Raw genomic sequence first — 57,671 nt, 5'->3', positions numbered from 1 at the left:
CGTCCGGCGCGACGTTGAAGACACCCCGTTCCGGCTTGCGGTAGCTGAGTACGATGGCGTCTGCCATGTCGTCGATGTGGATAAACTGCATCATCGGTGAGAAGCCGGCCAGCACCGGGGCGCGGCGGCTGGCCAGCAGCGTACTGATCGAGTTGCGCACGCCGGGACCGACAATGTTGCAGGGGCGCAGGACCGTGATGTTGAGATCCGGGTAGCGCCACAGGTAGATGTTGGCCAGGTTCTCCAGTTCGATGGAGTCAACCAGGTCCATGCTCAGGCCGGCGCCCTTGAGCGGCGCCTGCTCGTCGATCAGCGCCGGGTTGTAGGCGCTGGCCCCGTAGACGTGATAGGTGGAAAGCACGATCACCCGGTGGATGCCGTATTTATGCGCCAGATCCAGCAGCTTCTGGCTGCCCAGCACGTTGGCGTTGTAGCGCCGCATGCGGGTTTCCTGGCTCGACATGATGCGGCCCAGGTGAATGATGCCCTCGAATTGGAAGCGGCGGAATAAATCCTCGAACACCCGCTTGTTGAAATCGATGCAGTAGCTGGGTATGTCGTCACCGAGGTAGACCTCTTCCCGGAAATCGACGGCGACCAACTGGTAGTCGTCACGCAGGCGGTTTATGACCTGCTGGGCCAGGGCGCCGGCGGCACCGGTGACCAGAATCTGTGGTTTGCGTTCATTCGCCATCAGAACAGCCTTTTCCTCTCGCTCAATCCCTGATTGATCAACTCGTTGATCTCCGCCTTGACCACTTCAACCCGCTCGGTGACCTTTTCTTCCGGAATGTCGGCGTTGTCGAAGTGCATGGGTTTGCCGAACTTCAGATAAACCTTGGCCGGAAACACGAAGGGCACGGCCAGGGGCACGTAAGGCAATCCAAGCGCCTTCGCCAGCGGCCGTATGTTGGCCACGGCGGGAATGGTTTCCTCGCAGCCCACCACACCGACCGGCACGATGGTGGCGTTGTATTGCATCGCCAAACGCATGAAGCCGTTACCGAAGCGCTTGAGCTGGTAGCGGTCGCTGTAGAGTTTTCCTGAACCGCGAATGCCTTCCGGGAACACGATGATGGCCTCGTTGTTGGCCAGCATTTTGGCGCAGTTCACCGGGTCTCCGAGCACCGCTCCGATCTGGTTCAGGATATTGCCGAGGTAGGGCACCGTCGGGAAGAAGCGCTCGATCATGGCCCGGGGCAGTCGCGGGTTCCTTTCGCGCGAGGCTACCGCGGTACCGATCAGCAGGCCGTCGATGGGCAATTGCCCGCTGTGATTGGCGATCAGCAGTACCGGGCCTTCGGCCGGCACGTTATCGACGCCATCGGCCACTACCCGGAAATACTTTTCGTAGATCTGTTTGGCCAGCGAGAAACCGATCTTCAGCGAATCGTTGTTGTAGCCCCACGGATCATAGCCCAGCGAGCCGAGCGGCTTGCGGATCCGGTTGACCTGGTCTTCCAGCGATTGCGGAACGACTTTTTCCTTGATGAACGATCTCAGACTCATCAGCGCTTCCTGGTTAGCATTCTCGTTGTTGGCTGCCCGTAACCGTGCAGGATATGTGCCCCTGTTGTTTTGCAACGGTGTTCTAGCACCGCGACAGGACCAATTCCGTGGTGTGGCTCTCGCCGTCCATTAAACGGATAAAGTGAGGCCACGCATTGGCGGTTTCGACGCACAGCATGGTTTTCCAGGCGTTATCCGGGAAATCCGACAGCCGTTTGGCCTTCTCCGGGCCGGGATTCCAGACCACGGTCGACTCACTCCCCTGGGTTTCAATACGGGTAACGTGCCTGGGCGTATGCACCAGAATGGGGCCGCCTCGCTGGTAGATCCGATCCGTCTCGCCACGAAAGCGGACGTCGCCGGATTCCAGGATTTCCTGCCAGTCGTGGAGGGTGTCGATGTAGTGTGTCTGTTCCAGACCGCTCAGGAAACTGTGGGTCACGTCCGCAGTCGGGAAGTAGGTGTGCAGGGCTTCGGTGTATTCCACCGGCGATGACCCGGTATTGTGCGTAGTCAGCAGGATCTGGCAGTGCTCGGCATTGAAGCGGAAGGTCATCCTGGCCCGCAGTGGCCAGGCGTTGCCGATATCGCCACAGTTGGCGGCGTCCAGCATGAGGCTGATTTCCACATCCTGTTCCGATTCGTGGATATCGGCCAGGGTCCACGTGTGGGTGCGGGCAAAGCCGTGGGCTTTGTCCGTTTGGGCCCGGTTTGCAACCGGCTCCGGGTTGCGCCGGGCGTCGCCAAACCAGGGCCAGCAAACCGGGATACCGCCGCGAATGGCGCGGCTCTGCTCGAATGCGGCATCCGGACTCATCCAGAGCCAGTTGTCGTCCCCCGTGGGGGCAAAGTGGGTGAGGTGAGCGCCTTGCAGGAATATACGGGCCGAAAAACGGGGATGCCTGACTTCAATGGCGTCAAGGTCGCCGTGGGTGATCCGGGCGGTAAACAGTGCATCCGATTTGCTTGAAGTCATCCAGTTCGGTCCTTTTGACGCATATGATGGGGAACCGGCCGGTTTGTCGTCACTGACCGGCGTTGTTCCTTAGTTTGAGTCTTCCACGATTTTGTGATCATAGTGTTCGCGTCCGGCACCTGACCAGCCCCCTTTTGCGGAAAATTGGGGCGTTGGTCAGGAGATGAGCCGGTTCACTGTACCGTGTCGGTAAATGGAGGAGCCTGCATGAGTGTCCTGTTTCTTCTGATCAGTGCGTTAGTCCTGCTTTATTTTGGTGTTGGCGGCACCGTCGCGGGCGTTGTCATGACGCTCACCACCCTGTTTGGCATGTTCGAGGATGATTGGCATATCCTCAGCATCCTGATCGGCGGTGTCTTGCTGGCCTTCGCGCTGATACTCGTTTTCCCCGGTGGGTTGCGTCGCAATCGGTTGAGCCGGCCATTACTGGGTTGGGTTCGCGATCGCTTGCCGTCGCTGTCGGACACCGAGGCGGAAGCGCTGAAATCCGGGAGCGTGGACTGGGATGGCGAGTTGTTTTCCGGCCGCCCGGAGTGGGACAAATTGATGGATGCGCCACATGCCCATCTCAATCAGGCCGAGCAGGCGTTTGTCGACGGCCCGGTGGAAACGCTCTGCGGCATGCTGGATGACTGGAAGATCACGAACGAACTCTATGACCTGCCACAGGAAGCCTGGGAGTTCATCAAGAAGGAAGGCTTCTTCGGGCTGGTAATTCCCGAGGAATACGGTGGCAAGGGGTTCTCCGCGACCGCCCACTCGGAAATCGTGATGAAGGTGTCGACCCGCAGTGTCTCGGCCGCGGTAACGGTCATGGTGCCCAACTCATTGGGGCCGGGTGAGCTGCTGATGCATTACGGCACCGACGAGCAGAAACAGTATTACCTGCCGCGGCTGGCGAAAGGGGAGGAGGTGCCGTGTTTCGCGCTGACCTCGCCGGTCGCCGGTTCGGACGCCGGGGCGATTCCCGACAAGGGCATCGTCTGCCGCGGTCAATGGAAAGGCGAAGAGGTCCTGGGGCTCAAGGTCACCTGGAACAAGCGGTACATCACGCTGGCGCCTGTGGCGACGCTCATTGGTCTGGCGATCAAGGTCTATGACCCGGACGGACTGATGGGCGGTGAGGAAGATCTGGGCGTCACCTGCGTCATGATCCCTCACGATCTTGAAGGCGTGCATCACGGCGCCCGCCACCTGCCCATGAACACGGTCTTTATGAACGGTCCGACCTGGGGCGAAGATGTCTTTATCCCCTTGAGCCAGGTGATCGGTGGCGAAGGCATGGTCGGCCGGGGCTGGACCATGTTGCTTGAATGCCTGTCCATCGGCCGTTCGATTTCGCTGCCGGCGCTGGGCACGGGGGCCGGCAAACTGGCCTGCCTGACTACGGGTGCCTACGCCGGCATTCGTGAACAGTTCGGCCGTTCCATCAGTCATTTCGAGGGGGTTCAGGAAGCGCTTGAACCCATCGCCGGTTACACCTACATGATGGACGCCGGGCGGCTGCTGACTTCCGGCATGCTCGATCGGGGCGTGCGCCCGTCCGTTCCCTCTGCGGTGCTGAAGTACCGCAACACGGATCTGATGCGTAAAGTCATCAACCACGCCATGGACGTTGTGGCCGGACGCGGTGTGATCACCGGTCCGCGCAACTTCCTGGCCCGGGCCTATCAGGCGGTGCCCATCGGCATCACGGTGGAAGGGGCCAACATCCTGACCCGCAGTCTGATGATCTTCGGCCAGGGGGCCATTCGTTGCCACCCCTACATTGTCGATGAGATCGAAGCCGCCGGCATGGAGGATGAAGAACAGGCGGTCCGTGCCTTTGATGACGTGTTCTACAACCACATGGCGCACACCACCCGCAACGCCCTGCGGTCGTTCGTGCTGGGGCTCAGTCACGGCTGGCTGGAGCCGGTGCCCGGCCGCGGCGGATTGCAGCGTTACTATCGCCAGTTGGCGCGATTCACATCGGCGTTTGCAGTCCTCACCGATGTCACCCTGCTGACCATCGGCGGTGGCCTGAAAGCACGTCAGCGGCTTTCCGGGCGCATGGCGGATTGTCTGGTGGCGCTGTATTACGCCTCGGCGATCATCAAGCAGTGGCACGAAGAAGGCTATCCGGAGGACAACCGGCCGGTGGTCGAGTGGGGGCTACAGCGGTGTCTGTACGATTTCCAGAACGCCATGAAGACGCTGATCGAGAACTTCCCGGTACCGGCGCTGCGCTGGCCGCTCAAGCTGTTGGTCTTCCCGATTGGCGCCTGGCTCAAAGCGCCGGATGACCGTCTTGGTGAAGAGGTGGCCCTGTCGATCGTCAAGGATGCCCCGGTCCGCGAACGCATCGTGCGTGGAGTCTACCAGCCGGTGGACCCGAACGATCCGGTGGGCCGCGTGCTGCACGCCTACAACATGGCCAACGCCTGCCGCGATGCCCGCGAGCGCTTGAACGAAGCCATCCGAAAAACCGACCCGGACGAGCTGCAGGACATCGAGATGCTCATGGCCCACCAGCGTTCCGAGCTGGTGGACTGGGCGATCGAGAAAAACGTGATTCGGGAAGACGAGCGCGACACCCTGATCGAAGCGCTCAGTGCCCTGTATGACGTCATCCGCGTGGACGCCTTCGACGGGGACGCCATCAAATCCCTGGCGGAATGCTCCGAAGGCAAACTCAGCGAAGTCGCCCGTCCGTAACGACCGGTCGGCCGGGTAGGGATGGATCCCTGCCCGGCGCTTTCTCGCCACCTAGCCCTTGGTGCGTACCCGCCGTAGGTTGGGCTGACAAAGGAAGCCCAACAGAAAACAGGCTAAAGGGCCCATTAGAACGCCAATCATTTTGAAATTCCTCCGCGGGACCGATAAACAAAAGCCAAGGGATGGCAGCATCATATGCAGTACCGTCGATCCGATATTCCGGGAGCGACTTACTTTTTCACGGTAAATCTTGCTCAGCGCAATTCAGACCTTTTGGTTCGCCGAATTAGCGACCTCCGTTCAGTCATACATGAGGTAAAAGCCAGGCATCCATTTTCGCTTGTGGCAATGGTGGTCATGCCGGAACATTTGCATGCGATCTGGCGCTTACCGGAAAACGACGCCAATTACCCGCGCCGCTGGTCATTGATCAAGGCAGGCTTCTCAAGAAGGATTGAAAGAGGGGAACGTATTGCACCCAGTCGTGAGGCAAAGAGGGAACGTGGGCTATGGCAGCGCCGCTTCTGGGAACACCAGATCAGGGATCAGGCGGATTTGGAGAGACATGTCGACTATATCCACTACAATCCGGTAAAACACGGCTGGGTCGAGCGTCCCATCGACTGGCCCCATTCGACGATACATGGATACGTTGCGAGAGGTTGGATGGACGCCGATTGGGGAGGTAGTGATGAGCCGGGCGGGGAGGCGTTTGGTGAAAGGTAAGGTTTTGTTGGGCTTCCTGCGTCAGCCCAACCTACGTGAGGGTTTCCCCTTAGTCCAATGGCACCTCCGGTAGGTTGGGCTGACGCAGGAAGCCCAACAGAGGCCGGCTTGCACTGACGTAGGCCAGCCTCATCATGAATCAGCGTAGGGATCATTCCCTATCCGGTCCGGCCAGAAAAAGAGGGCAGCAGGGCGGGTTTGGTCTTACACTGCCGGCAGTCCTGTTTGAGGTATGGCCATGCCCTCTTTTCCTTACGATGCCGCGGCCGCGGTTGATCTTGCACTTCAGCAAACGGCTGGTTCGTCGGTTATTGAATCGTGGCTGGATGCGGTATGTGACGACCTGGCGGAATTCGGCTGGACCAGTCAGTCGATCCTGCCGCTGGTGCCGAACGATCTGATGAATGAACTGCGCCGTGAAGTGCAAACCCTTCATCGCTCGGAAGCGCTGGACACGGCGGGTGTCGGGCGTGGCAAGGATCACACCCATGACCGCTCGGTGCGTCGTGACCGTATCGCCTGGCTGAACGGGGAAACGGGGCCGCAAGGTCAGTTGTATTCGCTTTTCCAGTCGATTCAGGATGGCTTGAACCAGCGCCTGTTCTTGGGGTTGAAGCGATTCGAGGCGCATTACGCGACCTATGAGTCGGGCGATTTCTATCGCTGCCATGTGGACAGCTTTCGCGGTCGCTCGTCACGCATCATCAGCCTGGTGTTGTACCTGAACGAAGGCTGGCAGGCGGCTGATGGCGGCCTGTTGCAGATCTTCAACCGGGAAAATCCGGATGAAATCTGTGGTCAGGTTCTTCCGGAAGCCGGTCGGGTGGCGCTTTTCATCAGCGAGGACGTGCCCCACGAAGTCCTCGCCGCGCAGCGGACCCGCTACAGCATTGCCTGCTGGTTCCGGCGGGATCCGATACAGGGCATCGCTCTGTAAATCCATCTTCAAAAAGGCGTTGATGCCGTCGGTGCGGCCTGCTAAGATGCGCGCCGCATCCGGGGCAATACCGGATCGTTATGGTGGCTCCGCCGGTGCCTCCGCAACAATAAACCGTGAACCCGGTCAGGCCCGGAAGGGAGCAGCCGCAGCGGTGGACTTGGGTGCCGGAGTGTCGCTGGTGGAGTCACCCCCAGTTTTCTCTCCTTCGAACATCCCCGATTTCCTCTTTGTTTAAAGTCCAGCCAAATCAGCCGGCTACGTTGTATTTGTAAGATCTCTGTCCCTGCGGTATTCGCGCTCGGTTTCCTTCTTATCACTGGCTGTCCATGCTATCGTTAAGCCCGGTTTGAACGGGACGTGACGCATTCGATGAGCTATCAGGTTCTGGCCCGAAAATGGCGGCCAAAGACGTTTCAGGACATGGTGGGGCAGGAACATGTGCTCAAGGCACTGGTTCATGCACTGGACCATGAGCGCCTGCACCATGCCTATCTATTTACCGGAACCCGCGGGGTGGGGAAGACCACCATCGGCCGACTTCTGGCTCGCTGCCTGAACTGCGAAACCGGGATTACGTCGTCGCCCTGCGGTGAGTGTGACAGCTGCCAGGAGATTCTGGGTGGTCGTTTTGTCGATCTCATCGAAATCGACGCCGCGTCCCGCACCAAGGTTGAGGACATGCGCGAGCTGCTGGATAACGTCCAGTACGCGCCGACCCGTGGCCGCTTCAAGATCTACCTGATCGACGAAGTGCACATGTTGTCCAACTCCAGTTTCAACGCCCTGTTGAAAACGCTGGAAGAGCCGCCCGACCACGTCAAGTTCCTGTTTGCGACCACGGACCCGCAGAAACTGCCGGTGACCATCCTGTCCCGCTGCCTGCAGTTCAATCTAAAGCGGATGACGCCGGAACACATTGTCGGCCACCTCAACTACGTGCTGACCGAGGAAGGCATTCCCTACGAAGAGCCGGCTCCCTGGCTGCTGGCCCGGGCTGCCGACGGCAGTATGCGGGACGCCCTGAGCCTGACTGATCAGGCCATTGCCTTCGGCAACCAGAAGCTGGCGGCCAGTGACGTCAGTGCCATGCTGGGCACCATTGACCAGCGGGACATCCATCAGATTGTGGATGCGCTGGTACGCAGCGATGGTCCGGCGATGCTTTCCGAGATTCACCGGATTGCCGAGTTTGCACCGGACTACAGTGTGATTCTCAGTGACCTGCTGTCCTTGTTCCATCGAGTGACCCTGGAGCAGGTGGTGCCCGGCAGCGCCGACAACGCCATGGGCGATGCGGAGCACGTCAAGGCGATGGCGCGGCAGCTGAGCGCCGAAGACGCCCAGCTGTTCTATCAGGCCGCTCTTGTGGGCCGTAAAGATCTGGCGATTACTCCGGACGCCCGCATGGGCTTTGAGATGGCATTGCTGCGGATGCTGACCTTCCGTCCGGGAACTGATCGCCGCGATCCACCGGTGATCCAGAGCAGTGAGCGCCGTGATGCCGGCACGCCGGGCGACGATCCCGAGCCTGCGCCCGCCCAACCGGCCACCGAGTCGGTCGCGGCGGCGCCTGAACCCGCACCAGAGACAGAGCCGGAACCACAAGCGGAACCGGAGCCTGCCTCGCCGGTACAATCCGACGCTGAAGCAGTGCCTGACCAGCCGGAACCGACTCCGGTTGCTGAACCGGAACCCGAACCGGCGCCTGCTGTGGCGGACGAGCCGGAACCGGTGCGAGCTTCGGCTCAGCAGGAAGAGTCGGTGCCGCTGAGTGCCTATGACGATCCCTCGCTTTCTGTCGATGGTGATGTGGATATGGATCTGCCGGAAGAGGTGCGGTACGCGCCGGAGCCGGTAGCCGAGCAGCCAGCGCCCGAACCACAACCGGAGCCTCGGCCTGAGCCTCAGGTATCGGCACCAGCACCTGCAGAGCCGGTTGAAGACAAGCCGGCGCCCGCCCCGACAGCCACTGGGCATTCAGGGCCGGTCAACGAGCCTCGGGAAACCGTCGATCCGTCGGACTTCGAGTGGCAGCGTGATTTTCGCGCGCTGGGTTTGAGCGGTATGGCCGGTAACCTGGCCAGTCAGGCTGCGTTCGCGAAAACGGGCAGTGACGTCGTGCTGACCCTCGACAGCGGCCATGCGCGGCTGCTCAACGATCGGCATGTGTCGCGGATCACTGAGGCGCTGGGCAGCTTTTTCGGGGAGGCCGTCACGGTGACGCTGCGGGAGGGCGAGCCCGGTCCGGAGACGCCGGCGGCGTTTGCCGAGCGCGCCCGGATTGCACGCCAACAGGCGGCCGAGTCATCGATTGCCGGGGATCCGATCGTACAATCGATCATGCAGCGGTTTGACGGGGCGATCGTGGACGGCAGTATCGAACCGGTCAAATAGGCCGCTGTCCAAGAGGAATGTCTGGCGGACGCGTGAAAACCGGTGCGGCCAGGGTTGAAATCCCGCGGTAAAGCCGCACAACGCCGTCAGGTGAATCCGACATACAGTACCGAGGTGCTACTCATGTTTAAAGGTATGGGCGACCTGATGAAGCAGGCCCAGCAAATGCAGGACGAGTTCAAACGCGTCCAGGAAGAGGTGGCGAAAGCCGAGGTGACCGGGGAAGCCGGCGCCGGACTGGTCAAAGTCACCATGAACGGCCGTCACGATGTGAGCAAGGTGGATATCGATCCCTCGCTGCTCACCGAAGACAAGGAAATCCTGGAAGACCTGCTGGCAGCGGCTGTGAACGATGCGGTACGGCGTGTGGAAGAGCATCAGAAGGAGCGTATGTCCGGCATGGCCTCGGACATGGGTGTGCCGCCCGGCTTCAAGATGCCGTTCTGACGTTACGTTCTCGATAAAGAATAAGCAGTAGAGGAATCCGGATGGCTTTCAGTCCGCTGGTCGATGAACTTGTAGAATCGTTGCGTTGTTTGCCGGGTGTGGGCCAGAAAACCGCGCAGCGGATGGCGTTCCATTTGCTGGAACGGGGCCGCAGTGGTGGCGAACGTCTGGCAGCGGCCTTGCAGAACGCCATGAGCGGCGTCCAGCGATGCCATTCCTGTCAGAACTTCGCCGACACCGACCTGTGCAACCTTTGCGCCGACGACAAGCGCCGCACCGGTACGTTGTGCGTTGTGGAAAGCCCGTCGGATCTGCTGGCCATCGAGCAGGCGGGCTATTACGACGGCAGTTATTTTGTGCTGATGGGGCACCTGTCGCCCATCGACGGCGTCGGCCCGGAAGAAATCGGCATCGAACAGCTCCTGCGGCGTATTCGGGATGAGGGCGTCACCGAGCTGATCTTGGCCACCAACCCGACCGTCGAAGGCGAGGCCACGGCGCACTACATCGCCGATCGGCTGGACGGTCAGAATGTCTTGATCACACGCCTGGCCCACGGCATTCCGGTGGGTGGCGAACTGGGTTACGTCGACGGCTTTACCCTCGGCCATGCCTTCCGCGGCCGTAAGCCCCTGAGCGAATGATTCCTTCCGCCCGAAACGCCTCCATCCAACCTGGAACGCTTCATGACTGATACTTCCACTGTGCGCTGGCTGAACACGCCTGAAGAACTCGACCGCTGGCTGGCGCAGGCGCCGGATCGGCCACTGGCCCTGGACACCGAGTTCGAGCGGGTCAGCACCTTTTTCCCGATTCCTGGGCTGGTGCAATTGGGCCTCGGGGAGGATCTGCGCCTGGTGGAACCGGCGGTGGCCGAAGCCTCGCAAGCCTTCCGTGACTGCTTGGCCGGTACCGAGCGGCCCAAGCTCCTGTACGCCATGAGCGAGGACATGGAACTGTTCCGCCACTGGCTGGACCTCGAGCCTCGCGCCGTATTGGATCTGCAGCTTGCCAGCGCGCTGGCCGGTCTGGGCTTCTCGGTGGGCTATGCCAAGCTGGTGGAAACCCTGTTTGATGTGGCCATCGACAAATCCGCGACCCGCTCCGACTGGCTGGCCCGCCCACTGTCCGACGTCCAGTGCCAGTACGCTCTGGAGGACATCCGCTACCTGGAACCGATGTACGAACGGTTGACGGCCATGCTCGAGGAGCGGGGCTTCTATACCGCCTGGCTCGAAGAGAGCGAACGCTTTGCCAAGGACCTGGCCAGCCAGGGAGAGCCCGAAGAGTATTACCTGAAAATACGCGGTGGCTGGCAGCTGACTCCTCGTCAGCAGGCGGTCCTGCGCGAGCTGGCCGCCTGGCGCGAGCAGGAATGTCGGCGTCGTGACCGCCCACGGAACCGCGTGCTGGCCGACGCGGCCTTGATCCGGATCGCCGAGCGCATGCCGGAGAGCAAGGGCGCGCTGGGCGCGTTGCAGGACGTGCCGCCGGTGGTGGTGCGCCGTTACGGTGAGACATTACTGGCGTGCGTCGAGCGCGGCGAGTCGAGCGACGGCATTACTGATAGAATTGAAACGCCGCTGACCCGGGACGAGCAGGGGTTGTTCAAACAGGTCAAGCGCCTGATCCGGGGTGAGGCGGAAGCCCGCGATGTTCCCGTCGAACTGGTGGCCCCGCGCAAGCGTATCGAGGCCTGCATCCGTCGCTGGGACAGCAACGATGACGCGGCGCGTTTTTTCACTGAAGGTTGGCGCGGCGACATGCTGGCGCCGGTCCTGGGCGATGTATCGAGAGTATTGAGCGAATGAACCGGCAGTTTGTATCCGTATTCCGCAGCGGCAAGAAAGCCGATACGTACCTGTATGTCCGTCGCAATCAGGTCTGGGACGATCTGCCCGAGGGCTTGCGCAGCATCTTCGGGGCACCACACCATGCGATGGACTTGCTGCTGACGCCGGATCGCAAGCTGGCTCGCACTACTGGGCAAGAGGTGCTGTCGGCCATCGAGGAAAAGGATTTCTATCTGCAGATGCCGGAAGAGCAGTCGGATTACATCGTTGAGTTCAAGCAAAAACTGAAGAAAGAGTAATGATTGCAGCGATTCCTTTCTGGCAACGTAAGCACTTTCACGAGATGACGCGTGAAGAGTGGGAATCGCTGTGCGACGGTTGTGGCAAGTGCTGCCTGACCAAGCTCGAGGATGAAGACACGGGCGAGGTTTACTACACCGACCTGGCCTGTGAATACATGGATGGCGACAGCTGCCAATGCACGGTCTACAGCCGGCGCCAGGAAAAGGTGCCGGATTGTATTGTGCTGACACCCGACAGCGTGGGCGATTTCCATTGGCTGCCACAAACCTGTGCCTATCGCCTGCTGGCGGAGGACAAGCCGTTGCCGGACTGGCATCCGTTGGTCTCCGGTGATCCTGACAGTGTCCATCGGGCTCAGGTGTCCGTGCGCCAACGCACCGTTTCCAACGCCAGCGTGCCGGAAGCGGACTGGGAAGAACACATCATTCATTGGGTACTTTAAGTGATCGATTTACCAATTCAGATGGACTCGCAGGCCCAGGCGGCCTACCTGATTTTCTGGGCCGTGTACGCCATCGGCTTCCTGATCTTCGTTTACCTGATGTCGCGCTTGCTGCGCATCATTCCGGTCTACGGGATTCGCACCTTGATTCTGGCCGCGTTCGTGGCGCTGCTGCTGACACCGGTGCAGTCCACGGAGGCGGCCAACTGGTGGATTCCGGCCTGGCTGCATGGGGGCTATGAATCCATACTCGGTCATACGGAAGAAGCGGCCCGGGCCTTCTCGAACATGGTGCTGGTTGGCGGATGCGTACTGATTGTCTGGATTCTGGATCTGGTCCGGGTGCGGATCTGGCGCCGCGAGGCCTGAGTGGCGGCCGACTAAATCGCTTTTCTGGGCGGGGCCCCGTGCGCTAATCTCCGTCACACACGTTTACGGATGCGACAGATAATAACGCTATGATGACTGCTTCCTGGTCCCGCTTTCTGCTTTCTCTCTCTTTATTGGCGCTGATGGTATTCCAGGCTCCCGGGGCAATAGCCCAGGACGCCGATGGGGCCAGGGCACCGGCTTTGCCGGAGCCCCAGGATGTCCGCATCGTGGTGGACATCTCCGGCAGCATGAAGGACAGCGATCCGGACAACCTGCGTCAGCCGGCGGTAAGGCTGTTGGCCCGGATGCTGCCGGACAATGCCCGCGGGGGCGTCTGGACCTTCGGCCAATACGTCAACATGCTGGTGCCGTCCGGCGAAGTGACGCCGAAATGGCGTGACACCGCCGTTAAGCGCTCCTCAAAGATCAATTCAGTCGCGCTCCGGACCAATATCGGTGAGGCCCTGGAAGTCGCCAGCGACGATTTCTACGGCGACCGCCGCTTCGACAACACCCACTTCATCCTGCTGACCGATGGGGTCGTCGATATTTCGAAGGACGCCGCGGTCAACGCTCGCGAGCGTAACCGCATCCTCGATAACGTGGTGGAGCGCATCCGGTCCCGGGGTGCCACGATTCACACCATCGCGCTGTCCAAAAATGCCGATCTCGCACTGCTTGAGCGTCTGGCCGTGGAGACCGGCGGTACGTTTTCCGTCGCGCCGGATGCCGATGCCCTGAATCGGGTGTTCGCCGAGACGCTGAATACTGCGGCTCCCCAGCCTGAAGTGCCGATCAACGACAAGCGCTTCCGCATCAGCGAGGACGTGCACGAATTCACGGCGTTGATATTCCATGAGGGCGATGACCAACCGCTGGCCCTGATGACACCGGACCGTAAGCGAATCACCCACGACCAGCATCCGGACAACGTGCGCTGGTACGCGGAAGGCGCCTACGACCTGATCACCGTCGACGAACCAGCTGAAGGCGAATGGCAGGTGGACGGCGAGCTCGGCGAACAATCCCGGGTGACGGTGGTCAGCGATCTGCGGATGGCGGTGTCGCCGGTACCGAACTTTTTCTACACCGGTGAACCGGTGTCGATCGACGCCTCCTTCTACGATGACGACAAGCCGATCACCAATCCGGATTTTCTGGGCGTACTTGATGTTTCCTTGACCCTGTCGACCCAGGATGGCCGATCCGGCACCAAAACGCTGTCGGGCGACACGCCCCCGGCGGATGGCGTCTACAGCGATACCATTGAAAAACTGAGCGAACCCGGCACCTACGATCTCACGCTGGCGGCAGACGGCAAGACCTTTGCCCGTCAGTTCACCGCTCGTATCACCTTGCGCCCGCCGGCGAGCGTGTCGGTCGAAGGCGAAGGCACGGGAAGCGGCAGCCAGTATGTGCTGGAAGTCCTTCCGGAGCATCCGGATCTGGATCGCAGCAATGCCATGGTGGGTGTCCGGGTGCAGCCGCCGGGGCAGGGGGGTGACAGCGACTTCGAGCCCGTCCCATTCGATCAAAAGGCGGGTGTCTGGCGCAAGGTGATCAAACCCTCAGCCGGTGACGGGGATTATGAAGTCCACGTCCGCTTCCAGGGCAGCACAACAGACGGCCAGGCTTTGAACTATGCTCCTCCGACGTTTACCGCGACCTTCCCCCGCGAAGGCGGCGACCAGGCGGCCTATACCTCGTTAAGCGCTGAGACGGTGACTGGCGCGGGTGAAGACAACACCGGTCAAACAGACCCGGCGCCCATCCCTATGGCAGATAACAAAGCCGCCGAGCCTGCCGAAGCGCCGTCACCTGAGCCCGAAAAAGCCGCACCGGACGTTGCCGCCGCAAACAACGAAGTGCAACAGCCGGCTGTCACTGAGGCGTCGGAGGCCGAACCCGCGCCCGCTATCGCGCCACCCATCGATACATCGCAGGTGGAAACCCCGTCCGAGCCTGCGCCAGCCGCCAGTGACGCGCCCGCGGAACCGCCGCAAAAGGCCATGCCCGCGGAAACCGACGACAACGGCGATGAAGGCTCCCTACTGGCCGATGTTCCCTGGTGGGCCTGGGGAGCCGGTGGCGGTGTCATCGCAATCGCCGCCGTCGGGTTTGCGATTGCCCGGGCGAGACGAAAAGACGAAAAAGACCCGGACGACGAGGCGTCCGCTGCGACAGACGCCGAGGATGAGACCGCTGAGGCCGATGTCGCCGAAGAAGAAACGCCGGCCGAACCGGAGAGCGACGAGCCACCGGTCGTCGAATCGGAGGAAGAGGCTCCAGTGGACGAGACGCCGATGGAGGAGCCGTCGGAAGAAGAGGAACCATTACCGCCAGTGATCGAGGAAGAACCGGTTGCTGAACCGGAGCCGGAACCGGTCGCTGAGGAAGAGCCGGAGCCGCCGGTGGCCACTGAAGCGGCAGAACCCGTTGCCGAAGACGCCGACGACGACATCCCGACGCTGGACGAGCAGCCTGCCGAGGCGGCCGACATGGACGAAGCCTGGCCGGTGGACGACGAAGACGGCACCTCAAACCCGGAAATCGATGAAACCGCCGATGACATTGAGCGGTTCCTGGAAGAGGCGCGCCGTGACGAGGCCGATCTGGCCGCGGCGGAAGAGGATATCCTGTCCGACTCGGGGGATGAGGACAGCGATACAGACGACGATTACTCCCTCGAAGACTTTGATCTCTCCGATATCGACGACCTTCCGGACCTCGAAGACGAGGAACGTAAGCGAGGCGAATCGGAAAACGGGGATGCCGACGATAAAAAATCAGAATAACGTCGGCAGGCGCCCGGCTCCTCGCGCATGTGAGCACCGACCCGAAATAAAAGGACAGACACCATGAAGTTTACTGGCACCGAAAAATACGTCGCCACCGAAGACCTCCAGATGGCGGTCAATGCGGCCATCACCCTACAGCGCCCGCTATTGATCAAGGGCGAGCCGGGCACCGGCAAGACCATGCTGGCAGAGGAACTGGCCGAAGGCGTGGGGGCAAGGCTGATCACCTGGCACATCAAGTCCACCACCAAGGCCCAGCAGGGGCTCTATGAGTACGACGCGGTCTCGCGCCTGCGGGATTCCCAGCTTGGCGACGACAAGGTGCACGACATCAGCAACTACATCGTCAAGGGTAAGCTGTGGGAGGCCTTCGAGGCCGATGAGCAGGTGGTTCTGCTGATCGACGAGATCGACAAGGCCGATATCGAATTCCCCAACGACCTGTTGCTGGAACTCGACCGCATGGAGTTCTACGTCTATGAGACCCAGAAAGTGGTCAAGGCCACACGTCGTCCGATCGTCGTGATCACCAGTAACAACGAGAAAGAGCTGCCGGACGCGTTCCTGCGCCGCTGCTTCTTCCACTACATCAGCTTCCCGGATCACGACACGATGAAGAGCATCGTCGACGTGCATTTCCCGGACGTCCAGCAACAGATCGTCCGGGACGCGCTGGAAGTCTTCTTCGACGTGCGCAAGGTGCCCGGCCTGAAGAAAAAACCGTCGACCTCCGAACTGGTGGACTGGCTCAAGCTGCTGATGGCCGATGAGCTGTCCGCCAAGATGTTGCAGGAGAAGGACACTTCCTCGGCGCTGCCGCCGCTCTATGGCGCCCTGGTCAAGAACGAGCAGGACGTTCACCTGTTGCAGAAACTGGCCTTCATGGCGCGTCGCCGGAGCTGATCCGACGGCCTCTGTAAGGAGGACACTATGCTGATTGATTTTTTCATGGAGGTGCGTCGTGCCCGTGTGCCGGCGAGTCTGCGTGAGTATCTCGATCTGGTGGACGCGCTACAGCACCGTCTGGCCTTTGCCGACATGGAGGAGTTCTATTACCTGGCGCGCCTGTGCCTGGTGAAGGACGAGCGGCATTACGACAAGTTCGACCGGGCGTTCACCGCCTACTTTGACGGCATCGAGAACCTCGACGACCTGATGCAGCAACTGATTCCCGAAGACTGGCTGCGCAAGGAGTTCGAGAAACAGTTGTCGGAAGAGGACAAAGCCAAGATCGATTCGCTGGGCGGGCTGCAGGAGCTGATCGACGCGTTCAAGGATCGCCTGGAAAACCAGAAGGAACGGCATCAGGGCGGTAACCGCCAGATCGGCACCGGCGGGACGTCCCCGTTCGGGGCCCACGGCTACAACCCGGAAGGCTTCCGCATCGGGCAGGAGAAAGGGCGCCACGGCCGGGCCGTCAAGGTCTGGGAAAAGCGGGGCTTCAAGGATCTGGACGACAGCATCACGCTGGGTATCCGCAACATCAAGGTCGCGTTGAGACGGTTGCGTAAATTTGCCCGACAGGGGGCCGCCGATCAGTTGGACATGGACGACACGATCCGCTCCACCGCCCGAAACGCCGGCTACCTGGACCTGAAAATGGTCCCGGAACGGCACAATGCCGTCAAAGTGCTGCTGTTCTTCGACGTGGGCGGGTCCATGGATCCGCACATCCGCGTCTGCGAGGAGCTGTTCTCGGCGGCGCGTGTTGAGTTCAAGCACATGCAGTATTTCTACTTCCACAACTTCATCTATGAAAGCGTGTGGACGAACAATGTGCGACGCCTCAACGAGACCACCAGCACCTGGGACATCCTGCACAAGTATTCGCCGGACTATAAGGTCATCTTCATCGGTGACGCCAGTATGGCGCCGTATGAGATTTCCCATCCCGGCGGCTCCATCGAGCACTGGAATGAGGAGGCCGGTGCCGTGTGGTTCCAGCGCCTGCAGGATCACTTCCGCAAGGTAGTGTGGCTCAATCCGTTGCCGGAGAACTACTGGGGAACTGGTGGCTCTATTGGCATGACCCGCCAACTGCTTGGGGACCACATGTACCCGCTGACCATCGATGGTCTGGAATCGGCTATGCGGTTCCTCAGCAAATAATCCGGCGGGCAGCGGCGTGCCGAGGCTCCCATCCCCGGCGCGCTGTTGCCACCGGAAACCCTGGGGTTACGCTTCCGCTTCGTAGGTTGGGCTGACGCAGGAAGCCCAACAAACAATCAGGCGAGGATGGGGGCGACCTGTTGCCTTGCCCTGTCGGGCTTCCTGCGTCAGCGCCAACCGACCTGTCGGTTGGCGCATTCAGGCATCGCAGGGCAAAAAAAAGCCGATGCGGTTGAGGCGCATCGGCGAAGCTCGGCATATCGAACGGTTTACCCTTCATCGAAGAATTGCACCGCAATAAGGTCAAAGCACGCGCTTTGCCAGCCTAAAAAAAAGACATTAAAAACAGCCCTCTAATTCATTTTTTGACGGGCCAGTCATTCTCTCCCTCGCGCTTTATCCCAGTATGTGTAAATGATGTCGACAGTTTGGATCTGTGCGACAAGCCCGACTTTTCATTTGGTGATCCAGGTACCGTTTCAGCAGCCGGGCCGGTGTTACGCTTTGTTACCGAAAGCCCGGGCGCCTGCTGCCATCGGGCTTGATGAACCCCCAGGACACTGATCGCGAGAGTACCGATGCGCCTTATCCTGCTGATCACCGGCCTGCTATTAACCGGTGCGCTGGCGGCCGAGCCCCTCAGCGACGATATTGCCTCGCTCAAGGCCGATGTCGCCGGCCTTAACCACACGTTGTTCCAGCTGGAAGAGGATATCCTCAACCCGGCGAACACTCAGGTGGCGGTCTACCTGTCCTTTGACGCCCGGGATTACTTTGTTCTCGATTCCGTTGAGCTGGCGCTGGACGGCCATTCGGCGGTATCTCACCTCTACAGCGAAAGGGAACGCAAGGCGCTTGAGCAAGGTGGGGTGCAGCGGCTGTATCTGGGAAATCTGGCGGCCGGCGAGCATGAGCTGAGCGCGGTGTTCAATGGCCAGGGCGCGAACGACCACTACTACCGCAAGGACGCCAGCTTTACCATTCAGAAGGCCACCGGCAAGGCCCAATACGAGCTGGTGATCGACGCGCGAGCGCCCAGTTTTGAACCTGCCATGCGCATCAAACAGTGGGATTGAGGCCGATCGGCATGAGATCTGCGCTGTCGCTCCTGTTCGTCGCCGCCTTGCTGCCTTCCGGTCTGGCCTGGGCGGACGCCGGAAGTCAAAGCAAGCGAATCCGTGATGTGGCCCGTTATGAGCTGTTGGTGGGTGACACCGATCGAGCACTGCATGAGATCTGGAACGATGGGTCGCCAGAAGCCGGCATGTTAAGAGGCGAAGCGTTGGCTCGCATGGGTGTCGCCAACGAAGCCCGCAACGCATTGATGGCGGTACGGAGCGCCGGCCAGACACTGTCCGATCCCGCGTTATTGGCCCTGGCCAAGAGCCAGCGCCAGTTGGGCGATCGCCCTGCGTCCAATGAGGCGCTGAGCACGCTGATGCGGCATTCGAGAGGACCCGAGGGGCAGGAGGCGGCCTACCTTCTCGCGGAGGATGCAATCGATTCGGAGGCTTACGATCGGGCAGGACAGATCCTGAGCAAGAGCCAGAACGGTTATTGGGCAGCGATGGGCTACCTGAATCTGGCGACCGCATACGCCCGCCAGGACACCGACACCGCACGCAGCCTGATCGCACTCAGGGTGGCGCGCGCGATGCTGGGCGATCAGGAGGCCACCCGCTATCCCGAACTGCTCCAGCATATCCAGGTGACGGCGGGTTACCTGGCCCTGCGCAGCGACGAGCCGGACAAGGCGCTCTCCTTTCTCAGCAAAGTCTCCCTGAACGGTTATTACACCCCGCAAGCCCTGTATCTCCATGGACTGGCCCTGGCCCGTAAGGATAACTTCCGCACCGCTATGCAGTCCTGGCATCGGGCCCGCAAGTTCCCGCTGGGGTTTCCCGGGGCGGCCGATGCCTGGCTGGGCATGGGCCGCGGTTACGACGAATCCGGCTACCTGGGGCAGGCTGGCGAAGCCTATCTGGCAGCCATCTCCGCCTTTGAAGGCGAGTTGGTGACCCTGCGCACGTTGCGCACACAAATCCAGGAGCAGGGTGGCTATGAGGCAATGGTCCGCTCCGCGGGCCGTGACGACGTGGAATGGTTCCTGGCGGACAGCAAGACCCTGACCCAACCGCGCCTGGCCTATCTCATGCAGTTCATGGAGCGGCCCGAGGCCCAGCAGGCCGTCCGGGATGTCGCCGAACTGGCCCGCATGGAAAAGCAGCTGAAGCGCCGACTGTCGGACTTGGACGTCTTCGAGGGCATGCTGACGCGGCGACTCAAGCAGGTGTCCCGTCAGGGCAGTCGCGCGAAAATCGCCGAGGTCGGTCAGGGTATCCAGCAGCTGAGTCAACGACTTCAGGCCTTGCAGGCCCGGTTGGACGATGCCGGCGAGCAGGGCCAGGTTGCGGATCTGGCAACCGGTGAGACCGCGGACAAATTGGCACAGATTCGACAGATCCGGGCGCAAAAAAAATTGACACCGGAAGAACAGGCGCGCCTGGATCGCCTGGAAGGGGTGCTCACGTGGAAAGCCCAGGAGGGTTTTGACCGAGCCCGCCGGGAGCATGCGCGGCACATTGATTCGATTGCTCACTCGCTCGACGCCGCAAAGGCGGCTTACCAGCGCTTCGACAGTGAACTGAGTCAGACACCGGAACGGTTTCGCAAACTGCTGAGCCGAGTGGGCGCGGCCCGCTCCCAGGCCCGGATGCTGCTCACCCGGGTAGAAACGCAGCGCCAAAAAGCGGGCGGTGAATTGGATCAGCATCTGATGGCATTCATCGACGACCAGGCATCGCAAATGAATGCGCACCTCGATCGCAGCGAACAGCAGTTGGCCCATCTTTATGAGCACCTGGCCCTGAATGACGCCGCACCCGGCAAGGCCGGAGGTGATCAATGAACCGGCGGTTGAGTGTGGCTCTCCTGTGCATGCTGCTTCCGCTGTGCGGTTACGGCGCCGGCGAGAAAGGCAGTTTCCAGGTAAATCTCGGCGAGGATGGCGAAACCATTGGCGAGATGCGCCCGATCTTTCTGGAGATGTCGTCCCAAACGTTGCCGGCCATCTCGGTGAAAGAGGTCGCACGGCGCTACAAGCGATTGTTCGAGGAAGCGGAAGAACCGGAAGTCCGCATCGACGCGCTGCACCGGCTGACCAATCTGCATTCCCGGGCCGGCGCCAGCCTGGAGCTCTCCCCGCAGCAGGAGGCGGTGATCTATCGGGAAGCGCTGAAAAGCTACGAAATGATTGTCAGCGAGGGGCGCTATCAGGGCAGGCTCGATGAGTTGTTGTACCAGACGGCCAAGGCCTATGCCTTTATCGGCGAGGACGAGCAGTCCATCAAACGTCTGCGGCAGCTGGTGGGGTTGTATCCGCAGTCCGCGCTGGCGACGGAATCCCGCTTCCGGATTGCGGAGGATGCCTTCTCCCGCGGGGCCTACGCCGAAGCCGAACAGGCGTATCAGCGGGTCATCGACGATGGCAAGCATCCCGACCTGCAACAGAAGGCGCTGTACATGCTCGGTTGGAGCCAGTACAAGCAGCGGGCCGCGGAGCGGGCCAGTCACACCTTCCTGACCGTGCTGGATGGCTATCGGGACCGGTCCGACAATTTTACGGCCCTGGCCGGCGGAAGCGAGGATCTGGTGAACGATACCTTCCGCATCCTGGCATTAATGGCGGCCCAGCGCGACGGCGCCCGGACCCTGGACCAGATGCTCGATCGTGAAGGTGGGCGATCCTACGATTATCTGCTTTACGACCGGCTGGCGGATTATTACTTGGCCAAGCAGCGTTACGCCGACAGCGCCGCCGTCAACCGGCATTTCATCGACCGGAATCCGGAACATCCCCGGGCGGCCGCCATGCGGGCCCAGATTGTGGCGGTCTGGGAAGCCGGCGGGTTTGACCAGGAGGCGCGCGAGGCCCGGGAAGATTACGTGCAGGCGTACGCGGCGCCTTCCGCCTATCCTGCACTGTCCAGCGGCGAGCAGACCACGTGGCGGGATCTGGCCGGACAGGTGGCGGACACGCTTTATCATGCGGCCGGTCAGCAAGCCGGTGAGGAGGGCTCAAGCGGGTTTGCCGATGCCGGGCGCTACTACGGTCGTCTGGGCGATGTGAACGCTCGGGCGGGCACCTCGACAGACGCCGGTCGGTTCTGGCGCCTGGCTGGCGATGCTTGGCTCCAGGGCGGTGACCGCGCACAAGCCACCATCTTCTTTGAAAAGGCCGGCTATCAGGCGCCGGGCTACGAGGGTGCGGCGGATGCCGCCTGGGCAGCCGTGCTGGAGTACCGAAGCCAGCCGTCGCCGGCGGGTGATGCGTCACTGACCGAAGCCGTCGACCGGTTTGCCCACACGTTCCCGGCCGATCAACGGGTCACGCCGGCGCAGGCCGATCTTGCGAACCGCCTGTTGGCGGCGGGCAACCATGCCGAGGCTCGTCGGGAAGCGCTGCAGGTTACGGAATCCAGTCAGGCAGGTGCTGAAGATCAGCGAGCGGCCTATCTGGTGCTGGGCCAGATTGCGTATCAGGCCAAGCAATACCCCGAGGCAGAACAGGCCTACCGGCAGGCCTTGGCGCTGGCAGATGCGGATCGCCGTCCGATGACCGCCAGAGAAGCGTCCGACACCCGCAACCAGCTGGCACGGTCCATCTACCGGCAGGCCGAGGCCCAGGAGGCCGACGGCCAGGCGGCGCAGGCCATTGCCTCCCTCCAGCGCATCCCGGGCGTCAAGCCCGATGCGGACATCGCCATGAAGGCCCGCTACGATGCTGCCACCCTGATGCTCGAGTCAGATCAGTGGACGGCCGCTGTGGACGCCTTGCAGGGTTTTCGCCGCGACTATCCCGGGGCTGATTTGACGGCCGGCGTCAGCAGCAAGCTGGTACTGGCCTATACGTCGGCCGGTCAGCCCGTGCAGGCGGCGGATGAGCTGCTCCTGCGTGCCGAAAAAGAGGCGGAACCCTGGGACGATCGCCTGAAAGCGGCCAACTTGCTGCTGGACGCCGGAGATCCGGGCCGGGCACACGCGATCATCAGCGATTATCTGGCCCAGGCGCCGACACCGCGTGATGCCGACGAACATGTTCGCCAGCAGCGCCTGCGACGCCAGCTCATCACGGCGTCTTCGTCCGCTCCCGCCATGCGCCAGGCCTTGCTGGAACAGGAACTCGACAGCGAGTGGCATTCGCCGGACACCCTGGCCTGGGCCGCGGACGCGGCACTGGTGTTGGCGGATCAGGAAGCCGAACGTTTCAATGGCATCACGCTCGACTTGCCGCTGAAACAGTCGCTGAAGGCCAAGCGCCGGGCGCTCGAAGCGGCCGTGGGGCGATACGACGAGGCCCGCAAACTTGGGGATGACACGGTTCGATCCCGGGCATTGTTTGGCGAAGCCGAACTGTTCCGCACGCTGGCGCGGGACATCATGGATTCCCAGCGCCCCGACACTCTGAACGAGCTGGAACAGGCCCAGTACGGCGTCCTGCTGGAAGAGCAGGCTTACCCGTTCGAGGAGAAGGCGATCGACTTGCACGCCCGCAATCACCAGCTCATCGCCGATGGCGTCTACAACCCGTGGGTGCGTCGCAGTCTGGACGTACTGGGGCAAATGTTCCCGGGACGTTACAAGCGGGATGCGGAATGGATCAACTGGACCCGGGAGGAGGTGGATTATGCCCGCGCCGATACGCAGTAATGGTCCGGCGGGATACCGGTTGCACACCGTTTTGTTGGCATTGGCCCTGCTTGTGAGCGGTTGCGCGTCCCATCCCGACTCCGGGGACGGCTCCCGGACAACGCCAGTGAGGGCGACGCCGAAGGTTGTCGAGCCTCTGACAGAAGCCCAGGCCGCCCAGTTGGACGACGCGCTCAAACGCAGTGCGGCCGGTGATCTGGCGGGTGCCGAACAGCGCCTGCGTCAGTTGCGCGAAGAACGACCGGACAGCGCCGTGGTTGCGGCCCGGCTGGGATGGATCCTGCAACAGGAAGAGCAGCCACAACCGGCGATGGCGGCTTATCGAGCAGCGCTGGCGCTGGATCCGGCCGAATCCATGGCGGCCAACAACCTGGCACTGATGCTGGAGAGGCAGGGGCAGTTTAGGGAGGCCCGCGATCTGCTGCAGACCGCGCTCGCGCAACATCCGGATTCACCGCAACTGCACTTCAACCTGGCGGTGCTGGCGGAACTCTATCTGCTGGATCTGCCCATGGCCCTGGACCACTACCGCACCTTCCAGTCACTGACCGACGACCGCAAGGCCCAGGTCGCCGGCTGGATTGCGGATCTGGAACGACGGGTGAACTGAAATGGCGATCTTTGATATCCATCGCGTTTTTCGGGCACCAATACTGGCATGCTGGGTTGCAGCGATTGGCACAGGTGTACCGGTTTGGGCCGGCGCGGCGTCTGAAAAGGCATCGTCACCGTCGAAGGACCCGGTTGCGCTGACGGTGAAGGGGATTTCGGTGCAGGCGGACGACGACTATCCTCGTGTCCTGAATATCCTGCCCTGGCAGCCGCCCACCGTGTCCCGGCGCAACCGCGAGCCGCTTCGGCTGGCACCCGACGGCCTGTTGGATCCGGTGGATCCCTACGCGCTGAAGCGTCACAGCGAATTTCGCCGGACGCTGGACCCTCTGAGTGACCCCATCGGAGCGGGGCACCGGTAGCCGATTCAACCGAATAAAGACGCCCTTGATCGCCAACGGAGTCACGCCGGCATGCAGGGGCGCCAACAACAAGACCCGTAGACCGCGGAGCACACCCATGCTTGAAACCATCATTCGCTTTTTCCAGAACGGCGGCCCGTTCATGTATCCCATCGCGCTGGTGCTGATCATCGGCCTGGCGATTGCGCTGGAACGCTTTGCCTATCTGGCGATGGTGCGCCGCGCCAACCGGCGGGCGTTCGAGACGGGCATCCTGCCGCTGTTGCAGAAGCGGGATTACAAACGGGCGATGCAGGCGGCCAACAGCTCCAGCAGCGCGATCGCCGGCATCCTCGGCGCCGGGTTGGGACGCCTGCTCGGCAACCAGCGCCGTGAAGACATTGAGTACGCTATGGAAGAGGGGTTGATGGAAGTGCTGCCCCGCCTGGAAAAACGGACCCAGTACCTCGCCACACTGGCCAACGTATCCACGCTGCTGGGCCTGCTTGGGACCATCATCGGCCTGATCGCTGCCTTTACGGCGGTCGCCAACGCCGATCCCGCCGAGAAAGCCACGCTGTTGTCCCAGAGTATTTCCGTCGCCATGAACACGACGGCCTTCGGCCTGATGGCGGCGATTCCCTTGTTGCTGTTCCACGCGCTGTTGCAGACCCGCACCAACGAACTGGTCGACAGCTTTGAAATGGCGGGCGTCAAGTTCCTGAACACCGTCTCCGAACACCAGGCTCAGGCCTCCTGACAGGGATCGCATGGCCATGCGACGCAGACACCGTCGACTGAACAGCACCCCGGAGCTGGACATCACCGCCTTCATGAACCTGATGATCGTGCTGGTGCCTGTCCTGCTGCTGGGGATGGTGTTTACCCAGATCCGGATGATCGAACTGGATTTCCCGGGGCTGGCAAAGGGCGAGGTGCCCGATCCGGATCAGTTCCGCCTGGAAGTCATGGTGGTTCCCAGCGGAATGCGGGTGGCCGATAGTGAACGAGGCACGATACGTAACCTGCCTTTGAAAGAGGGGCAACAGGACTTCGCCGGTCTCAAGGTGACCCTTAAGGCGATCAAGCAGCGCATGCCGGATAAAACCGACATCGTCCTGCGTCTGGGCGAGGCGGTGGACTACCAGACCCTGGTCACGGCCATGGACACGGTACGCTCCTATCCCGCCGTGGTGGCGGCCAGCGCCGTCGACGCCGAGCTGTTTCCGGATGTGTCATTGGGCGATGCACCGGACGAGCTGCAGATCAGCGCAGTGATGGACTCTCAGGTCACCGGAGGCCGCCCATGAAGTCGTCCCGTCGGGCTCACCGGATCCAGCGACACTACAGCCGCATGCACCGGGCCGGCGGCCTGAATCTCGTGTCGCTCATGGATATCTTCACGATCCTCGTGTTCTTTTTGATGGTGAATTCGTCGGACGTGAAAGTGATGCAGCAGGCGAGCGATGTGTCGTTGCCCGTCTCCACCGCGGAGACACCCGGCGAAGAAGCGCTCTTGATTGAGGTGAGCGGTGACTCGATCCGCGTCCAGGGTCGCGAAGTCGCCCGCCTCGAAGCATTGGACGCCGAGGATGACCGCATTGCGGGCCTGTTCGATGAGCTGCAACACCAGAAGCAGCGCCGGGACGCGGTGCCGCCGGAGGGGCTCGAAATCACCGTGATGGCCGATCAGGGGACGGCTTATCGCAACCTGCGCCGTATCATGCAAACCTGTGTTGATGCCGATTACCGGCGGGTTCGGCTGGCGGTGGAGCATCAAGCCGACGAACCAGGGGCGGCCAATGGGTAGCCGGATCGACGTGCACCAGGCGGCATTGGCAACGACCGGCGCCGGCAGCGTGACTTTGCGCCTGCCCTGGGGTCGGGAGCCGGGCGAGCGGTTGCGACTGGGGTTATCGCTGCTGCTGTTCCTGGTGGTGTTCGTGCCGCTGGCCATCTGGATTCCGCGCATTGAGTTGCCCGAGCCGGATCGGCAGACCCAGGAGCAGTTACCGCCGCAGTTGGCCCGTTTGATCCAGGAAAAGCCGGAACCCAAGCCCGTGCTCAAACCGGAGCCTGAGAAGCCCAAACCCGAGCCAGAGGCGAAGCCTAAGCCTGAACCCACATCGGCACCCAAGCCACAGCCGAAACCCGCGCCGGTCATCAAGCCCGAGCCGAAACCGGTCGCCCCCGCAGAACCGCCGAAACAAACCGCTGAGCAGGCAAGAGCCGTGGCTGCAAAGTCAGGCCTGATGGCGCTATCGGAAGATTTCTCGGCGATGCAGTCTTTGGCGAAGGAATCCAGTGATCCCCGTCTGTCGGCGAATGTCGAGACGGAAACAGCCTCTGTCGCGACAAAGACGGTGGAGTCTGATGCCCTGCAACGCAGCGAGGGGATTAAGGACGTTAAAGGGCCGACCGAACAGGTGGCCCTGGCGGAACACCAGGTCAAACAGGTCGACGCGCCGGCGCCGGCCAAGCCCTCGAAGCCCCGGCCGAAAGCCGCCCCGGATCCGGGTCCGGCAGAACGCTCGATGGCCAATATACGGCGCGTTTTCGATCAACAGAAATCGGTTCTTTTCTCTTTTTACAACAGAGCGTTACGAAAGAACCCTGCACTTGAAGGTGAAGTGTTGCTGGAGGTTACGGTGGAGCCGGACGGGCACGTCTCCAACTGCCGGGTCGTCAGCTCGGAGCTGAATGCCCCGGCGCTGGAGCAGAAGATTGTCATGCGGGTGCGCCTGTTCAATTTCGGCGCGGCGGATGTCGAGACGCGTACAGTGCGCTTCCCGATCAATTTCCTGCCGTCCTGATCAGGCGGCGTTCAGCCGATGGTGATGCGTGGCAGTTGGGGTTTGGGCAGTGACATCTTCTCGGTGGGCGCGATCACTTTCGCTTCGCCGACAACCACATCCTCGCCCCGCTGGTTGGTCACGACACAGTCGATGGTGACCCGGTTCCTGCGGTCCTTGCTGGCAACCGTCAGTTTGACGGTCAGGGTATCGTCGAGCTTGACCGGGCGCTTGAAGTTGAGGCTCTGCTCCAGGTAGATCGTGCCGGGGCCGGGCATCACCGTGGCCAGTGCTGCGGAAATCAGCGAACCGCTCCACATGCCGTGGGCAATCCGCTCCTTGAACATGCTGTTCGCGGCGAAGGCCGGGTCCAGGTGGACCGGGTTCACGTCGCCGGATACAGCGGCAAACAGCACCAGCTCTTCTTCCGTCAGCGAACGGGTGTAGACGGCGGTATCGCCGACATGCAGCTCGTCGTAAACGATGTTTTCCAGATTTTCCATGTGTCTCAGTCCTGAGAAGTCCCTGATCGATGACGTTCCATACGTCAGTGCGCCATTGTGTTCTTGTTATGGGCTCTTGGTGGGATTATGCGGAGTCGGTCGATGCCGGGCAAGCCATGTCGTCAATGCGTCCACAACCTGGGAGCGATTCTGCTCATTGAACGGCTCATGGCGCATGCCTTCGAATACCAGGCAGGTCACGTCGGTATGGCCCGAGTTTCGATAGGCTTTGGCCAGCCGTCGTGTTCCCTTGCCACGCTCGCCGACGGGATCTTCCGCGCCGGACACGATCAGGATGGGCAACTGGGCCGGAATTCGCTCCAGACAACCGCGCCGGAGCAGGGCGGCCAGCCCGCTACCGAGGTCTGACCAGAGCCGGTTGGTGCAGTCAAAGCCGCAATAGGGATCGTTCAGGTAGTCCTTGACCGCCCGGTCGTCCGTGGTCAGCCAGTCGAATTCGGTCCTGGCATTGGGCACCTGCTTGCCAAAGGCGCCGAAGGTCAGGTCCCGAACCAGAGGGCTTCGCTCGTGAGGCCCGCGAAATCGGCTCGCCAGCGCCACAATCCATCGCAGGGCCTGCAGCTTGATCCGCGAATCCCGATTGGACCCCGACAGGATCAGGCCCGCGGGCCAGGCGGTCTCGGTTGAACGGGTCAGGTAGCCCTGGGCGATAAACGATCCCATGCTGTGGCCGAGCAGATAGCAGGGCAGGTTGGCATAGCTCTGGCGGATCCATTGCTGGACCTGGCCAAGGTCGTCCATCACCCGCTGCCATCCGTTGTCGTCGGCATAGTGCCCGAGCTCGTCATCCGGCGTGCCGGGGCCATGTCCGCGGTGGTCGTGGGCGACGACGGTGTAACCCTGCCGGTTCAGCTCCCGGGCCAGATGCCGGTAGCGCTGGGCGTGCTCGGCCATGCCATGGGCAATATGAATCACCGCGCGTGGCTCAGAGGCTTCCCAGGTGTACACAGGAATGCGATGGCCATCGACGGCGAACAGTGAGGTTTGGGTGACATCGTCGTCGGTCAATTCCGCCTGGGGCTGCGGCGCAGTGGTCGGCTGGTTCACGGGAGCGTCCTGCAATCAATGATGATCACTGAGTGTACATTTCAACGATAGAGCTTAGAGGCCCAATTTTGTGCGCCAGCTCTCGATTTTTCGAGGTCGTGCCAACGGGGACAGGCTTTTGCGTGGATGTCTGTGCCGTCTACCTCATTTCATTGAAAACTGGTATTCTCTCGTCACTTTTTGTGGGTAAAGGGACCTCTGCATAGCCCCTCGAGAGGGTTCAGGTGTGCCTTGCTTGAACTGGACTGCACCTGTCGCGCTTCCCGCGGGCCGACAGCCAAAAAGAAGAGCAGCCAGCGTGCAACACCACCGCACAACGACCACGATCAGGCAGAATACGAAAACACAGACACGAAGAATAAGACACCTCAGTCACTACAAGCATAATTGCAATACACAGGAGATGGTGTGATGGATTTGGAGCAGTTCTACCAGGATAAATATCCACCCGGGGTCAAGAACGAGATCGATCTGAACAAATACGAGAGCATGCTCGACGTGTTCGATTCGGCCGTTAAGAGATTTGCCGATCGCCCTGCGTTCAGTGCCCTTGGTGTGACGCTGACCTATCGGGATCTCGATACCCAGTCCCGCAATTTTGCCGCCTGGATCCAGAACAAGACCAATCTCAAGCCCGGCGATCGCATCGCCATGCAAATGCCGAACGTGACCCAGTATCCGGTCGCGGTCTTCGGCGCCATGCGGGCCGGTTTGATCGTCGTCAACACCAACCCGCTGTATACCGAGCGGGAAATGGAGCACCAGTTCAACGACTCCGGTGCCAAAGCATTGGTGGTGCTGGCCAATATGGCGGACAAGGTCGAGAAAGTCCTGCCGCATACCGGCATCGAGCATGTCATCGTCACCGAAATCGCGGACATGCATAAACCGCTCAAGCGCAAGCTGATGAACGCGGCGGTCAAATACCTGAAGAAGATGGTGCCGGAATACAACCTGCCGAATGCCCACGGCCTGCCCAAGGTGCTGAGCGTTGGCGCCAAGTGCAAGCTGACGCCGGTTGCCGTCAAGCGTGATGACATCGCCGTTCTGCAGTACACCGGCGGCACCACCGGGGTGGCCAAGGGCGCCATGCTGACCCAGGGCAACCTGGTGGCCAACCTGCTGCAGACCCGCCCGATGATGGAAGACAACGTGGAGGAGGGCAAAGAGATTGTCATTGCGCCGCTGCCGCTCTACCACATTTACTCCTTCACCCTGAACTGCGGCATCATGCTGGAATCCGGCGCCCACAGCGTGCTGATTCCGAACCCGCGTGACATTGCGGGTTTCGTCAAGGAAATCAAGAACTACAAGTTCACCTCGTTCCTGGGGCTGAACACCCTGTTCGTTGCCCTGTGCAACAACGAGGAGTTCAAGAGCCTGGACTTCAGCGCCCTGAAGATGACTGCATCCGGCGGTATGGCTTTGACCAGTTCCACCGCCAAGCTCTGGAAGCAGGTCACCGGTTGTGAAATCACCGAAGGCTACGGCATGACCGAAACCTCACCGGTGGTGACCTTCAACCCGCCGAGCGCGATCCAGCTCGGCACGATCGGCCTGCCGATCTGCTCGACCCAGATCAAGACCATCGACGATGAAGGCAACGAAACCCCGATCGGTGAGCCGGGCGAGCTGTGTGTGAAAGGCCCGCAGGTCATGAAGGGCTACTGGCAACGTCCGGAAGAGACCAAGAAGTCGTTCACCGAAGACGGTTACTACCGCAGTGGTGACATTGCCCTGATCCAGGAAGACGGTTATATCCGGATCGTGGACCGCAAGAAGGACATGATCATCGTCTCCGGCTTCAACGTGTTCCCGAATGAAATCGAAGACGTTGTCTCCAGCCACCCGCAGGTCGTTGAATGCGCCGCTGTGGGCGTGGCCGACGAGAAGAGTGGCGAGGCCGTGAAGGTCTTCCTGGTCAGCAAGTCGCCGGACCTGAAGGAGTCCGAACTGAAGGAATTCTGTCGTGAGCGCCTGACGGCCTACAAGGTGCCCAAGTTCTTCGAGTTCCGGGACGAGCTGCCGAAAACCAACGTCGGTAAGATCCTGCGTCGGGAACTGCGCGACGAAGCGACCGCGGAATAACCTCTTCGCGAGCGCGAAAACCCTGTCCCGGTCCGGCCGGCGACAGGGTTTTTTGTTGGTGAGACCGATGGCTTTTCGGATCTGTTATCGTGTTCTCCAGAATTTTCACGTTCCAATCCATAACCAGCAGGTTCAATGAGCAAGACGATCAGCCCTGAATCCTCCACCGATATCCCCACAGGTCCGGCTCTGGATGCCCGCTTTGCGGCAATGCCCCAGCGTTACGTGGCGCGCGTCAAGAAACAGCTGGCGCGCAGCAAGGGCCGTCCCGGCGAAGCGGACCGCGCGAAGATCCTGCGCTGGCTGGAAGAGGGCGAGGCGGACTATCAACGCCGGGTCGATCTGTGCCCGCGGATCGAGTATCCGCCGGAACTCCCGGTCTCTGAGCGGGTAGCGGATATTCGGGAGGCCCTGGATCGCCATCAGGTGGTGATCGTGGCCGGGGAAACCGGGTCGGGCAAAACCACCCAGATCCCCAAGATCTGTCTTGAGGCCGGGCGCGGCACCCGCGGCCTGATCGGTCATACCCAGCCTCGGCGCCTTGCGGCTCGCAGCGTGTCATCCCGGATCGCCGAGGAAATTGGCGAGCAGGTGGGTCAGCGCGTGGGCTATCAGGTCCGGTTCACCGACAACACCAGCGCTGATTCGCTGATCAAGGTGATGACCGACGGCATCCTGCTGTCCGAGATCCAGCACGATCGCTTCCTGGATCGCTACGACACGCTGATTATCGATGAGGCTCACGAGCGCAGCCTGAACATCGATTTTCTGCTGGGTTACCTGCGCAACCTGTTATCGAAGCGTCCTGACCTCAAGATCATCATTACGTCGGCCACCATCGAGGTGGACCGGTTCAGCGCGTTTTTCAGCGATGCCCCGGTGATTGAGGTGTCCGGACGAACCTATCCGGTGGAGGTGCGCTATCGCCCGTTGGTGGGTGAGGACGACGACAAGGACCAGGGCTGGACGGACGGCGTGGTGGAAGCGCTGGAGGAGATCGAAGCCCACGAACGCAGCGGCGGGCAACGTCCGGGCGACGTGCTGGTGTTCCTGCCCGGTGAGCGTGAAATCCGCGAGATGAGCAAGGCCCTGCGCCATGCGGACCTGCGTCACACGGAAGTCCTGCCGCTGTATTCCCGATTAAGTGCCCGTGAGCAGAACCGGATCTTCCAGGGTCACGCCGGGCGCCGTATTGTGCTGTCCACCAACGTGGCGGAAACGTCGCTGACCGTGCCCGGTATTCGTTACGTGATCGACACCGGCGTCGCCCGCATCAGTCGCTACAGCGTGCGTTCGAAGATCCAGCGTCTGCCTGTGGAACCGATTTCCCAGGCCAGCGCCAATCAGCGCAAAGGACGCTGCGGCCGGGTGGCGCCGGGTATCTGTTTCCGTCTTTACGATGAAGCGGATTTCCTGAGCCGCCCGGAATACACCGACCCCGAGATCCTGCGGACCAACCTGGCCTCGGTCATCCTGCAGATGGCGGTGTCTGGTCTGGGTGACATTCGTAACTTTCCGTTTTTGGAAGCGCCGGACAACCGCCTGGTCAACGACGGTTATAAGCTGCTCGAAGAGCTGGGTGCGGTGAACCCGAAGCGCCAGCTGACCAGGTTGGGCCGGACCATGGCGCGCCTGCCAGTCGACCCGCGGCTGGCGCGAATGCTGGTGGCCGGCGCCGAGCAGGGCAGTTTGGCCGAGGTGCTGGTGGTCATCGCCGGTCTGAGCGTACAGGACCCGCGGGAGCGCCCGCAGGACAAGCAGCAGGCGGCGGACCAGGCCCACGCGCCGTTCAACGACAAGGAATCGGATTTCGTTACCCTGCTCAATATCTGGAATGTTTACGAAGAGCAGCGCCAGGACCTGTCCCAGAACCAGTTGCGCCGTCTGTGCCAGAAGTCGTTCCTGTCCTACATGCGGATGCGGGAGTGGCGGGACGTCCATCGCCAACTGACGTTGCTGTGCCGGGACCAAAAGCTGCCGGTCAACAGCAAGACGGCCAGCTATGAGGCGCTGCACAAGGCCATTCTTTCCGGTCTGCTGGGGCAGGTGGCCACCAAGTATGAAAAGCGGGAGTATCTGGCGACCCGCAATCGTAAGGTGATGCTGTTCCCCGGCTCCAAGGTGGCGAAGACCACGCCGAAATGGATTGTCGCGGCGGAGATTGTCGAAACCAGCCGGGTGTTCGCCCGCATGCTGGCCCGTATCGAACCGGAGTGGGTCGAGCCGTTGGCCGGGCATGTGGTGAAGCGTCACTACTTCGAACCCCACTGGGAACGCAAGCGCGCCCAGGTGGTGGGCTTCGAAAAAGTCAGCCTTTACGGGCTGGACATCGTACCGCGTCGGCGTATTGGCTACGCCAAGGTGGACCCCGCGGAAGCGCGCCAGCTGTTCATCCGGCGGGCGCTGGTTGAGGGGGATTACAGCACCCGGGCGCCGTTCATTCGCCACAACCGGGAGATGCTGGATACGGTCGAGGGGATGGAGCGCAAGTCCCGTCGGCGGGATTTGCTGGTCGATGAAGAAACGCTGGTGGCTTTCTACCACGAGCGTCTGCCGGATTCGGTGGTGAGCGGTCAACACTTTGAAACCTGGTGGAAGGGGCTTTCCGCTGGTGAGATCAAGGCGCTTGAGCTGACCGAAGCGGATATCCTCCAGCGCGATCCGGATGCGGGACTGGAGGCAGAGTACCCCGACGAGCTGCAGTGGGAAGGCGTCCATTACCCGTTGAGCTACCAGTTCGAGCCCACCAGTCAGGACGATGGCGTCACCCTGCAGGTGCCCCTGATGGCCCTGAAGCAGGTGCCCGCCCATCGGGTCGACTGGCTGGTACCGGGGCTGCTGCGGGAGAAATGTATCCATCTGGTGAAGGGCCTGCCCAAGGCCATCCGCCGGAATTTCGTGCCCGTCCCGGATTTTGTCGATGCGGCCCTGGCCAACATGACGCCCTCCAACGAACCGTTGACCGAGAAGCTGGCGGACCAGCTGCGTCGCATGACCGGAGTTCGTATCGATCCGGAAGCCTGGCGCGGCATCGAGCTGCCGGCTCACCTTCAGATGAATATCCGGGTCGTTGACGACCATGGGGACAAGCTGGCCGAGGGGCGGGACATCACCGATATCCAGTCGCGCCTGGAAGGTCGGGCGGAGGAAGCCCTGTCCCAGGCGGCGGAGACCGGACCGACCAAAGACAGCGAGCCTGCCGAACATTGGGCCTTCGGAGCACTGCCGGAATCGGTCGACACCGAGAAGGGCGGCATGCGTGTGCGGGTTTATCCGGCCCTGGAGGATCTGGGTCGACAGGTGCGTCCCATTCGTTGCCTGGACCCGCTGACAAGTCGGCGGGTCACGGAACGCGGTGTCGCGAGACTGATCGTCAACCGGTTCGGCAGTACGCTGGACGGTATCGAACGCAAGCTGCCGGAGTTCAAGAACGCGGCGCTGCTGTTTGCGCCGGTGGGTAAGGCCGAGTCGCTGCGGGACGACCTGTTGATCTCATCGGTGATCGATCATTTCCTGGCCGAGAGCTTGCCGCGTGATAAAGCGGCGTTCGACACGCTTTTCGATGCGCATCGCGGCGACTTCATCCCGTTCCTGGAAGAGCGGACGCGATTGGTGCACGCCATTCTCAAGACCTACAACGGCTTGATGAAACAGCTCAAAGGCAAGATTCCCCTGGCGCTGGCCAACAGCATGGCGGACGTGAAATTCCAGCTGTCCCATTTGATCTTTCCGGGATTCCTGGTGGCCACGCCGGGCGAATGGCTGGCGCATTTCCCGCGCTACCTGGAAGCCGTTGAGGTCCGCCTGGAGAAAATGCCGCGGGAGATGGGCCGCGAGCGGACCTTCCTGCACGAGTTTGAAGGGCTCTGGTCCCGCTACGCCAAGCGTCGCGAAGCCCATGAAAAGCAGGGTGTCAGTGACCCTGAATTACTGCGGTATCGGTGGATGCTGGAAGAATACCGGGTGTCGTTTTTCGCGCAGCAGTTGGGGACGGCCACAACCGTATCGGTCCAGCGCCTGGAGCGGCAATGGGAAAAGGTGAGCACCTGACGCCGGTCTGTCCCTCCGCAAGGTGCTCCAGGATGCGTCGTTGCGGCTGCAGAACAGGCTCTGTGTGTTACTATTTGGTGCAATTACATCTGAATTCTGGAGTGTCACGTGATCAAAGCCGTCATCAGCGGAACCGGGCTGTATACCCCACCAGCGTATATCGATAACGAAGAACTGGTCGACGCGTTCAACGCCTATGTCGAACGCTTTAACCGGGATCATGCGGAAGAGATCGAACGCGGTGAATGCGAGGCCCTGCTGCCATCGGCACCGGAGTTTATTGAGAAGGCCTCAGGCATCAAGCGGCGCCATGTCATCGACAAGGATGGTATCCTGGATCCCGAGCGCATGTGCCCGCGGATTCCCGAGCGCGCCAATGACGAGCCCTGTGTTCAATGTGACATGTCCGTGGTGGCGGCCAAGCAGGCGCTGGAGCAGGCTGGTCGCAGTGCGGACGACGTGGACGCGGTGATTGTCGCCTGCTCGAATATGCAGCGCCCGTACCCGGCGATTTCCATCGAGGTTCAGGCAGCGCTGGGCATCGACGGGTTTGCTTACGATGTGAACGTGGCCTGTAGTTCCGCCACCTTCGGCTTGCAGGCGGCGGCTAACGCCGTCGAGAACGGTACCGCCAACGCGGTGCTGGTGATCAGTCCCGAGATCTGTTCCGGCCACCTGAATTTCCGCGACCGTGACAGCCACTTTATCTTCGGGGATGCCTGCACGGCGATTCTGGTCGAGCGCGAAGATCGCGTGGCCGACGGGCAGGGCTTCGACATTCTGGGTACGCGCCTGAAGACGCAGTTCTCCAACAACATCCGGAATAACTTTGGCTTCCTCAACCGGGGCGCCGAAGAGGGGATTGGCCAGCCGGACAAACTCTTTATCCAGCAGGGTCGCAAGGTGTTCAAGGAAGTCTCGCCGTTGGTGGCCGAGACCATCCAGGGCCATCTGGCCAGCCTGGAGCTGGCTCCGGAAGACCTGCGCCGGATGTGGCTGCATCAGGCCAACCTCAACATGAACCAGTTGATTGCACGGCGCGTGCTGGGCCGGGATGCGACCATTGAGGAAGCGCCGGTGATCCTGGATGAATACGCCAACACCAGCTCTGCGGGCTCGATCATCGCTTTCCATCTGCATCGCGATGACCTGGTCAGCGGCGACCTGGGTGTGATCTGCTCCTTCGGGGCGGGTTATTCGATTGGCAGCGTTGTGATCCGGAAACGCTGATCGGTCAGAAAGGTTATGAAACCCGCTTGTTGAACAGGCGGGTTTTTTCTTGGATGAACCCAATCCGGGCGAGGATTGCCCGCTAATTCGGCAGGATCAGGCATTTATTCTGCCGCCAGTGCGCGTAATCTGTCGGGCAGCCGTGTTGACTTCCGCGTTTGGTGGTCGAACCACACGATCTTGGCGTAGCCCTCGGCGTACTTGTCGCCGGTGGCACTGTCGTGAAGCGTGTAGAACGTCTCCAGGCTGCTGTTGCCCGCTTTGCCGGCATAGGTACTGACGGTCACGGTGGCCGGATAGTTCAGTTCCTTCAGGAAGGTGGCGCTGGTCTTGATGATGACCGGCCCCGTACCGTCTGGAAGGTTGCGCAGGTTCTCAGAACCCAGCCACGTGATACGGGCTTCTTCAAAAAAGCGGAAATAAACCGTATTGTTGGCGTGCCCGTAGGCATCCATATCTCCCCAACGCATGGGGATGTCCAGGGAGTGGACGTGATTTCCGAATTCTGACATGGCTTGTTTCCCTCATCGGAGCTGTTGTTCCGGTTGCCCGCCAACGTCAAGAGACGCTATTCGAGGCAGCTTCTATTGCGGTATATGCGGATGACCGTATCCGGCGCGACGGGCTATTTTCGATATAACTTGTTTGAAGTCAAAATATCAGGCTGCTAAATGAAATTTCTGACCGCTTTCGCCGGAGCCCGCTATGGGCGTGTTGCACTGGTTGTACTGACCTTTCTTGCCGCCAATCACGCGCTGGCTCAGCAAAGTAAGGATCCCCAGCATGAGCGCGATCCCTGGGAGGGCTGGAACCGGAATGTCTATGCGTTCAACCAGTTCATCGACGACTGGTTCCTGCGCCCGGTGGCCGAGGGGTACCGGTTCATTACGCCGGATTTTGTCGACAAGGGCGTGACCAACTTCTTCACGAATCTTGGCGAGCTGAACAACTTCGCCAACAGCGTGCTGCAGTTGAAAGGGGAATCCGCGGTGGTCGCGCTGGGACGATTCACCTACAACACCACCTTTGGCCTCGGCGGTCTGATTGACGTGGGCACGGCGTTTGATCTGCCAGAGCGGCCCGAAGATCTGGGCCAAACCCTCGGCTACTGGGGTGTGGGTAGCGGGCCCTATCTGGTCCTGCCGTTCCTGGGGCCTTCGACCGGCCGTGACTTCGGTGGTCTGGTGGGCGACCTGACGGTGATGCCCAGCACCTGGGATTACATCGAGAGCCCGGAAAATTATTACATGCGCGGGCTGCAGATTGTGGACAAGCGGGCCGATCTGATTCCGGCAGAAAGCTTTATCTCGGGCGACAGCTACACTTTTGTCAGGAACGCCTACCTCCAGCGTCGGCAATTCCTGATCAACGATGGCAAAGTTGAAAGTGACCCGTTTGCCAACGACGATAACGATGTGATGCTCGACAATTTCTAGGTGAAGCCGATAGCCGATTGCAAGGCGTTGGCTCCGCCAGGGGACCATGATGATTGCAGCCGGCAAGATCGAAAAGTATCGCAAGCGGCTGGCCCAGGCGCCGAACTACGAGATGTGGAAGGCTGCAGCCCTGGAGCTGGACTACCTCGAGGGCAACGTCGAATGGAAAGAGGAGAATCCGTCGGATCTCTATCACTATGAGCTCATCTACGACCGCCTGACCCACCTGCGGGAATACCACCAGAACCAGGATTACGAGCGACTGCGCCGGGCGCTGCGGGAAGGTTTGCACCACGACCTCGGCAATATGGGGAACCCGGCGCTCTACAGGCGTTCACGGGTGGGCACCAAGCACCTGATCGAGACCTACATCAATCAGGTCTGCGAATCCCTCGACTTTCTCTGCGACCAGCCGATCCCGGGCTTCATTCCCGAGGCCAAACTCCGCTTTTTCCAGGACACCCTCACCAGCTACGGTCGGCCCGCGCTGCTGTTAAGCGGTGGCGCTTCCCTGGGGACGTTTCACCTGGGCGTGATCAAGGCGCTCTGGGAACGGGGGCTGCTGCCCCAGACGATTGCCGGCTCCAGCGTGGGCGCGATCGTGGCCGGTATCCTGGGCACGCACACCGACGCTGAAATCCCCGACCTGTTCAATCCGGAAACCCATCATCTCAAGGCCTGGAAATGGAACGGTCTGCTGCGCGGCCTCAATGGCCAGGGCTTTATGGACCAGAAGCAGTTGCTGGCCAATTTGCGCGCCAATATGGGCGAATATACGTTTGAGGAAGCCTTTGATCGGACCGGTCGTTCGATCAACATCAGCGTATCGCCGGTGCAGGCCAACCAGAAATCCCGTCTGTTGTGCGGTTACACCTCGCCTTATCTGCTGGTCTGGAGCGCCGCGCTGGCCTCGGCGGCGGTGCCGGGCATCTTCCCACCGGTGACCCTGATGAAAAAGGACCTGCAGGGTGCGGTGTTGCCTTATATGCCCCGCCTCAAGTTCGTCGACGGTTCGGTCGTTAGCGATCTGCCCATCGAGCGGTTGATGCACCTGTACGACGTCAATTTCACGATTGTCAGTCAGAGTAACCCGCATGTGGTGCCTTTCCTGAACCGGCGTGGCCGGGATGAAAAGCTGGGCTTGCTGAACCTGCCCATGCATGTCCTCAAATCCGAAGTGCAGTTCCACGGTACCGGCCTGTTCGATTACCTGCGCAAGCGGGTGCAGCCGGAGCTGTTCCGCCAGGTGGCCGGTCATCTGTATACCATCATGGCCCAGCGTTATTCCGGGGATATCACGATCGCACCGCATTATTCCTGGCGCCACTATTCGCAGATGCTGTCCAACCCATCGCCGGCCTTTATTCGCCAGATGATGCTGGAAGGAGAGCGGGCAACCTGGCCCAAGATCTCCATGATCCGCTCACACGCCAAGATCTCGAAAACGCTGGAGCGTTGTATCCAGAGAGTGCGCGATCAGATGCAGAGTCGACGAGGGGATCTACGACTGGTTTCTTCCCAGGAGACCTGAGTTGAACGGCATTATCTGTCTGGCATGAAGTCGGGCGTTGAGTTCGAATTGCCTGGGTCACAGAAAGACGCCGAAGAACGCGACACGTGGTGACAGTGATAAGAGCGGGACGGTATCATACGGGGTTCCTGGCAATATCCCGTGACAGACTGGACATCCATGTACTACGAGTTTTTCGGCTTTCGGGAACCTCCCTTCTCGATAGCGCCGGATCCCCGTTATCTCTATTTGAGCGAACGGCACAAAGAAGCATTGGCGCACCTGATGTATGGCGTTCAGGGGCAGGGCGGGTTTATTGTCATTACCGGCGAAGTCGGCACCGGCAAAACCACCGTCTGCCGCTGCTTTATCGAGAATGTGCCCGAAAACGTGGACATTGCCCTGGTGCTCAATCCGCGGCTGTCTGCCCGCGAGCTGCTGTCCAGCATCTGTGACGAGCTGGGCATCCGCCATCCCGCCGGTAGCACCATCAAGCGCCTGATCGATCTGGTGAACCAGCACCTGCTGGATGCCCACGCCCGTGGCCGGCACCAGGTACTGATTATCGATGAGGCCCAGAACCTCTCGGCGGACGTGCTGGAACAGCTTCGTTTGCTCACCAATCTGGAAACCGCCGAGAAAAAGCTGTTGCAGATCGTGCTGCTGGGCCAGCCCGAACTTCAGGAAATGCTGGAGACCCGCGAGCTCCGGCAACTCGCCCAGCGGGTCACGGCCCGCTACCACCTGGATGCCATCGACCGCAGCGAACTCCCGGCCTATCTGCGTTATCGCCTGAGCGTGGCGGGTCAGCGCAGTGAATTCTTCAATACGGCCCGCATGGCCCAGCTCTATCGTCTCAGCGGCGGCATTCCGCGTGTCATTAACCTGATCTGCGACCGGGCATTGTTGGGGGCCTATTCGGAAGGGACGCACGAAGTTAACCGTGACCACATTGCCCAGGCCGCCCGGGAAGTATTAGGGCGGCCCCATCCGCGACTGCCGATCAACAAACTGAAATTACGCTACGTCGCCGCGGCCGCCGCCTGCCTGATGGTGGTGCTTTTCCTGGGCTGGAGCGCGATTGACCCGTTGAGCCCGGGCACGTCAGAACCTGTGGCGGAGACGACGGCGGCTGAGGCGACGACCGAAGACGAGGCGCCGGCGACTGAAACGGAGGCCTCGATAGAGCCCGAAACCGACACCGACAAGGCCGTTGCCGAGACGACCGACGAGCCGGCTGAAGCCACCGAAACCGCCGCATCGTCCGACGGCGAGGTTGTCCGCGCCGTGGCGGATCAGCCGTTCACAGGAAATCCGAACGGGGCGAACGGCGACGGCAATGTACCGCCGAACTGGCTGTCCCTGATTGACGACGCAGGCCGCAGTCAGGTCGAGGCCTATGCACAGCTGTTCTCGCGTTGGGGGTTCGATTACGATGCGGGCCAGTATCACTACGCCTGTGATTTTGCCGAGACTGTGGGGCTGAGCTGCCTGCACCGTCAAGGAAACTGGCGCAGCATCCAACAGCTCAACCGGCCAGTGATCCTGAAGTTGTTCGATGATAAAGGCGACCCGCGCTACGCCACGCTGATTGCGCTGGAGGGCGGCGAAGCCAAGCTGATGCTGGGCGAACGAACGCTCAAACTGTCCACGGACCTGGTGGATCGTTACTGGCTGGGGGATTATTCCCTGGTTTGGCGTCTGCCGCCGTACCGTTCCAGCCTGGTCCCGAACGACGAGGCCGTCGGAGAGGAAGCCTGGTTGAGCGCCAAACTGATGCAGCTGATCAGCACCTTGGAGAGCAACATCACCAAGCAGGATGAGTTGATGGCGGCCAGCCTGAAAGATCAGATCGTCTGGTATCAGTCGCTCAACGGCCTGATTCCGGACGGGATTGCCGGAGCCAAGACGCTGATCCAGATGAATTCCGATCTCTATCCCTCAATCCCAAGACTTTCACCCGCGCGCCGTCAGACGGCGGAGGTTCACTGATCGCATGTCGTACATTCTCGATGCGCTCCGCAAGTCCGAGAGCGACCGGCAGCAGGGTCGGGTGCCGGATCTCGCCCAATCCGTGCAGATGGTGCATAAGCCGCGTCGCCGGTCGATGCCCGTCGGTGGTTGGGTGGCCATCGCCCTGGTTTTCAATGGCCTGATCCTGGCGGCCATTTTCTGGCCGGGTAGCGGCTTCCTCGCCAGTTCCGTCGATAAGCAGGCCTCCGCAGAGCCCGCGGCAGAGGAAGCGCCCAAGACCAGCGCGAAAGAAGCCGCCTCCGAGACCGTGGCGCCGCCTGTCGAGTCAAAACCCGCCGTGCAGTCTCAACAGCAGGCGGCGGCTGACACGCAGGATGAGGCACCCACGGTGATCACACCGTCCATCTCCCGGGAAGAGCCGGCGGCGACCTACGCCGAGGAGGAGTACCCGGAAGCGGTTGGTGCCTCCACCGCTTCGGACGAGCCGACGCTCATCGTACCGTCCCACCCGGATGCGTCGACGCCGGCCCTGCCGGCTTCCAGTTTTGATTTTGCCGACGGGCCGCCGGTGGAGCATCTGGTTGAGAAACCGATTGCGTTCCAGCGCAAGATTCCGGACCTGCATTTCAGCAGTCACATCTACGCGTCGGATCCGGCGGCCCGACGGGTCATGATCAACGGCAACTACCTGCGGCCGGGTGACAGTTTCTCCGGCATCCGGGTGGAAGCGATCACCTCCGACGGCGTGATTCTCAGTGCCTACGGCGAGACCTTCCGGGTCGGTGTCGTCCGCGATTGGACCAGTCCCCGCTGATGCCTCTGAACGACGACGTCAAACAGCGTATCCAGCAGGGTTACCGGGATCTTCTCAGCGGCAAGTCCGTCAAGGCCCGCTATGGCCAGCGGCTGATGATTGCGGAGATCGCCCGTTACCTCGGTGGCATCACCGAAGGTGACGGTGAGCGCACCTCGCCGGCGTCGGCCTGCGTGGTGGAAGCGGGCACCGGTACCGGTAAGACGCTGGCCTACCTGCTCGCCGCCATTCCCATGGCCCAGGCGTTGGGCAAGAAGCTGGTGATTTCCACGGCTACGGTCGCCCTGCAGGACCAGATCGTCCAGAAGGACCTGCCGGATCTGCGTAAACACACCAAGATTGATTTCGACTGGACGCTGGCCAAAGGCCGGGGCCGTTACCTGTGCCTGTCGCGTCTGGAAGGGCGCCTGCACGACGAGGGCGTTCAGGACAGCGATACCATGCCGCTGTTCCTGCTGGACAAGGAGCAGGAAGACGAGCCGGGCACCCGGGAATTTTTCGAGGAAATGCTCGGCCAATACGCCTCCCGCAACTGGGATGGCGATCGGGATCACTGGCCCCAGCAGATTCCGGACGACATCTGGCGTCAGGTCACCACCGACCATCGGCAGTGCACCAACCGCCATTGCAGCTACTTCGACACCTGTGCCTTCTTCGAGGCCCGTAAAGGCGTTGACGAGGTGGATGTGATCGTCGCCAACCACGATCTGGTGCTGGCGGATCTGGCGCTCGGCGGCGGGGCCATCCTGCCGAAGCCGGAAGAGGCCATCTTCATCTTTGATGAGGCCCACCACCTGCCGGACAAGGCGCTCAATCACTTTGCGGCGTCAGTATCCCTGAACGGGACCCGCAGCTGGTTGAAGCAGCTGTCCCAGGTCATCGTCAAGATGAAACCGCATCTCGCGCCGGTATCCCACGCCTCAAAAACGCTCGACCGGATCAGCGAAGCCTCCCGCGACTACGATACCTTGCTGGGACAGGTGTTTGAACTGGCGGACAAGACCATCGAGTGGACGTTCGAAGATGAACGCAACACCGCCCAGTGGCGCTATCCGGACGGGGAACTTCCCGAAGATATGGCCAGGGCGGCGGTCGAGGCCGGCACGGCCAGCGCGACCCTGACCCGGCAGCTGGGCGTTCTGGCTGACGAAATGCAGAAAGCGTTTGACGACAAGCGGGAGCATGACGTCGACCGCCAGACCGGCGAGGCCTGGTTCCCGGTCGTTGGCAGCCTGCACAGCCGGGCAGAGGACCAGCACCGTCTCTGGATGGCGTGGCAGGCGGCCCGCGAGGACCGGGGGCCGCCCCCGGCACGCTGGGCGGTACGGCAGCGGTTCGATCACAGCGAAGACATCACGTTCTTCAGCAGCCCGGTCCTGGCCGATAGCCTGTTGTACGGTCGGCTGTGGTCGCGTGCTTACGGGGTCATCCTGACCAGCGCCACGCTGACGGCACTGGGTAAGTTCGATCGCCTGCGCAGCCGGGCCGGACTGCCGGAAGCCAGCAACTACCTGGTGGTGCCCAGTGCCTTCCGCTATGGGGATATGGCCTCGGTGGAAGTGCCGGCGATGTCAGCGCTGCCCACGGATGCCGATGCCTTCACCGGGGCCCTGGTGGAGCGTCTGCCGCAACTTTGGGAGGACGGCCTGGCCACGCTGGTGCTGTTTACCTCCCGCCGCCAGATGAACGCGGTGCGGGACAAGCTGTCTCCGGAATGGCCGGAACTCATTACCACTCAGGATGACATGGCGAAAGGCGAGGTGTTGCGGCATCACCGTGAACGCATCGACGCCGGTCAGCGCAGCGTGCTGTTTGGTGTGGCCAGCTTTGCCGAAGGGATTGACCTGCCGGGCGACTACCTGCAGCACGTAGTGATCACGCGACTGCCGTTTGCCGTGCCGGACGATCCCATCGACGCCAGCCTGGCGGAATGGGTCACTGCCCGTGGCGGCAACCCGTTCATGGAAATCACCGTGCCGGATGCCTCCATTCGCCTGGTGCAGGCCGCCGGCCGCCTGTTGCGAACGGAGCAGGACACGGGCCGCATCACCATTCTGGATCGCCGCATCGTCACCCGCCGCTATGGCCAGCTCCTGCTGGATGCCCTGCCACCATTCCGGCGGGTCATCTCGCCCTGATCACAACGCCCTCATCCCAAGAAACCGGCCTGTGCGAACGCGTGGGCCGGCCTTGGTTTCCATTCACAAAAAAAAGGCGTTAATCCAATCGGAATAACGCCTTTCGAGAAACAGGGCTCTGACTTGATGACCCTGGAGTTTTAAGCAACACGGAACATGGAATCCAAAGGCCTGAAGTTTCAGATTCCGAGGTGAGGTTTCCCTCACCGTCGAGATCATAATAGGGGGAGTAGGGGCGTAATCGGATCGTCCAAAGGGCGTAGTGGGGCGAAAAAATTCAGATAAAGTGTGACGCAAGTCACAAACCAATCGCCTTCTCAGTCCAGCAAATCCAGCTGTCGGGCCCGTGCCAGCGCCTCCGTGCGGCTTTTCACCTGGAGTTTGCCATAGAGGTTGCGGATGTGTGCCTTGACGGTGGTGCCGGCCACATTCATGCGCAAGGCAATGTCCTTGTTGGCCAGCCCTTCATTGATCAAGGCCAGCACCTCCGTTTCCCGTGCACTTAAAGGTTCGATCAGCCCTGCTGATCCCGACGATGCGGCAGCATGGGTGCCCGCCGCCGGCGTGCTGGCAGGCAACAAGCCGAGCAGATGATCCAGGAACGTGCCGTCCACCTGCTGTCGACTCACTTGCCGCAGCAGCGTGTGGACCTGCGGGCTTTCCTCGACGAACGTCCGGTAGAGCTGCTCCCGGGCGGCTCGCTTCAAAGCCTCTGACAGCACCGACAGGGCTTCCTGCGCCTTGCCTTCGGTCGACAGGGCATCCGCGTAGACCGTCAGCACTTCGATCAGGTGCTTGTGGTGTTGCCCGGTTTCCGTCGACAGCCGCAAGGGCGTCAGTATGGGCGTCGCCTCGTCGGACCGGCCCAGCGCAATCAGGACACGAGCGGCGGTAATGCTGTCCTGTTCGGCGTTCAGGGGGTTGCGAAATCGGTCGGGGTGGCGGGTTTCCAGCCAGGCCTTGGCCGCGTCCGTCTGACCCTGGGCCAGTTGGACGCGGGCCTTGAGCGCCGCCAGGTTGGGTGGCTCGAAGACAATGTGCTCCCGGCGGCGTTCCAGGACGGACTGGGCGTCATCAAGCGCGTTGATGGCCAGCTCGTAGTCACCGCGGGTAAAGGCAAGCCGTGCACGGGCGTACTGGATGATCACGTGCTGACCCGGTTCGGTGCCGTTTTCCAGGTGGCTCATCAGCGGCGCCAGATGAGTGTCCGCCAGTTCCAGCTCGCCCCGTTCGCGATAGATTTCGATCAGCGTACAGTTCTGCCAGCAGGAGATCAGCTTGGGCTGCTTGGGATCGGTGTAGTGCCGGTCGATCCACTTGCGGATACTGACGCAGCTCTCCAGCGCCTGTTCGATCTGGCCGCGATTGAACTGGATCCAGGCCAGCAGGCCGCCGCTGGAAAGCACGGTGGACGGCTTGCGCTCGATCTGACCGTGGGAAACGGCCGATTGCAGCGCCTCTTCGGCGGCCGGCAAATCGCCCCGACCGAAATAATCCAGTCCCAGGCCGTAGTAGGTGACCGACTTCAGGGGGATCTGGGTGTGGTCGATGTCCCGCAGCACCTGCTGCGTCAGGTCGGCGGCGCTCTTGAGGTCGCTGCGGGTCCGGGCAAGGTAGGAGCGGATCAGCGCAATCTCGCTCTGCAGCGCCAGCGCGCCTTCGGCATCCGGGTGCGAATCAGCGACGCGGCGATCCAGCAGGTCCTCCAGACGCTCCAGCCGTGGTTCGATGACGTCCAGGCGATTGGCAAAGAAATGACCCCAGATCTGGAGCATCGACAGCCGCGGGCTGTTCTCCACGGTGCCGTCCGGCAACTTGTCGAGCCAGTCCAGCACGGGCAGGTGAAAGCCCCCATGGATCAGGTTGTTGCCGTGTTGCTCCAGCACGCTGGCGAGCCAGTCCCAATCCCGCAGCTGGACCAGTTGGGCGATGGCTTCCTGGATGTGGTCGTGCTCCAGGAACCAGGTGACCGCCCGGGACTGTAAAGTCTGGATGCGCTCGGGCTGGGTCTGTTGCAGACGCTGGAACAGGGCTTCCCGGAACAGGTCGTGGTAGCGGAACCATTCGTCGCGGGTGTCCAGTGGAATCAGGAAGAGGTTGCGCTGGCTCAGTGACTCCAGCATGGCCTGGCTATCCGACGAGTCACGAACCGTGTCGCACAGGGACGACGTCAGCCGGAGGCAGCAGGCGGTATCCAGCAGGAACGCCGCCACGTCCTCCGGTTGCTGGTCGAGGATTTCGCTGAGGATGTAATCGTTGATCTGACGCGTCGTCTCGGGCACGGGGTTCGGGGCCGCTGCCCCCTCGTGGCCCACGCCGTCGCGGTGTGACAGGGCGCTCAACTGCATGGCCGCGACCCAGCCTTCGGTTTTCTTCCAGATCCGGCGGGCCTCTGACTGGGACAGTTCCAGCGCCATGCATTCATTAAAGAAGCGACGGCACTCGTCCTCGGAAAAGGCCAGCAGCTGCGGATGAATGTCGTCCACCCACTGGCGGACGCGCCATTTGGCAATCGGCAGATCGGGTTCGGTGCGGGAGACCAATACGATGGTCATTCCGGGCGGCAAATAGCCGATCAGATAGGCCAGCTGGCGGTGGATGTCCGCGTTCTGGATCTGATGGTAGTCGTCGATGACCAGGTTGAGTCCGTCGCCGGCGCTGTCCACCAATGCGTTGATCAGTCCGGTAATGGCCCCTTCCAGTTCATGGCTGGCGTAGGTATTGAAGGCCTTTTGACAGGATTCCAGGCCCGCAAAGCCGGCATGGATCAGGGCTCCGGTGACGTATTGCCAGAAGCGTCGCGGATCGTCGTCGTTTTCATCCAGCGACAACCAGGCGACGGGTAATGTCTGATCCGCGCACCATTGATTGACCAGCGTCGTTTTCCCGAAACCGGCAGGGCCAATGACCAGATTCAGACGTTTTCCCGGGCGCCTTTGGAGGATCTGCAGCAGGCGCTCGCGGCGAACGGCTCGGGCGTCGGCGGCGGGTCTCAGGAATTTGGTGGTCAGCAACATCGGGTAAGTGCGAGTCCGATTATCTGGTGAAGCATGGGCGTCCTTGAAGCCGTCGATGAGGGGATCTGCACCTCATTCCGGCCATTGGTCCTCGGCGAGCCGGCCAATGGGCGGGCTGAGTTACCGATTGTCGGCTCTAACGTAGGGAAGTCAAGAGGTTGCCGGGCCGGATCGCTGCGCTCAATGACCGGTGAGACACCAGGGAGGGTGGCAAGTTCCGGCGCGGAGTCAGAAGAAGGTGTATTTCAGGCCGATGGCCATCAGGATCGCAGCCAGCGTGGACTGCAGAACCCGGTTCGGCAACTTGCGGGCGATGCGGGTGCCAATCTGGATGGCCGGGATGGAGCCGATCAGCAGCGCGCCCAGCAGCTGCCAGTCGATGTTGCCCAGTTGCCAATGGCCCATGCCGGCAATAAACGTCAGCGGCACCGCATAGGCGAGGTCCGTACCGACGATGCGGACACCGGTCAGGCGGGGATAGAGCATCATCAGGATGGCGGTGCCGAAGGCGCCGGCGCCAACGGATGACAGGGTCACGGCGACGCCCAGGAAAATCCCCGCCAGGGTCGTCAGCCCGTTGCGGTGACGCACCAGGAAGCTGTCCTCGGCTTCGATGTCGCGATGGCGCAGGATCCAGGGGCGGAAAATCAGCACCACCGAGGTCAGGATCAACATCGTCCCCAGCATGGACACCAGCAGGTTGCGGTAGTCGTCCGGATTCGTGAAGAAGTGCGACAGGATCACGATCGACAGCAGGGAAGCCGGCACGCAACCCAGCAGCAACCGGCGCACGATTGACCACTCGATGGTCTTTTGCCGGTGATGGGTAAAGACGCCGGTGCCCTTGGTAATGGCGGCGTAGATCAGATCGGTGCCGATCGCGATGTGGGGTGGGAAACCGAACATCAGCAGCAGGGGCGTCATCAGAGACCCGCCGCCGACGCCGGTGAGGCCGACGGCTAGACCGACACCCGCACCCGCAAGAATATAAAAGACGATATCCATAAATTTTGATCTACACTGAAATCCGTGAGCCGTCGAAATACCAGCAGAACCGGCAGCGCTGATGGCCTGAATAAACCGCGATAATAAAGGGGAAAAGTCGCCGCCGGTAAATCCATTGCAGCCAGAGGTTTCCAACTGTAGACCTTTGGATCTATTCTTAAAAAGAATTATTACTTATATTTTTATGCGAATAATAACGACGATGGAGCGAGACGGTCGATGAAATTACAGCAGCTGCGCTACATCTGGGAAGTGGCGCATCATGATTTGAACGTGTCCGCGACAGCTCAGAGCCTGTTTACCTCACAACCCGGCATCTCCAAACAGATTCGTTTGCTGGAGGATGAGCTGGGCGTAGAGGTTTTCGCCCGCAGCGGTAAACACCTGACGCGCATTACCCCGGGCGGTGAAACCATCATCCGTGAAGCCGGGGAAATCCTGCGACGGGTGGAGGGCATCAAGAAGATCGCCCAGGAGTTCAGCAACCAGCGAAAGGGGGATCTGAGCATTGCGACCACGCACACCCAGGCCCGCTATGCCTTGCCGCCGGTGATCCGCGGCTTTATTGAGTCCTATCCCGAAGTGTCCCTGCACATGCATCAGGGCACGCCCATGCAGATCTCGGAAATGGCCGCCAACGGGGCCGTGGATTTTGCCATTGCCACGGAAGCCCTGGAACTGTTCAACGATCTGATCATGATGCCGTGCTACCGCTGGAACCGGAGCATTATCGTGCCTCGGGACCATCCGCTGACCCAGTGCCGACCGTTGACGCTGGAAGCGGTCGCGGAATATCCGATCGTGACCTACGTGTTCGGCTTCACCGGGCGTTCGCGTCTGGACGAAGCCTTCCAGACCCGGGGGTTGACCCCGAAGGTCGTGTTCACCGCGGCGGATGCGGATGTGATCAAGACCTACGTCCGGCTCAATCTGGGCGTTGGCATCATCGCCAGCATGGCCTTCGATGAAAAAACGGACAGCGACCTGGTGGCCCTGGACGCCCGGGACCTGTTTGCACCCAGCATCACCAAGATTGGCTTCCGCAAGGGCACCTTCCTGCGCGGGTACATGTACGATTTCATCGAGCGCTTTGCGCCGCACCTGACCCGGGAAATGGTGGACGAGGCGACGCACCAGTCGAGTCGTGCGGATGTGGAGGCGTTGTTCGAAGGGATTGAACTACCAACGCACTAGCTGTTGGTAATGGTTCAAACAAAGAAGGCGGGATTACATTCCCGCCTTCTTTCGTTAAACGCGCCAGAAAAGGATGATTGCGATTACTTGGCGCTGGTAATCAGGTTGCCCGCGTGCAGACCGCATTCCTTGTGGGTGGCTTCCTCCCACCACCAGCGACCTTCGCGTTCATGCTGGCCAGGCAGTACCGCGCGGGTGCAGGGCTGGCAACCAATGCTGACAAACCCCTTCTCGTGCAATTCGTTGTAGGGCGCTTCCGTCATGCGGATGTAGTCCCACACGTCCTTGGACGTCCAGTTGGCCAGCGGATTGAATTTAACCAGCTGTTTCTCCGGCGTGGAGAACGCATCGTCGATTTGCACTACCGGTACATCATTGCGCGTACCCGGACTCTGGTCCTTGCGCTGCCCGGTGATCCAGGCATCCACCGTGGCCAGCTTGCGGCGCAGGGGATTGACCTTGCGAATGCCGCAGCATTCCTTGTGGCCATCCTCGTAGAAGCTGAACAGGCCTTTCTTGCTGACCAGTTCCTCCACTTCGGCCGCGTCGGGGAAGAGGATCTCGATGTCGATGTTGTAGTGCTTGCGCACCTTCTCGATGAAAGCGTACGTTTCGGCGTGAAGGCGCCCGGTATCCAGGGTGAAGACCTTCAGGTTGTCCGTCAGTTTGGCGGCCAGCTCGATCAGGACAACGTCCTCGGCACCGCTGAAGGACACGGCGATCGAATCGTAGCTCCCCAGCGCGTGCTTCAGGATAGCGCGCGGTGATTGGTCGCTCAGTCTCTCATTCAGTTCTTTTATGGATTCCATCATAGTTATCGTGTCAGTAGATGTGCCCAGAACATACCACCGGGGCCGCTCAATCAAAAGTAACCAGCTTTCATAAGGTTATATCCGCGATGCAATTCCTGTCGCATTTTCATATGATAGGGCCCGCTCCGATGCTGGCTGTTGATCCGCCTGCAGGGCGTCGGAAGTGCTCGTTTTGAACCTGGCCCCTGTTGGGCTGATGACCGAATTGAAAGAGGAGTGTCTTGTGGAACTTGCCTGCCTGGATCTTGAAGGGGTGCTGATCCCCGAAATCTGGATCGCCTTCGCCGAAAAAACCGGCATTGAAGAACTGAAGGCGACCACCCGGGACATTCCCGACTACGACGTGCTTATGCAACAGCGCCTGCGCCTGCTGGACCAGCACGGCTACGGCCTGCCGGAAATCCAGGAAGTCATCGGCACCCTCGATCCGCTGCCGGGCGCACGTGAGTTCGTCGATTGGCTGCGCGAGCGTTTCCAGTTGGTGATCCTGTCCGACACCTTCTATGAATTTGCCATGCCGCTGATGGCCAAGCTGGGCCACCCGACACTGCTGTGCCATAAGCTGGAAGTGGACGACAAAGGCCGGATCACCGATTACCTGCTGCGCCAGAAAGATCCCAAGCGGCAGTCGGTGCGGGCGTTCCAGCTCCTGAACTACCGGGTGATCGCGGCCGGTGATTCCTACAATGACACTACCATGCTGAAGCAGGCGGAAGCCGGAATTCTGTTCCACGCGCCGCAGAACGTGATCGACGAGTTCCCGCAGTTCCCGGCCGTCCATAACTACGACGACCTGCGCGAGAAATTCCTGGAGCTGAGCGAGCGCTACTGAGTTCGCTTAGAGATTTTCCAGCGTCTGCATCAGGCGCTGGACCTTGGTGACTGACTCCGCAAATTCGTCTGACGGGTCGGAGTCAGCCACAATCCCACCGCCACCCCAGCAACTGATTCGACCATTGGGCTCAGCCAGCAGCGTGCGGATCGCAATGTTGCTGTCCAGCGTTCCGTCATTCCCGATCGAAAACACACTGCCGCAGTAAGGGCCGCGCGCGCTCGGTTCCAGCTCGTCGATGATTTCCATGGCACGTCGTTTGGGTGCACCGGTAATGGAACCACCTGGAAACGCGGAGAGCAGGGCATCGAAGGCGAGCGTGCCTGGCTTCAATTCGCCGGTGACGGTGCTGACCAGTTGATGGACGTTGCGAAAGCTCTCGATCTCAAACAGCTTCGGGACCTGAACGGAGTGGGGCGTGCAGAAGCGGGAAAGATCGTTGCGGATCAGGTCCACGATCATCAGATTTTCGGCACGGTCCTTTTTGCTGGCCGCCAATTCATCCCGGTGACGGGTATCTTCCTGCGCCGACTCTCCCCGAGGGCGTGTTCCCTTGATGGGCTTGCTCTCAACCTGTCCGTCGCGAATCTTCAGGTAACGCTCGGGCGAAATGCTGAGCACCTGATAGCGCCCTGTATCGATATAGGCCGCATGCGGAACGGGAATGGCCTCCAGTAAGGTCCGATAGGCCGCAAACGGTTGTCCTTCAAAAGCCGCCGTGAACTGCTGCGCGTAGTTGACCTGGTAGCAATCGCCGGCGTGTATGTATTCGAGTATGCGTTTGATCGCATTGGAGTAAGTCGCCGGACTCTGTTGCGGGCCAAATGGTGCGTTCAGTTTAAAATCGGGTTCGGCCCGATTCGCAGGTAACTGACCCTCAAGGATGGGTTGCAAAAGCTTGAGTGTCTTGGCGGAACATTGGCGATCGATCAGCAGCGTTGCCGGTTCTTCAGTGTGTGCCGGGAGATTCAACGCCCATTCATAGCAGCCCACCCAGCCAACATCGGGGAGAGCGTCGGACCGTTGTCGTGCGCGGAAACCCGGTACCGTCATGCTGCCCGCATCGTAATTCAGAACGCCAACCAGACCGCCGCTGAAGCCGCCTGTAACAGTCTCTTTCTCTTTACCTCTGGAAAAGTCAGCTTCCGTTTGGCGGATTTCACTGACGACGTTAGTCCAGGCTTCCGAATCCCGGGGCAACACCCAACTCTTGATTGGCCACGCCGATATAAAGGAAGAACCATCCGGCCGGGCAACGTGACAGAAGCCCGCCTGGGTTGAGAAGTGATTCACCCAAAGTGCCGCATGTTTGGCAGAAACGGAAAAAGATCTGGGGGAAGATGACACAGTAAACCTGAATAGCTTGCGATTGCCGGCGCGGATTGGAAACGCATGATACCGCAATCAGGCGGGCACAGGTGATGCTAAAAGAACAATTCAACGGAGTACGGCATGCAATTTATTTCTTTTCGACGCTTGGTTATAAGCCTTCTGATTGCTTCCACCCTGATAATCACGACTGGCCAGGCGTCAGCGGAAGAAGCTGGTAAACAGCAATTTACCGACAAGGAAGTGAAGGAGTTTGCGCAGGACCAATTCGCTGCGATGTACAAAAAGGCAATGGAGAATGCCAAGACGCGTTTAGAAGCCGGTGAGCCCGTCAAGGCTTTTGCGGTCGTAGCCGATCGTAAAAGTAACTATCGAACCATCAGAATTGATGAAATTGAAAAAATGCCGCCTAACGTTGCGGTCGAAGTCATGCGGCGTAGTTTGCGAGTGCTTGTAGAGAAGGGGAGCATCGGCGCGACGTGTCTGGTCTACGTGGCAGAAAACCCCAAAAAGGAGGCTGAGGCGAAGTACGTGCTCGTCGCTGAGATGGAGCATATCTTTGGCCCTACGCTTGCCCAGTTGACGCCATATGCAATCGAATCGGGTCATGCTGAATTTGGCAAACCGCTGGTTGTGGAATCTAAGCCAACCATCTTTAACATCAAACTTAAAAAGAAAGACGAAGAAACCGCTGAGTAAGTCTGTTGTCGGGCAGGGCCTCCAAGAAGCTCTGTCCGAATGTCATCCTCCCCGGTATTGCCCAGCCCATCACATCCAGACTTGAATGCGTTTCTCAGTTCCCTCCTTTTCAATTTGTTCGACAATGTGATTATTGAGTTGTGTGAAGGTGGTCACGGAACGAGCAGGGTTCAGCCACTACTCTGAAACCGTGCGGAAACAAAACAACACAATCCGCATTGGAACAACAACAATTTTCCGTTAAGGAGAACACTATGAAAGGCCTGAAGAAAATCGCACTGGCGACTGCTGTTGCTGCTGCCCCGTTTGCCGCCCAGGCGGAACTGAAAGCTATGGATGATGGCGCAATGGGTAACGTCACCGGTCAGGCTGGTGTGACCATTGAGCTTGAAACCAAAGTCGACATTGGTGCGGTCACCTACACCGACGAAGGTAGCTTCGCAGTAAGTGGTGTTCATATCGGTGGTGGCGCGGTTACTACTGATGCTGACGGCAACGTCACAGGTGTCGATGGTCTTCTCGATGATCTTAAAATCGATATTGATGTCGAGGATGATGGTGATGCTGCGATTCACGTAGGTAGTGTTAGCGGTAACCCTATCGACTTTGCTGTTGGCATTGAGTCCGCTTCTCTGATTGCATCTGACGCAAGTGAAAGCACTCTGCTGGCCTCCAATATCGGCCTGACTGGCCTGCTGGCTCAGCTGGACATCCGCGTCGATACTGCTACTGACACTCTGATCACTGATGTTGCTTTCAACATCACTGATATGGATATGGACATCGACTTCCTGGGTGTGGGCATCCGCGATCTGACCATTACTGGTGCTAACACCTTCGGTGGTACTTATGCTGACGCAGGCGGCACCTCTGCCAGCCCGCTGGCCGGCACCTTCGCTGTCGCTCAAATGACTGTTGGCAAGGCTACTGGTGTAGCTGGTTCAGCAAGCGGCGAAGCTCTGGAAATCGGTATTCCTGAGTTCGTAGCTGACGTGAACGTTGGTCAGACCCTGATTGGTGGTACTAACATCGGTACTATCTCTCTGGACAACCTGGCGATCACCCAAACAAACATGAAAATCTACGGTCACTAATCCGACCAAGATCCACGTGTTGAAAGCGCCCCGTTCTGCGGGGCGTTTTTTGTTGGGAGAAGAAAGTGAGGGGCGCCGAGTAACGTAGGTTGGGCGACGCAGGAAGTCCAACAAGCCGGGTTTGCGGCCAATTCCATCCAATGGTCGCCAAGCCGTTTTTTGAGAGCTCATGCTCCAAGCCTATCCGCAATACCGGGAACGTCTGGTGCCCGATTATTGTTGGGCTTCCTGCGTCAGCCCAACCTACGCCTCTGGAGCTTTTTCGATACCCTCAGTACGATCGGTTACAAAGTCAATAGCAACAAAAAAGCCAGTCCGAAGACTGGCCCATAAGAAAACTCGGTTTCGCTTAAAAACTACTGCGCATCCGGCACCGGAATAGAAAGATCAAACCCACCCCCAGCCCGCGGCGTCAACACAATCCCCGCCTCATTAATCGACTGCGGCACCTGAATCTGATCCACACCCGGCACGTTACCAATTGAGAAATTCACGTTCTCCCCATCGAACCCCAGGCTGAGCTGATCGTTCAGGAAGCTCTGCGTGAAGGGCTCATCCGGAATCTGGACCTGGCGGCCATAAACAAGCGTCGGCACCGAAGGAATGATGTAAGGTGCCGGCTGGGTCTTTTCCACCTGGTCCAGGGGAAAGAGCAGGGTACGCCGTATAAATTCCTGCTCGGCGTTGGCGAGGGCCGTTTCTTCATCCTCATCACGGGTTTTGCGCATGATGTAGGCTTCGGCCTGCTCATCGGATTCGATGATGGCCGGCTCGCCCGGGGAAATGGTGAGCGAGCGGATCACCCGCTGTTTCTCTTCCTCGGATTTCTGCCGGGCCCGCGGTACGACGATAATCGCGGAATCCTCGATGTACGTATCCACCATCTCGTCGGAGGTCATGGACTCGACGCCAGCCCAGGCGGGCAGCGTCACGGCGCCGGCAACGGCGGTCGCCAATAGTGTGCGGGTCAACATTGCGGGCTCCTCTGGGGAGAAACAGGACGTCCTCTGGTAGAGTATTTGAGGTGGAACGGGTGTTTTCAAGCGGTTTTTGGTGAAAATGTGACCACGTTTGTGCTGTGGAGCCGGGATTTCTGAGCGAATGATAAAAAGTTTACGACAACGCTGGCGCCGCTGGGTCAATCGGCGGATTCCCCGGGCGGACGAGCAGACGTTCACCCAGAACAACATCTTTATCCTGCCCTCCGGTGCCGGCGTGGTGTTCGGCGCGTTGCTGGTCATCATGCTGCTGACCGGCATCAACTATCAGAACAGCCTGATTTACCTGCTTACGTTCGTGCTTGGGGCCATTTTCGTGGCCGCCATGCACCAGACCCATCGCAATCTGGCGGGCATTCAATTGGCTTTGGTTAGCGCCGGCGAAGCCTATCCGGGCAGCCCGATTGTTTTCCGTCTGCGAGCCAGCGCCAAGCAGCAGTCGTTCAGCGTTCTTTTGCAATCGGATCCTGCATCGCCTGTCCGCATTGATGTGGGGCCGGATGGCCCTGTGGAACTTGAGTTGACCACCACCGCCCGTCGAAGAGGTCCGGTGTTGTTGCCGGATATCCGTGTGGAAACCCGGTTCCCCTTCGGGCTGCTGACCGCCTGGTCCTGGATGCGTCTGCACAGTCCGGGCTTGTGTTATCCGAAGCCGGTCACGCCCCCTTACGATGCCGGGGGCGATGACGATGGCGACACCGCGCAATCCAAAAAGGCCGCCGACCCGGACCATGCGGATATTCGCCCCTGGCGTCAGGGCGATCTGAGTCAACGGGTACTCTGGAAGCGCTATGCCCGCACCGGGGATATGGTGATTGCGGAATGGGAAGGCGAGCAGGGCAATCCGGTGTGGCTGGACTTCGATGCCTTTCCCGGCGCGGACCGGGAGCTGCGACTGAGTTATCTGGCCGCCCTGGTGGAAGCCCGGAACCAGGCTCATCAGCCCTACGGATTGCGGTTGCCGGGGCTAAAGATTGATCCGGATGCGGGGTCGGTACACCGCCAGCAGTGCCTGCATGCGCTGGGCACTTTTGGCTTCGAAATCCCGGTAACCAGTGCGGATTCAGGTGCGTCCGGTAGCGCCCTATACGTGGGAGGCGCCGCATGATGGAAGCGTCGTCAAAAAGCACCATTCCTTCCAAAGCGCTGGTCTGGTTACTGGTGAGCTTCGGGTTGCTGCTGATTCCGCAATGGGATCGTTTGCCGCCCTGGCTGATCGCCGCCTGTTCGGTATTGGCGCTCTGGCGCTGGCTTGGGCAAAGCGGCCGGCTCAGCCTCCCGGGCCGGTGGTTACGGTTGGTGATCATGCTGGGCCTGATAGGGGCCTACGTGGCCACGGTTCATGGACGATTCACGGTCGAGACGGCAGCGTCTTTCTTTGTATTGGCGGTCGGCCTGAAGTGGCTGGAAACCCGGACGCCCCGGGATTTCTACGTCCTGTTCTTTATCCTCTGCTATCTGGCCGCGGTGAATTTCCTGTTCCAGCAGGGCGTGCTCTGGTCGGTGCTTAACCTGGCCGCCACATTCATACTGCTCGTCGGCTTGCAGGTCCTGAACGCGCCGCAGGCGCCGAACGCCCTGAAGGCCGGCTGGAAGCGACTTGGCGGTTTGCTGCTGAAGACGCTGCCGTTAGTGGTCCTGTTGTTCATCTTTTTTCCGCGCATGGCGCCCTTGTGGAGTGTGCCTTTGGTATCCGGGCAGGCGAAGACGGGCCTCTCGGATCAGATGGAGCCCGGGAGCATCTCCAGTCTGGCGCAGAGTAGCGAGCGGGCCTTCCGCGTGACCTTCGGCGGGGCGATGCCGCCGCCGCGGGAGCGCTATTGGCGCGCCCTGATCCTGGACCGATTCGATGGCGGGAAGTGGGAGCAGTGGCAGCCGGACGCCCGTCAGCCAGCGGGTCGCGTGCTGTCCGATGGCGGCGTCGGAGCGCTCAAGCCGAATGAGTACGACATTCTGATGGAGCCGACCTACCAGCGCTGGGCGTTTGCGCTGGACGATTCCCGGGCGGTTTCCCGGAACGTGGAGGAGACGGCCAACGGATTGTTCCGCTTTCGTCGACCCGCGGATACAGCCGTGCGCTATCGGTTGGCGCGGACGGACCCGGGATCCGATGTACAAGCGCTGTCCCAACTGGATCGACAGCGCTACCTGCACCTGCCGCCGCAGGGTAATCCTCGAGCGCGCGCACTGGCGCAATCGTTACGTCAGGAGCACGATTCCGATCGGGGGTTCGTAAACGCCATCTTGCAGCGATTCCGAAATCAGGCCTACTTCTACACGCTCAGACCACCCAAAATGCCGGATAACAGCATTGATACGCTGTTGTTCGAGGCCAAGCGGGGCTTCTGCGCGCATTACGCGTCGGCTACCGCGTTCCTGTTGCGGGCGGCCGGCATTCCGGCGCGCATTGTGATGGGCTACCAGGGCGGCAGTCCCGGCGACGATGGTCAGTATCTGATTGTTCGCCAGTACGATGCCCACGCCTGGGTGGAAGCGTGGCTGCCGGATCGGGGCTGGGTCCGGGTGGACCCCACTGCGGCGATCTCCCCGGCGCGCATCGAGTCCGGCCTGCGCGAAGCCGTCGCCGATGAGGGATCCTTCCTGGAGAATGAGTGGGCGTCCCCGGCCAAATACGGCGATATCGCCCTGGTCCAGTGGATGTCCCTGAAGCTGGATGCCATCAACTATCAGTGGCAGCGCTGGGTGGTGGGCTACCAGGGGCAGACCCAGATGAACCTGATGTCCCATTTGCCGGGCAACCTGTCCCTGCGGGATCTGGGGTATCTGTCTGCCGGGCTGGTAGGCGTGGCAGTGTTGCTGGCGGCCGCGTGGTCACTCTGGCGCCAGCGTAGCGGCCAATCAGCGGATCCGGTGCAGCGGCTGTTCAACGATTGGCTCCGGCTGTTGAGGCGCCAGGGCA

Annotated in this window: 47 protein-coding genes and 1 other RNA gene (2 of these 48 cut by a window edge); 37 read left to right on the top strand and 11 right to left on the bottom strand. The window is 60.7% G+C overall.

All coding sequences use genetic code 11. From position 1 onward, the window contains the following. The 3 genes from J3364_RS03015 to J3364_RS03005 form a co-directional block, all read right to left on the bottom strand. On the bottom strand, nt 1-694 hold the 5' portion of the coding sequence (locus J3364_RS03015; RefSeq protein WP_349556578.1) for an SDR family oxidoreductase. It extends 254 nt beyond the left edge of the window; only the first 694 of its 948 coding nucleotides appear in the window; its start codon is at nt 692-694; its stop codon lies beyond the left edge, outside the window. Next, nucleotides 694-1,509: a lysophospholipid acyltransferase family protein gene (locus tag J3364_RS03010; RefSeq protein ID WP_349556577.1), complete on the bottom strand. Its 816-nt coding sequence runs from the start codon at nt 1,507-1,509 to the stop codon at nt 694-696. The genes J3364_RS03015 and J3364_RS03010 overlap by 1 nt, the downstream gene beginning before the upstream one ends. Before the next feature lie 82 nt (nt 1,510-1,591). Continuing rightward, on the bottom strand, nt 1,592-2,485 hold the full coding sequence (locus tag J3364_RS03005; RefSeq protein ID WP_349556576.1) for a D-hexose-6-phosphate mutarotase: 894 nt from the start codon (nt 2,483-2,485) through the stop codon (nt 1,592-1,594). Nucleotides 2,486-2,692: 207 nt separating this feature from the next. On the opposite strand from J3364_RS03005, the gene J3364_RS03000 reads away from it, so the two are divergent. The 23 genes from J3364_RS03000 (at nt 2,693) to J3364_RS02890 (ending at nt 26,981) form a co-directional block, all read left to right on the top strand. Next, nucleotides 2,693-5,182: an acyl-CoA dehydrogenase gene (locus J3364_RS03000; RefSeq protein WP_349556574.1), complete on the top strand. Its 2,490-nt coding sequence runs from the start codon at nt 2,693-2,695 to the stop codon at nt 5,180-5,182. A 195-nt stretch (nt 5,183-5,377) separates the two neighbouring features. Beyond that, the gene (locus tag J3364_RS02995; protein WP_349556573.1) at nt 5,378-5,908 is read left to right on the top strand and encodes an REP-associated tyrosine transposase; all 531 of its coding nucleotides are present in this window, start codon (nt 5,378-5,380) and stop codon (nt 5,906-5,908) included. Between the two features lie 238 nt (nt 5,909-6,146). Then, entirely contained in the window at nt 6,147-6,845 is a 699-nt protein-coding gene (locus J3364_RS02990; RefSeq protein WP_349556571.1) for a 2OG-Fe(II) oxygenase, read from the top strand. Between the two features lie 90 nt (nt 6,846-6,935). Continuing rightward, nucleotides 6,936-7,032: signal recognition particle sRNA small type (ffs, locus tag J3364_RS02985), an RNA gene on the top strand. A 185-nt stretch (nt 7,033-7,217) separates the two neighbouring features. Next, on the top strand, nt 7,218-9,242 hold the full coding sequence (gene dnaX / locus J3364_RS02980; protein WP_349556569.1) for a DNA polymerase III subunit gamma/tau: 2,025 nt from the start codon (nt 7,218-7,220) through the stop codon (nt 9,240-9,242). A gap of 123 nt (nt 9,243-9,365) precedes the next feature. Further along, nucleotides 9,366-9,689, top strand: a complete 324-nt coding sequence (locus J3364_RS02975; protein WP_123635457.1) for a YbaB/EbfC family nucleoid-associated protein — start codon at nt 9,366-9,368, stop codon at nt 9,687-9,689. Nucleotides 9,690-9,730: 41 nt separating this feature from the next. Next, entirely contained in the window at nt 9,731-10,333 is a 603-nt protein-coding gene (gene recR / locus J3364_RS02970; protein WP_349556567.1) for a recombination mediator RecR, read from the top strand. 42 nt (nt 10,334-10,375) lie between these two features. Further along, nucleotides 10,376-11,500, top strand: coding sequence for a ribonuclease D (locus J3364_RS02965; RefSeq protein ID WP_349556565.1), 1,125 nt, complete (start codon nt 10,376-10,378; stop codon nt 11,498-11,500). Then, nucleotides 11,497-11,781: a YcgL domain-containing protein gene (locus J3364_RS02960; protein WP_349556563.1), complete on the top strand. Its 285-nt coding sequence runs from the start codon at nt 11,497-11,499 to the stop codon at nt 11,779-11,781. The genes J3364_RS02965 and J3364_RS02960 overlap by 4 nt, the downstream gene beginning before the upstream one ends. Beyond that, nucleotides 11,781-12,227, top strand: a complete 447-nt coding sequence (locus J3364_RS02955) for a YcgN family cysteine cluster protein (RefSeq protein ID WP_123635461.1) — start codon at nt 11,781-11,783, stop codon at nt 12,225-12,227. The genes J3364_RS02960 and J3364_RS02955 overlap by 1 nt, the downstream gene beginning before the upstream one ends. Beyond that, the gene (locus tag J3364_RS02950; RefSeq protein ID WP_349556561.1) at nt 12,228-12,596 is read left to right on the top strand and encodes a hypothetical protein; all 369 of its coding nucleotides are present in this window, start codon (nt 12,228-12,230) and stop codon (nt 12,594-12,596) included. It begins immediately after the preceding gene. 89 nt (nt 12,597-12,685) lie between these two features. Next, nucleotides 12,686-15,394: a vWA domain-containing protein gene (locus J3364_RS02945; RefSeq protein ID WP_349556560.1), complete on the top strand. Its 2,709-nt coding sequence runs from the start codon at nt 12,686-12,688 to the stop codon at nt 15,392-15,394. Between the two features lie 63 nt (nt 15,395-15,457). Then, on the top strand, nt 15,458-16,300 hold the full coding sequence (locus tag J3364_RS02940) for an AAA family ATPase (protein ID WP_123635463.1): 843 nt from the start codon (nt 15,458-15,460) through the stop codon (nt 16,298-16,300). Nucleotides 16,301-16,327: 27 nt separating this feature from the next. Further along, nucleotides 16,328-17,506, top strand: coding sequence for a vWA domain-containing protein (locus J3364_RS02935; RefSeq protein WP_349556558.1), 1,179 nt, complete (start codon nt 16,328-16,330; stop codon nt 17,504-17,506). Nucleotides 17,507-18,084: 578 nt separating this feature from the next. Then, a complete protein-coding gene (locus tag J3364_RS02930) occupies nt 18,085-18,582 on the top strand; it encodes an AraC family transcriptional regulator (protein WP_349556556.1) in 498 nt (165 codons plus the stop codon). Nucleotides 18,583-18,593: 11 nt separating this feature from the next. After that, complete coding sequence (locus J3364_RS02925; RefSeq protein ID WP_349556554.1) at nt 18,594-20,414, top strand: hypothetical protein; 1,821 nt, start codon at nt 18,594-18,596, stop codon at nt 20,412-20,414. Continuing rightward, nucleotides 20,411-23,215 (top strand): tetratricopeptide repeat protein, encoded by a 2,805-nt coding sequence (locus tag J3364_RS02920; RefSeq protein WP_349556552.1) that lies wholly within the window; start codon nt 20,411-20,413, stop codon nt 23,213-23,215. Before J3364_RS02925 ends, J3364_RS02920 begins: the two co-directional genes overlap by 4 nt. Beyond that, nucleotides 23,193-23,825: a tetratricopeptide repeat protein gene (locus J3364_RS02915; RefSeq protein WP_349556551.1), complete on the top strand. Its 633-nt coding sequence runs from the start codon at nt 23,193-23,195 to the stop codon at nt 23,823-23,825. The genes J3364_RS02920 and J3364_RS02915 overlap by 23 nt, the downstream gene beginning before the upstream one ends. A 1-nt stretch (nt 23,826) precedes the next feature. Then, the gene (locus J3364_RS02910) at nt 23,827-24,189 is read left to right on the top strand and encodes a hypothetical protein (protein WP_349556549.1); all 363 of its coding nucleotides are present in this window, start codon (nt 23,827-23,829) and stop codon (nt 24,187-24,189) included. 97 nt (nt 24,190-24,286) lie between these two features. Further along, nucleotides 24,287-24,928, top strand: coding sequence for a MotA/TolQ/ExbB proton channel family protein (locus J3364_RS02905; protein WP_349556548.1), 642 nt, complete (start codon nt 24,287-24,289; stop codon nt 24,926-24,928). A 16-nt stretch (nt 24,929-24,944) separates the two neighbouring features. Beyond that, the gene (locus J3364_RS02900; RefSeq protein WP_349556546.1) at nt 24,945-25,478 is read left to right on the top strand and encodes an ExbD/TolR family protein; all 534 of its coding nucleotides are present in this window, start codon (nt 24,945-24,947) and stop codon (nt 25,476-25,478) included. Further along, entirely contained in the window at nt 25,475-25,978 is a 504-nt protein-coding gene (locus tag J3364_RS02895; protein WP_349556545.1) for an ExbD/TolR family protein, read from the top strand. Before J3364_RS02900 ends, J3364_RS02895 begins: the two co-directional genes overlap by 4 nt. A gap of 10 nt (nt 25,979-25,988) precedes the next feature. Further along, complete coding sequence (locus J3364_RS02890; RefSeq protein WP_349556543.1) at nt 25,989-26,981, top strand: AgmX/PglI C-terminal domain-containing protein; 993 nt, start codon at nt 25,989-25,991, stop codon at nt 26,979-26,981. Nucleotides 26,982-26,992: 11 nt separating this feature from the next. Here the strand turns inward: J3364_RS02890 and J3364_RS02885 are convergent, their stop codons facing one another. Then, entirely contained in the window at nt 26,993-27,463 is a 471-nt protein-coding gene (locus J3364_RS02885; RefSeq protein ID WP_123635473.1) for a MaoC/PaaZ C-terminal domain-containing protein, read from the bottom strand. A 66-nt stretch (nt 27,464-27,529) separates the two neighbouring features. Continuing rightward, on the bottom strand, nt 27,530-28,531 hold the full coding sequence (locus tag J3364_RS02880) for an alpha/beta hydrolase (RefSeq protein WP_349556541.1): 1,002 nt from the start codon (nt 28,529-28,531) through the stop codon (nt 27,530-27,532). Between the two features lie 411 nt (nt 28,532-28,942). On the opposite strand from J3364_RS02880, the gene J3364_RS02875 reads away from it, so the two are divergent. The 3 genes from J3364_RS02875 (at nt 28,943) to J3364_RS02865 (ending at nt 35,899) form a co-directional block, all read left to right on the top strand. Continuing rightward, on the top strand, nt 28,943-30,619 hold the full coding sequence (locus J3364_RS02875) for an AMP-binding protein (protein ID WP_349556539.1): 1,677 nt from the start codon (nt 28,943-28,945) through the stop codon (nt 30,617-30,619). Nucleotides 30,620-30,754: 135 nt separating this feature from the next. Continuing rightward, nucleotides 30,755-34,669, top strand: coding sequence for an ATP-dependent RNA helicase HrpA (hrpA, locus tag J3364_RS02870; protein WP_502882462.1), 3,915 nt, complete (start codon nt 30,755-30,757; stop codon nt 34,667-34,669). A gap of 108 nt (nt 34,670-34,777) precedes the next feature. Continuing rightward, nucleotides 34,778-35,899 (top strand): beta-ketoacyl-ACP synthase III, encoded by a 1,122-nt coding sequence (locus J3364_RS02865; RefSeq protein ID WP_349556537.1) that lies wholly within the window; start codon nt 34,778-34,780, stop codon nt 35,897-35,899. 104 nt (nt 35,900-36,003) lie between these two features. Here the strand turns inward: J3364_RS02865 and J3364_RS02860 are convergent, their stop codons facing one another. Then, nucleotides 36,004-36,411, bottom strand: coding sequence for an acyl-CoA thioesterase (locus tag J3364_RS02860; protein WP_349556535.1), 408 nt, complete (start codon nt 36,409-36,411; stop codon nt 36,004-36,006). 159 nt (nt 36,412-36,570) lie between these two features. Between J3364_RS02860 and J3364_RS02855 the strand changes: the two genes are divergently transcribed. The 5 genes from J3364_RS02855 to dinG all read left to right on the top strand — a co-directional run bounded on the left by J3364_RS02855 (nt 36,571) and on the right by dinG (nt 43,771). After that, entirely contained in the window at nt 36,571-37,335 is a 765-nt protein-coding gene (locus J3364_RS02855) for an MlaA family lipoprotein (RefSeq protein ID WP_349556534.1), read from the top strand. A gap of 46 nt (nt 37,336-37,381) precedes the next feature. Continuing rightward, the gene (locus J3364_RS02850) at nt 37,382-38,866 is read left to right on the top strand and encodes a DUF3336 domain-containing protein (protein WP_349556532.1); all 1,485 of its coding nucleotides are present in this window, start codon (nt 37,382-37,384) and stop codon (nt 38,864-38,866) included. 159 nt (nt 38,867-39,025) lie between these two features. Beyond that, the gene (locus J3364_RS02845; protein WP_349556793.1) at nt 39,026-40,837 is read left to right on the top strand and encodes an ExeA family protein; all 1,812 of its coding nucleotides are present in this window, start codon (nt 39,026-39,028) and stop codon (nt 40,835-40,837) included. A gap of 4 nt (nt 40,838-40,841) precedes the next feature. Beyond that, complete coding sequence (locus J3364_RS02840) at nt 40,842-41,633, top strand: general secretion pathway protein GspB (RefSeq protein ID WP_349556530.1); 792 nt, start codon at nt 40,842-40,844, stop codon at nt 41,631-41,633. Further along, nucleotides 41,633-43,771, top strand: a complete 2,139-nt coding sequence (dinG, locus tag J3364_RS02835) for an ATP-dependent DNA helicase DinG (protein WP_123635479.1) — start codon at nt 41,633-41,635, stop codon at nt 43,769-43,771. Before J3364_RS02840 ends, dinG begins: the two co-directional genes overlap by 1 nt. Before the next feature lie 317 nt (nt 43,772-44,088). Here the strand turns inward: dinG and J3364_RS02830 are convergent, their stop codons facing one another. Further along, complete coding sequence (locus J3364_RS02830) at nt 44,089-46,788, bottom strand: winged helix-turn-helix domain-containing protein (RefSeq protein WP_349556528.1); 2,700 nt, start codon at nt 46,786-46,788, stop codon at nt 44,089-44,091. 228 nt (nt 46,789-47,016) lie between these two features. Next, nucleotides 47,017-47,793: a sulfite exporter TauE/SafE family protein gene (locus tag J3364_RS02825; RefSeq protein WP_349556526.1), complete on the bottom strand. Its 777-nt coding sequence runs from the start codon at nt 47,791-47,793 to the stop codon at nt 47,017-47,019. A gap of 219 nt (nt 47,794-48,012) precedes the next feature. Here J3364_RS02825 and cysB point away from each other — a divergent pair, with 219 nt between their 5' ends. Beyond that, nucleotides 48,013-48,987: an HTH-type transcriptional regulator CysB gene (gene cysB / locus J3364_RS02820; RefSeq protein WP_349556524.1), complete on the top strand. Its 975-nt coding sequence runs from the start codon at nt 48,013-48,015 to the stop codon at nt 48,985-48,987. Nucleotides 48,988-49,070: 83 nt separating this feature from the next. Here cysB and J3364_RS02815 read toward each other — a convergent pair whose 3' ends face one another. Then, complete coding sequence (locus tag J3364_RS02815) at nt 49,071-49,796, bottom strand: phosphoadenylyl-sulfate reductase (RefSeq protein WP_349556522.1); 726 nt, start codon at nt 49,794-49,796, stop codon at nt 49,071-49,073. A gap of 226 nt (nt 49,797-50,022) precedes the next feature. On the opposite strand from J3364_RS02815, the gene thrH reads away from it, so the two are divergent. Beyond that, nucleotides 50,023-50,631 (top strand): bifunctional phosphoserine phosphatase/homoserine phosphotransferase ThrH, encoded by a 609-nt coding sequence (gene thrH, locus J3364_RS02810; protein WP_123634482.1) that lies wholly within the window; start codon nt 50,023-50,025, stop codon nt 50,629-50,631. A gap of 6 nt (nt 50,632-50,637) precedes the next feature. On the opposite strand, the gene pabB is transcribed toward thrH, so the two are convergent. Continuing rightward, nucleotides 50,638-51,924 (bottom strand): aminodeoxychorismate synthase component I, encoded by a 1,287-nt coding sequence (gene pabB, locus J3364_RS02805; protein WP_349556520.1) that lies wholly within the window; start codon nt 51,922-51,924, stop codon nt 50,638-50,640. 159 nt (nt 51,925-52,083) lie between these two features. Between pabB and J3364_RS02800 the strand changes: the two genes are divergently transcribed. Together J3364_RS02800 and J3364_RS02795 are read left to right on the top strand one after the other, a co-directional pair. Next, nucleotides 52,084-52,659: a hypothetical protein gene (locus tag J3364_RS02800; RefSeq protein ID WP_349556518.1), complete on the top strand. Its 576-nt coding sequence runs from the start codon at nt 52,084-52,086 to the stop codon at nt 52,657-52,659. 254 nt (nt 52,660-52,913) lie between these two features. Further along, complete coding sequence (locus tag J3364_RS02795; RefSeq protein ID WP_349556516.1) at nt 52,914-53,753, top strand: DUF6160 family protein; 840 nt, start codon at nt 52,914-52,916, stop codon at nt 53,751-53,753. Between the two features lie 356 nt (nt 53,754-54,109). Here the strand turns inward: J3364_RS02795 and J3364_RS02790 are convergent, their stop codons facing one another. Next, entirely contained in the window at nt 54,110-54,727 is a 618-nt protein-coding gene (locus tag J3364_RS02790) for a hypothetical protein (protein ID WP_349556514.1), read from the bottom strand. 127 nt (nt 54,728-54,854) lie between these two features. Between J3364_RS02790 and J3364_RS02785 the strand changes: the two genes are divergently transcribed. Then, nucleotides 54,855-55,859: a DUF58 domain-containing protein gene (locus J3364_RS02785; protein ID WP_349556512.1), complete on the top strand. Its 1,005-nt coding sequence runs from the start codon at nt 54,855-54,857 to the stop codon at nt 55,857-55,859. After that, a protein-coding gene (locus J3364_RS02780; RefSeq protein ID WP_349556791.1) for a transglutaminase TgpA family protein crosses the window boundary here: on the top strand, nt 55,859-57,671 show its 5' portion. 185 nt of this gene lie beyond the right edge of the window; the window shows 1,813 of its 1,998 coding nt (coding positions 1-1,813); it begins with the start codon at nt 55,859-55,861; the stop codon falls past the right edge of the window. Before J3364_RS02785 ends, J3364_RS02780 begins: the two co-directional genes overlap by 1 nt.

It is taken from the genome of Marinobacter sp. NFXS9, from assembly GCF_040148665.1.
In the GTDB taxonomy this organism is placed as follows: domain Bacteria; phylum Pseudomonadota; class Gammaproteobacteria; order Pseudomonadales; family Oleiphilaceae; genus Marinobacter_A; species Marinobacter_A mangrovi.
This window is presented reverse-complemented; position numbering and strand designations above follow the sequence as displayed.

What these genes read in the sequence shown, in the direction of transcription:
- J3364_RS03010 (WP_349556577.1), bottom strand. Translation starts at nt 1,509, where the DNA reads ATGAGTCTGAGATCGTTCATCAAGGAAAAAGTCGTTCCGCAATCGCTG.
- J3364_RS03005 (WP_349556576.1), bottom strand. Translation starts at nt 2,485, where the DNA reads ATGACTTCAAGCAAATCGGATGCACTGTTTACCGCCCGGATCACCCAC.
- J3364_RS03000 (WP_349556574.1), top strand. Translation starts at nt 2,693, where the DNA reads ATGAGTGTCCTGTTTCTTCTGATCAGTGCGTTAGTCCTGCTTTATTTT.
- J3364_RS02995 (WP_349556573.1), top strand. Translation starts at nt 5,378, where the DNA reads ATGCAGTACCGTCGATCCGATATTCCGGGAGCGACTTACTTTTTCACG.
- J3364_RS02990 (WP_349556571.1), top strand. Translation starts at nt 6,147, where the DNA reads ATGCCCTCTTTTCCTTACGATGCCGCGGCCGCGGTTGATCTTGCACTT.
- dnaX (WP_349556569.1), top strand. Translation starts at nt 7,218, where the DNA reads ATGAGCTATCAGGTTCTGGCCCGAAAATGGCGGCCAAAGACGTTTCAG.
- J3364_RS02975 (WP_123635457.1), top strand. Translation starts at nt 9,366, where the DNA reads ATGTTTAAAGGTATGGGCGACCTGATGAAGCAGGCCCAGCAAATGCAG.
- recR (WP_349556567.1), top strand. Translation starts at nt 9,731, where the DNA reads ATGGCTTTCAGTCCGCTGGTCGATGAACTTGTAGAATCGTTGCGTTGT.
- J3364_RS02965 (WP_349556565.1), top strand. Translation starts at nt 10,376, where the DNA reads ATGACTGATACTTCCACTGTGCGCTGGCTGAACACGCCTGAAGAACTC.
- J3364_RS02960 (WP_349556563.1), top strand. Translation starts at nt 11,497, where the DNA reads ATGAACCGGCAGTTTGTATCCGTATTCCGCAGCGGCAAGAAAGCCGAT.
- J3364_RS02955 (WP_123635461.1), top strand. Translation starts at nt 11,781, where the DNA reads ATGATTGCAGCGATTCCTTTCTGGCAACGTAAGCACTTTCACGAGATG.
- J3364_RS02945 (WP_349556560.1), top strand. Translation starts at nt 12,686, where the DNA reads ATGATGACTGCTTCCTGGTCCCGCTTTCTGCTTTCTCTCTCTTTATTG.
- J3364_RS02940 (WP_123635463.1), top strand. Translation starts at nt 15,458, where the DNA reads ATGAAGTTTACTGGCACCGAAAAATACGTCGCCACCGAAGACCTCCAG.
- J3364_RS02935 (WP_349556558.1), top strand. Translation starts at nt 16,328, where the DNA reads ATGCTGATTGATTTTTTCATGGAGGTGCGTCGTGCCCGTGTGCCGGCG.
- J3364_RS02930 (WP_349556556.1), top strand. Translation starts at nt 18,085, where the DNA reads ATGCGCCTTATCCTGCTGATCACCGGCCTGCTATTAACCGGTGCGCTG.
- J3364_RS02925 (WP_349556554.1), top strand. Translation starts at nt 18,594, where the DNA reads ATGAGATCTGCGCTGTCGCTCCTGTTCGTCGCCGCCTTGCTGCCTTCC.
- J3364_RS02920 (WP_349556552.1), top strand. Translation starts at nt 20,411, where the DNA reads ATGAACCGGCGGTTGAGTGTGGCTCTCCTGTGCATGCTGCTTCCGCTG.
- J3364_RS02915 (WP_349556551.1), top strand. Translation starts at nt 23,193, where the DNA reads ATGCCCGCGCCGATACGCAGTAATGGTCCGGCGGGATACCGGTTGCAC.
- J3364_RS02910 (WP_349556549.1), top strand. Translation starts at nt 23,827, where the DNA reads ATGGCGATCTTTGATATCCATCGCGTTTTTCGGGCACCAATACTGGCA.
- J3364_RS02905 (WP_349556548.1), top strand. Translation starts at nt 24,287, where the DNA reads ATGCTTGAAACCATCATTCGCTTTTTCCAGAACGGCGGCCCGTTCATG.
- J3364_RS02900 (WP_349556546.1), top strand. Translation starts at nt 24,945, where the DNA reads ATGCGACGCAGACACCGTCGACTGAACAGCACCCCGGAGCTGGACATC.
- J3364_RS02895 (WP_349556545.1), top strand. Translation starts at nt 25,475, where the DNA reads ATGAAGTCGTCCCGTCGGGCTCACCGGATCCAGCGACACTACAGCCGC.
- J3364_RS02885 (WP_123635473.1), bottom strand. Translation starts at nt 27,463, where the DNA reads ATGGAAAATCTGGAAAACATCGTTTACGACGAGCTGCATGTCGGCGAT.
- J3364_RS02875 (WP_349556539.1), top strand. Translation starts at nt 28,943, where the DNA reads ATGGATTTGGAGCAGTTCTACCAGGATAAATATCCACCCGGGGTCAAG.
- hrpA (WP_502882462.1), top strand. Translation starts at nt 30,755, where the DNA reads ATGAGCAAGACGATCAGCCCTGAATCCTCCACCGATATCCCCACAGGT.
- J3364_RS02860 (WP_349556535.1), bottom strand. Translation starts at nt 36,411, where the DNA reads ATGTCAGAATTCGGAAATCACGTCCACTCCCTGGACATCCCCATGCGT.
- J3364_RS02855 (WP_349556534.1), top strand. Translation starts at nt 36,571, where the DNA reads ATGAAATTTCTGACCGCTTTCGCCGGAGCCCGCTATGGGCGTGTTGCA.
- J3364_RS02850 (WP_349556532.1), top strand. Translation starts at nt 37,382, where the DNA reads ATGATGATTGCAGCCGGCAAGATCGAAAAGTATCGCAAGCGGCTGGCC.
- J3364_RS02845 (WP_349556793.1), top strand. Translation starts at nt 39,026, where the DNA reads ATGTACTACGAGTTTTTCGGCTTTCGGGAACCTCCCTTCTCGATAGCG.
- J3364_RS02840 (WP_349556530.1), top strand. Translation starts at nt 40,842, where the DNA reads ATGTCGTACATTCTCGATGCGCTCCGCAAGTCCGAGAGCGACCGGCAG.
- dinG (WP_123635479.1), top strand. Translation starts at nt 41,633, where the DNA reads ATGCCTCTGAACGACGACGTCAAACAGCGTATCCAGCAGGGTTACCGG.
- J3364_RS02830 (WP_349556528.1), bottom strand. Translation starts at nt 46,788, where the DNA reads ATGTTGCTGACCACCAAATTCCTGAGACCCGCCGCCGACGCCCGAGCC.
- J3364_RS02825 (WP_349556526.1), bottom strand. Translation starts at nt 47,793, where the DNA reads ATGGATATCGTCTTTTATATTCTTGCGGGTGCGGGTGTCGGTCTAGCC.
- cysB (WP_349556524.1), top strand. Translation starts at nt 48,013, where the DNA reads ATGAAATTACAGCAGCTGCGCTACATCTGGGAAGTGGCGCATCATGAT.
- J3364_RS02815 (WP_349556522.1), bottom strand. Translation starts at nt 49,796, where the DNA reads ATGGAATCCATAAAAGAACTGAATGAGAGACTGAGCGACCAATCACCG.
- J3364_RS02800 (WP_349556518.1), top strand. Translation starts at nt 52,084, where the DNA reads ATGCAATTTATTTCTTTTCGACGCTTGGTTATAAGCCTTCTGATTGCT.
- J3364_RS02795 (WP_349556516.1), top strand. Translation starts at nt 52,914, where the DNA reads ATGAAAGGCCTGAAGAAAATCGCACTGGCGACTGCTGTTGCTGCTGCC.
- J3364_RS02790 (WP_349556514.1), bottom strand. Translation starts at nt 54,727, where the DNA reads ATGTTGACCCGCACACTATTGGCGACCGCCGTTGCCGGCGCCGTGACG.
- J3364_RS02785 (WP_349556512.1), top strand. Translation starts at nt 54,855, where the DNA reads ATGATAAAAAGTTTACGACAACGCTGGCGCCGCTGGGTCAATCGGCGG.